The sequence below is a fragment of the Pseudomonas mohnii genome (assembly GCF_900105115.1).
Taxonomy (GTDB): Bacteria; Pseudomonadota; Gammaproteobacteria; order Pseudomonadales; family Pseudomonadaceae; genus Aquipseudomonas; species Aquipseudomonas mohnii.
Genome location: NZ_FNRV01000001.1, coordinates 6,030,345 through 6,088,015, shown reverse-complemented (window position 1 = coordinate 6,088,015; position 57,671 = coordinate 6,030,345). Strand labels below are relative to the sequence as shown.

Genomic DNA, 57,671 nt, shown 5'->3' with positions numbered 1-57,671 from the left:
ACCCGCGGGACTTCTTCAAGGACATCGACATGCTTGATGAAGCACAGACCCAACGCGTCATGAGTACCAACCTCAAGGGTTTGCTTGAGGGTGTTCGGGACTGATACCGAATGCGGAAAACAAAAAAGGCATGAGCGACCCTCATGCCTTTTTTATTGACTTCAGAAATCCAGGATTCCCTTGAATGATTGTTGTGGGGTACATACTCAATTTATCCGACCCCATTACTCGACAGGCTGATGCTCGCATTACCCAGTGGGAGCGAGCCTGCTCGCGAAAGGCGTCAACGATAACGCGGACCACCTGAATAACGAGCAGGCATGCACTCCCTCCGCAAGGCTACATCCTGAGAATTCGGGAGATCGATTTGCTTGTCTTCAAGGTTGGCTGTGGTGAACAACTAGAGCTGCAGGAGTACGTCAATCAGTCAGTAGTCGGACAAAAGCTGTCTGTCGCAACAGGCAGAAAACGGCCGATTCTGTTGAAAAAGTCGCTTTGCCAAATCGCTTGATTATTGATGGGTGAAAACACCTTTTTTGTGCGCTGCTGCTTGAAATCTGGGTCCTGAACCTTCTGCCCAACACTCAGATTTCAATCTCAGGCGCGTACTGTTCTGCCATAGGATTCTAAGGATGGTCTGAAAAAGACTTCCTGATTTGGCAAAATGCCCTGACGCCAGCCGCTGAGTTTTTCCGATGAAGCAGATGACCTTCGCCGACGCCGAGTACGCCGGCAAGCGCAAGCAGACCCGCAAGGAGTTGTTCCTGATCGAGATGGATCAGGTCGTTCCGTGGACGGGCCTGATTGCCTTGATTGAGCCCCATAATCCAAAGGGCGGAGGCGGCCGCCCGGCTTATCCGCTGATGGCAATACTGCGGGTTCATCTGATGCAAAACTGGTTCGGCTATAGCGATCCAGCGATGGAAGAGGCGTTGTACGAGACCACGATCCTGCGCCAGTTTTCGGGGTTGAATCTGGAGCGTATCCCCGACGAAACCACGATCCTCAACTTCCGCCGTTTGTTGGAAAAGCACGAACTGGCCGCCGGAATTCTAGCGGTGATCAACGGCTACCTGGGCGACCGAGGCCTGTCGCTGCGCCAAGGTACCATCGTGGATGCCACGCTGATCAGCGCGCCCAGTTCGACCAAGAACAAGGACGGTAAGCGCGACCCGGAAATGCATCAAACGAAGAAGGGCAACCAGTACTACTTCGGGGCGAAAGCACATATTGGTACCGATGATGAGTCGGGCCTGGTGCATAGCGTGGTGGTCACAGCAGCCAATGTGGCGGACGTTACTCAGGTCGACAAACTGCTGCACGGCCAGGAAAACGTGGTCTGCGCCGATGCTGGCTACACCGGTGTCGAAAAGCGAGAAGAGCATCAAGGACGCCAATTCGTCTGGCAGGTCGCTGCGCGCCGAAGCACCTATAAGAAATACGGCAAGCGTAGTCTTCTGTACAAAGTCATCCGCAAGATCGAGAAGGTCAAGGCGCAGACGCGAGCGAAAGTTGAGCACCCGTTTCGAGTGATCAAGCGGCAGTTCGGTTACACCAAGGTGCGGTTCCGTGGGTTGGCAAAAAATACGGCTCAGATGGTGACGTTGTTTGCGCTGTCGAATCTTTGGATGGCGCGCCGGCATTTACTGAAAACGTCGGGAGAGGGGCGCCTGTAATGCGGGGGATGGTTGCTACGAGACGCTCGTAGCAACCGAAAACATAAAATATGCGACGAAGCTGACGGTATTTTGAGCCGAGATCTCGCTTTTTAGATCACTGAGGCCAGCTGGCCGCGAAATGGCGGGCTACTTCAGAGCATCCCTAAGCCGACTTTTTTAACAGAATCGGCCAGAAGCAGCCTAACCTACGTGACTCGCCCCCCCTCTCACCGCTTTTAAGGTCAGTCACCTTTTTTGTGTTTGTGTACTTCCAGATCAGGGTGTTTGGGTTTGTTTTCTTCAGTAACACGACGACGTTGGTCCTTTTTACCGGTGGATTCAGCGATCGGTTTGGGGCCGGGTTTAATACTCATGTGTTCAACTCCTTCGATTGATAACGGGTCTGTAAGTAAAGCCGTACGCATAGACAGTGAAGCTACGGGGCGACCAACTCGGCAAGCTTGGCCGCGATATCTGCAAAGGTATCTTCAGCAGTGCTCAGGCCGCTTCTCGAACCGAGTAAAGGACTGACTTCGCGCAGCGATTCGTATGTAGTGTCGTGAATTATGGGAACCAGCAGATCCCTTGCGAGGAGCGCGGAAAGCTCTTTGTCGGCGATGCCTTCGGCTGCTAGGCGACGCAGCAAAGCCGGGGTCACCAGCACAATTCCTACTCGAGACTTCGCCAATCCCTTATCAATTTCACGCAGTAAGGAAGAGCCTAGAAGGACATCTTTCTCGCTGAACCAAACGGAAACACCGAGCGACTCGAGTACATCATGCAGCTCCTTCGCGGATCCTTTCCGGTCGTCCCAGGCGTGACAAAGAAAGACGTCACGTAGATCAGGTACTGTCGCACGCCTCTCAACATTTTCGCGTACCGGTGTGAGCGTTCTTACCTCGGCGGAGGTGTAGGCTACAGAGGATCCGGGTTTCGACCAGCGCGGCTTTGCGCTGCTGGATGAACCTCCGCTACTGCGACCACCCCCGCCATTAGACTGGGACGAATAGGATGGTGCGTAGGACGAGGATGAATACGATCGCGATCCGTACCCGCTATATCCGCTGCCACATGCGGGACACGCTGCTCTTGCGCTTGCCGAACGATGACCATGTACCGGTGCTGTACATCTAGACATGTCGTAAACCTTCCGTTTGTAGCTGCTCGCCCAAAAGATGATTAAGCAGCGGCTGTACCGAGCCAACAGCTTTTGAAAACACCGCAACCCATCCTTATTGGCTCGAAATCAACCTGCGTTAAGATCGTGATTCCAATATGCCAGCACAAACAATAGCCCATACCGCGAATTTCGTTAGCACGCGTAGCGTGAATGTTGGCATAAAGGAGACAGATTTGTTTTCTGAAAACAAGTCAGTCTCCTTTGGCTCTTCTTATGCCTCGCTCGTGGCCTCCTCGGTATCCCCGGTTTTGAACAAGGACACAAACCACTTCTTAGATGCAAATTTCTTGTACAACCGAGGGGCCTGAGTTTTCAGCTTGGCTACTACCGACACCATAGCTTCGCGAAGATCCTTTGAATATCGATACGCTCCAATTTGATCGGCTTTGCTGTCCAGGAACAGCGCCACTTTATCCGCTGAAGCCGAAGACCTGCCCACTCCGTCCAACAACCTGATCAACCGGGATGCTTCGTCGGCATTGGTAGGTTGAATGTCCTGAATGAGCGGCGCAAAGTTTTGAAGTACAGAAATTAGTCGATCGATTTGCTGTGGATTGGAATAGAAGAGCGAACGCAGGCGTGCGCCGACGACGTGTTTCAACGGCAGATCCAAGACCTCGATCATCGCCTGGAGAAGAGCAATCGTAGCGCTTTCTAGTTCAAACTCAGCATCACCGCCGACATAGTGATTGAGCGAAGCCACGACGCTGTCGGCGATAGCGGAAGCTCCAGATAGACTCATGTCTCGGGCCGCCGTCGCCTGAAGGATCTTGGTCATTTGAGGCAGTGCCTGCCCGATCTCTGCACACCACTGCTCCTCGGTTCGACTCGGAGCATCAACCAGCCTGAAGGCGAACGTTTTGAAATTCTTGAAGCGTTCGCCGACGGTCGCTAAAGCCAAATCCAGGAAGTTCAGATCTACTTCGTGGAGCGTTTTCAAGCCCTGTTCTGTGCGTAGATCCCAGCTTTCGAACCACGATAGAACCTCATCCGCACTTACTCCCGCAGGCTCGACCACGTCGGTCAATGCAGTGAAGTTTTTCATCATCCACGGTACCGGTAGCCGCGAAATGCTTTTCTCCTTGATGAGTTTGGCAATGTACGGCGCAACGGTCTCGGCCACTTCGCTGGTTACCAGCGACAAGATTTCTGTGCATTTCAGTGTCGCATTACCCAGCGCCCAGAACAGATCGGAGACAAAGACTTGATCCAGACCTGGAATCGTCGCGAGTTTTGCAGGATCCGTTTCTCGCATGTACACGATTGCCGCGACTGCGCGGACAGTGTCTGTAGGATCGCTGGCCAGCAGCGATGCCAAGGTCGTCAGCACAGTAGAATCGATCGTTTCTGCAAGCGCCAAGCAAACCACCGCTGCGTCTTCCGATCCTCCATCGCAAAGCTTGGCGATCACCGCTACTTCTGCCGCACTGATCCCGCCAACGACACCTCCGGCCACACTGCGATGCTTATAGGCCCATATGAGTGCCGGGACTACCTGATCACTTTCCAACGGCGAGACAGTGAGCGCATGATCGCCTGTACTCACCAATTGCAGATTGGCATTCGGATAGGCCTTTTCGCTCGGCGCGAAATCAATGGCCCGAATGACCTTCATCTCGTTGATGGTTGGCAGCAGGTGCATTATGCATTCGACTCGATCCAAGACCATACCGTCGAATGTCTCACCGACGGCATTCAGATACGCATCGAATTCGACAAGGTCTGCCTTGAGCACAGCAAATTCCGTCTCTTCGTACGGCTCACCTATACGTACATCGATCGAGTCTGCAAGACTCTTCCCGTGCGCGGTGATCAAGCCGCGATCAAGACCCAACTCGATACACCTCTCAACGGACTGATAGAAAGCTGTATTGCCCCTGTTCTGTTTGGGAAGCACCTCTAAGCACTCGGCGTTGAGCTGCTTCATGAGATCTGCCGCCCATTCTCCGCCATGCTTGGCATGCGCTGCACTGATGACTGGCAGAAGTACCGACAATGTCGGGTTGGTGGCCAAATATCGCTTGAAAGCGTCGGAAAAACCAAAGAGCGAAGTCAACGAGAACAGCTTGTTTTCGTCGCTCGAGTCAAAGGCATTCAGCAGAGGCTCATCGATCAGCTCGGCAATCGCAATTTTGCTGGTCGTCAGGAAGTGGATCTGAAGCAGCTGTATCTGCCAGCCCTCTTCTATCCCTTCACCGCACAACACCCCTAACAATGCCTGCGTCTGAGCATACTTTGCAGCCGTCGCATCATCGATCTTATTCGCAGTTCTAAATGCCTGAGAAATCCCGTCTCGCCTGAGAATTTCCTCCATGGGCACTTCGATATACCTGCAAAGCAGAATATGTGCCGCAATGCATACTAGGTTTATCTGCTCGCCCACCACCAAAGCGGTGGTAGCAATATCGTTTATGTACTTTTTCTGCAGCCTGGGTGTGACCAGTCCATTTACCATTGGACTGTGCCGATGGAGCAGCTGCGCGCACTGCTCTGACAGCTGCGCGTCCGCAGCCGGGAAGGTGTGGTCCCACAGCCTCTTAAAACCGTCCTTCCACCCGGAGGTGATGACAGGTGGGGCACGGAAAACAACTGGGAATTTCTTGGCAATGAAGTCTCGCGAATCGTACTTTCGATCCGCATCCGCACCAAGATAGGCCGCAACTTTATTCGAGCAAAATGGCACGATCACGGTCAGGTTTTCAGCCGACGCCACCGAGGTAAAGATTTCCAAATCGCTCCAAACGCTACGAAGGTTATCTTTTGGCAACCTGTCGAGGTTATCTAGGATCACAACATAGTGCTGAGCAGTCACTAGCGTGAGCTGATGAGACAGGGTTCGCTTCAAATCAAGCGGTGTCACTTCCTTAGCGGTTTCGATCTTTTCATTGATCGTATCCTCGCTTGAGCCTTTGAATAGACTGAGCAGACTCCATTTTTTATTGGCTTTACCTACCTTCTTCTTTCTATTGAATAGCCACGCAAATAACAGGACTAAAACAGGACTTAACAATGCGGTCCAGTTCACCAATAGCAATACACTTGAAACCTCAACCGCTGGTTTTGAAAGGGCATCGGCAGCAGGCTTCGTAAGCTTAAATATTTCCTTGAATGCGCTGGTGGAAAAGAACAAGCTTGCGAGCAGTGCCAGCGCCCAAGCACTTGCATGGCTAGTGGTGATCTTGGTGTATTCGAACTCACGCCCGAGAGCGACATCCCGGCTTTTAGCCAGAGACTCGGCCTCAGCGCTTCCGGCTTCTACATCTTTCATCAACTGTTCGGTAAACAGTTCGATGAAATTGCTTTTGGTGGAGCCTTGATAGTTTTGCTCGCAGTCAAACAGCCAAACACGGTAGCTATCATCGGAAGCCTTCAGCTTCGACCCAAGCATCGTCAAAATCGAGCTTTTGCCCGAACCAAACTCACCGTCCAGGCCGATCACCTGAGAGGAATTAGGCGCCATGATGTAGCTGTGCATCGCTGTCGCCACCTTGTCGTGGCTGCCGCCAGGGAATAGATCCTTATCAGCGGGGAGTTCGGTATGAAAATTGATCAATTCCGCATAGTCCTTGGAATACGTCTGAGTGCCGGAGGAAAGTGAATGCTCCTCACCGGGGCCTGCAGATTCCTCTCCGGAATCCGTTCTGGTGCGATCAATCCTAGCGGACCTGGCAGTCTGATGGATAGCACAATGACAGTATGACTGTAAGTCACTGATGATAGGCAACGGCGAGCATTCTCCACCCGTCATTATTGGTAGCTGATCAGCCGCATGTGCCTCTCGTTTCATCGGATCACGAGGAAGATCAAATTGATATCATGCCTACTTGAATAGTCCCTACTTTTGTAGACACGCCGGAATGGCGTTTTTTAGTCTGCGGTTACTGAACTGAGCGTCCCCTGTTGGCCGTTTTCTTACCGTTCCCGTTGTCACCGGCAGGTTTTGGCAGCTTTTGACCATTCTCTTCCACCACGACCACATCAAACCCTATCCACCCGGTCATAAAGGGCTACCAAATCGCCACAACGACTACAGCAATCGAAATCGCCATTATCCGATCCCCCACCACTCGCAATGCGCCCCTCAAATCCGAAACGCCCCAATCTCCTTACGCAAAGCATTCACCAACCCATGTAAATCCTGACTCGCCTGCTCCGCCCGAATAACGCCCCTGGAGGTCTGCTCACCCACCTGACTAATGTCGACAAGGCTCTTGTCGATCTCCATCGACACCTGGGTCTGTTGCTCCGCCGCAACGGCTATCAGCTGACTCTGTTCAACAATCAGCCCTGTGGCCCGGACGATATTCTCCAGTGTCTGTTGCACTTCATCAGCCTGGCTAACCGTAGTTCCCGCGGTCTTGTGGCTGTTGCTCATGGCTTTGACTGTCTCAGCGACCCGGCTGTGCAAGTTGCCGATCATCTGTTCGATCTCAAGTGTCGATTGCTGAGTACGTCGTGCCAGTGTGCGCACTTCGTCGGCGACTACGGCAAACCCCCGGCCCTGCTCGCCGGCGCGGGCGGCTTCAATGGCCGCGTTGAGTGCGAGCAGATTGGTTTGTTCTGCGATATTGCGGATCACCTCCAGGACCTGGCCTATCGCCTCGCTGTCGGCCGCCAATTGATGAATCAAGTGCATCGACCCGTCGATTTCCCCCGCCAGTCGCTGGATTGCACCGACCTGCTCTCGCACCCTCAGGCGCCCCTGCTCGGTTTCCCGGTTTACCTCTCGGGCGCTGCTGACCGCACTTTCCGCGTTGCGTGCAACTTGACGTGCAGTCACTGCAAGCTGGTTCATGGCTGTGGCAACGACTTCCAGTTGCTCACGTTGCCCGGTTACCTCACGGGCGCTGGAGCGGGCAACCGATTGCACCAGATCGCTCTGTTGGCCGACCTGCAACACTACGCCATCGACTTGCCTGATCAGGTGCTGGATCTGTCCAACCGTTCCGTTGAACACCGTACCGAGCGCCGCTAACTCGTCCTTACCCTGCACCACGAAATTCACGGTCATGTCGCCTTTGGCAACCTTGCCCATCACCCGACTCAAGTCATCCAGGATGCCGCGAGTCGCCAAATAAAAAGCACCGTACAAGTAGGTGATCAACAACAAAATGGCGAGTGACGCCACCGACAACAGGATCATCTCGCCGCGGGCCTGTCCAAGCCGCTGTTGCAATGACTGGGTGAGCGAAGCCAGCGCTGCTTCGTTCAGCCCTTGAACCTTGTCACTCAAGCCGGTCATCTGATCGAAATAGGCGGGCCACTGCTGCATTGGCTCCGCCGCATTGAGGATTTGCTCATCGAGTAGTTGCTTGCCTCTTTCGATGCTTTGCAACCCGACCTGCAGCGCGGGTGCAAGCGAACGTGCAATGTGCGCGTCAAAAACCTGGAATTTCTGCGCACTTTCGACACCGACTCGATCCATCCCCACCATCAATTGCTCCAGGGCAATGCTGTCGGCGGCACTTGGGTAGCCTTGGCCCAAGGTGATCGAGCCCAGTGTCCGGGCATTGTTCAGCAGCGCCGACAGCCGTGGCACTTGCACCGCGATCAGGGTACTGAGCTGACGCACGCGCGGCTCATCGTTCTGGCTCAGCCCCGCCTGCTCGACAATACTTTCCAGCAGAAGCGCACCTTGCGCCGCCAACTGAGCGCTCAATTCCGACCGGGGGGCTGCGCCTTCGGTTTTGCGCAAGGTTTGCAGCCCCTGGACCAACGCTGTGCGCTGACGTTCGATCGACTGCGAATCAAGGCCAGAAATGTCCAGCCGGCTGATCGTGGAAACGGCAGCCTCTTCAGCCCGTTCGATCCGCTGGGTGATATCGCTTTTCTTTTCCACCTGGCTCACCCGCTGCCGGATCAGGGCCAGATCCTTGAGCAGGTCAAGCTGTTGCTGCAACTGCACAGACTCCCGCACCGCCGCGAGGCTGCCCAGTACAGCGGCACTGACCCGCCACTGGTGGTAGGCAATGCCGACCAGGTACGTATTGGCCCCCAGTAAAGGCACGAAGAATAAAACACTGATCAGGCTGAATTTCATGGCGAACCCCAGACGGTTCATCAGCCAGATTCCCGGATAGAACAAAGCCTTCATGCTGCACTCCTTCCCTTATTGTTTTTATGAGTTCAATGCACCAGGTGCTCACCGATGAAATGCGAAACCTTCGGTGGGCCATCGCCACAGTGAAAGGCTCTGACCTTCGCCTCAGCCTGCTGGTCAGCGAGGGTGGTTCGGGTTTGCTGGCGCAGATAATCGGACCATGAATCGACAATGAATCGCTCGAGGTAGTGATCCGGATGGTCCAGTTCCCGGTAGATTCGCCAAAAGCTGGCGCCATCCCGGCGACGCTGGGCACCGATACGGCTGATCTGACGGAGGAACTCTTCGCGACTCTGCGCACTGACCTGATAGGCGATCTGCACCGCCACCGGTCCCTCGCCTGGCTCGAGACCGGCAAAATTGAAAGCCGGCAGTTCGGCGCTCGACGGGGTGACTTCGTCGTCGTTACCGAGCCACGCCGGGTAGCGCCACATCACCAGCATCGACAGTGCCACCGCCATGGCTGCGAGCATCAACGCTGTGCGACTGTCGAAGTGACTGGCCGCCGCCCCCCACAACGCACCGCCGATGGCCAGGGAGCCCTGAAACACCAGCATGTAGATCGCCACTGCGCGAGCGCGAATCCACGGTGCAACCGAAGACTGGATGGCGACCAGGTTGCTGGTGCCTACAGCGAGCCAGCCGATGCCGGCGAAAAACAGCGCCACACACTGCACTGCCGTGCTCGACGCCAGCGCCACCAACAGACAATTGAGCGCATACAACAATGCCGCCAGCGCCAGCATCAGGTTAAGCGACATCCGGGCGCGGACCATGGGCATCAGAAACGCTCCCACCATGGTGCCCACGCCGAGACTGCCCAACAGCACGCCATAGTTCCCGGCGCCACCCGACTCGCTGGCGACCACTGGCAACAACGCCCACAGGCCGCTGGCTGCACCGACAAAGGCAAAGGTGCGCAAGCATTGCTCACGCATGACGGCTGAGTGCCGCACGTAGCGCATCGTGCCGCGCAATCCGGCCCACAGCGTTTCGGGTGGCAGGCTGGTATCACGGGCCGGCACCTTCATGCGGATCACCACCAGCAACGACCCCAGCAACAGCAGCCCACAAATGGCAAACACGCTGACCACATTCGACATCGCGACCACGCTGCCAGCCAGCGCCGGGCCAACAGCACGCGCCGAACTGTAGGACAACGACGAAAGCGCCAAAGCCGAGGCCATGAAGGGTCGCGGCACAGACTCCGCTTGTGTGGTGTACCAAGCCGGCCCTTGCAGGGCAAAACCGATACCGAAGCAAAACGTCAGCCCCAGCAGCAGCCAGGGCGTGACCAGGCCCAGTGCGCTGCAAGTGATCAGGGTAGCGGCGGTGCAAAACATCCCTATCTGGGTGACCAGCAGGTAACGGCGTCGATTGAAAATATCGGCGAACACGCCGCCTGGCAGCCCAAAGAAAAACGCCGGCAGGCTGATTGCCGTCTGCACCAGCGCCACCAGCATCGGTGAGCTGGTCAGCGACACCATCAGCCAGGCAGCGCCTACGTTCTGCATCCAGATCGCCAGGTTCATTGCCAACGCGCCCAGCCACAAGGCACGGAAGGAGGCAAATCGCAGCGGCGCCCATAACGAATTCGAACTGTCTGTCATCGAAGCCTCGCCTTCTCTGATGCAGTCCCCGCGCTTGACGGGCGAAAGGAATGACCGCATATTTAAAACTAACTGTTTGACAGTTTTATATCAGATAGGACAACAAGAATCGACAATCCACTGCCATACACCGTCAATTACTGACACTGTGGCAGTTTAGTGATCATGGAGCAGGCTTTCGATGACGACTATTCGCCCCGACGCCGACTTTCAGGAATTTCTGAAGCAAGGCCAATTCATGCTCCAGCGCAGCCGCTCGAGCCAACGCTGCTTTTTTTATCCTCGAGTGCTTGAGCCGCGAACCGGCAATACCGACCTGGAATGGGTGCAAGCCAGCGGGCTTGGCACCGTCTACTCAGCGACGGTCATCCGCCCCAAGCCTCCCGCACAGCCCTACAACGTGTCCTTGGTCGACCTTGATGAAGGCCCTCGAATGATGACGCGCATTGAAGGCATGCCCGCCGAACAGGTCACGATCGGCCTGCGCGTCAAGGCGCGCATCGTCGAGGAAGTTGACCAGTTCTTTGTCGTTTTCGACCCACACCACCACTAGGCGATAGATCATGAAAAATCCGATGTCACTTGCTGGTCGCACAATTGTCGTGACCGGTGCCGGTCAGGGAATCGGCCTGGGCATTGCCCGCCTGGCCATCGAATTGGGTGCGAACGTCGCGGCTGTCGACCTCAATGCCGATGCCCTGCACAGCGCCGCCCATGAGCTGGGCGAGCACTATCTGCCACTGGCTGGCAGTGTCAGTGACCAGGCCTTTGTACAGTCAGCCGTGGAACAAGCCGTCAGTCACTTCGGGGCCGTCCACGGTCTGGTCAACAACGCTGGCATTGGCCGGCCGGCCATGATCGAAAAGATGACGCTGGAGCAATGGCAACAGGTGATCGATGTGCACCTGACAGGCTCGTTTTTCTTCACCCAGGCGGTCGGTCAGCATCTATTGCAACGCGCTCGGGCAGGCGACAGCGCGCCGGGCTCGATCGTGTTTATCTCGTCCGATGCGGGCCGCCGGGGCAGCCTCGGCCAGATCAACTATTCGGCGGCCAAGTCCGGCATGTTCGGCATGGCCATGACGGCTGCACGGGAATGGGCAAAACACGGCATCCGCGCAAACGCCGTGTGCTTCGGCATGGTGGAAACCGCCATGACCGAGAAAGTGCGTACCGATCCCAAGTTTCTCGAAACCTACCTGGCGCAGATTGCGCTGGGGCGCTTCGCCTCTCCTGAAGAAGTTTCAGTCCCTGTCTGCTTCCTGCTGTCCGAAGCGGCTTCCTATATCACCGGCCAGGTCCTTTCGGTCAATGGCGGGTACACCATAGCGGTATGACTATGCACAATATTGCCAAAGAAGCACTTGCAGGCCTGCGCGTACTCGACATGACCCGGGTCATCGCCGGACCTTATGCCGGGCAGATACTCGCCGACCTCGGCGCCGACGTCCTCAAGGTCGAACGCCAGGGCGAAGGCGACGATATCCGTCGCATTGGCCCGCCATGGATCAAGGGCACCGAGAACGAACCTCACCAGGAATCCACCTACAGCCAATCGGTCAACCGCAATAAGCGCTCGATCAGCGTCAATTTCGCTGAGCGCGAAGGCGCCGAGCTATTGCGCCAGCTGGCGGCCAAATCGGACATCTTGCTGGAGAACTACCGTACCGGCACCCTGGCCAAATACGGCCTGAGTTATGAAGAGCTGCGCGAGATCAACCCGCGCCTGATCTACTGCTCTATCACTGGCTTTGGCCAGACCGGCCCCTACGCCAACCGGTCTGGTTATGACTACCTGATCCAGGCCATGGCCGGGGTGATGTCGGTGACCGGTCACCGCGACGAACACGCCGGCGATGGCCCCATGCGAGTCGGTGTGCCAGTGGCTGATATCTGTGCCGGTCTCTACGCCGCCATCGGCGTACTGGCCGCGGTCAATCACCGCCATGAGAGCGGTGAAGGTCAGCACATCGATGTGTCGCTGTTCGACTCCCAGGTCGCCGCATTGCTCAACACCTTTTCTGCCTGGTTCAACGGCGGCAAGGAACTGGGCCGCACGGGTAATGATCACCCAAGCGCATCGCCTTACGGCGTTTACGCGGTGGATGACGGTTTTATCCTGGTCGCTACCTTCAATGACCGTGAATTCGCCCGGCTAGCCGCCGCCGTGGACCGCGCCGAGTGGATCGAAGACCCCCGCTTTGCCCGCAACGGTGCGCGTGTCGCCAATCGCCAGGAACTGTCGGCGCTGCTCACCGAGGCGTTGCGTGGCCGTGGCAAGGATGAGTGGATCGCCCACCTCAATGCCGCCACCGTGTCCTGCGGCCCGATCAATAGCATGGCCGATCTGGAGCGCGACCCTCATGCCATCGAACGCGAAATGATCGTGCCGCTGGAACACCCGGTCAATGGAACGATTCGTACCGCGGCAAGCCCGATGCGGTTCTCCTCGACGCCGGTTCAATACAAGTCGGCGCCACCGACCATTGGCGAACACACCAGTGAAATTCTCGGTGACTGGCTGGGGATGAACCCGGCGCACATCGCTGAACTGCGTCAACGCAACGTCATCTGAGGGATCTGCCGTGACTTCAACCTTCAGTTTCAAACCCTTGCAATTGCCTGCTGCCCTGGAGCCATTACGCCAGGAAGTCCGGTCTTTTCTGCAGGACAGCGCCAGCCAATGGTCAGGCTGGAAGATCGGTCACTCCTGGACGGGTTTCGACCGCGAATTCAGCCTTGAAGTCGGTCGCCGCGGTTGGATCGGCATGACCTGGCCCAAAGCCTACGGCGGCCACGAGCGCTCGGGCCTTGAGCGATACGTGGTGGTCGAGGAAATGCTCGCCGCCGGCGCGCCGCTGGGTGCGCACTGGTTCGGCGACCGACAGAGCGGCCCCCTGCTCTTGCGCCTGGGCAGCGAAGAACAGCGTCGCCGCTTCATACCCCTCATCGTCAAAGGTCAGGCTTCGTTTTGCATTGGCCTGAGTGAACCCGACTCGGGCTCTGACCTGGCTTCATTGCGTTCTCGCGCTACCCGTGTCGACGGTGGCTGGCGACTCAATGGCCGCAAAGTCTGGACCACCAACGCACACCTGTGCGACTTCATGATCGGGCTGTTCCGCACGGGTGCCAGTGCTGACTCGGAGCGCCACAAAGGCCTTTCGCAGTTCCTGATCGACATGCGCTCATCCGGCATCGAAGTACGCCCCATCCACGATCTGACCGGCGAAGCGCATTTCAATGAAGTCGTCTTCGAAGATGTCTTCGTCCCCGACGATATGCTGGTGGGGCAGGAAGGCGATGGCTGGAGCCAGGCCACGGCGGAGCTAGCTTTCGAGCGCAGCCAACCGGATCGCTATATGAGCAGCTTTCCTCTGCTGCCCTTGACCATCGAAGCCCTGCATGGCGACCACAAGGCCGACCGTCTGGCGGCACGCAAACTGGGAGAGGCCTACGCGGAATTGACGGTGTTGCGCGAGATGTCACTGTCCATCCTTGGCCAACTTCAGGATGGCCACTCCCCTGCCAAGGAAGCCGCCCTGGTCAAGGACCTGGGCAATACCCATGAACAACGAATCCCGGAGCTCGTGCGCGAATTGCTCGACACGCCATCCACCCTTGTCAGTGGTAACAAGTTGAGTGAATTGCAGGGTTTCCTCGTACAGAACGTGCCGAGCTTCTCCCTGCGTGGCGGAACACGCGAAATTTTGCGCGGCATCATTGCCAAGGGGCTTGGACTGCGATGAGTGAAGACATGAACATCAGCGAAATGCTCGCAGAACAAGTGAACCGACTCTTCACTGACCGTATCGATCGCCAGACCTGGGTCGATGCTGAAGATGGCCGCCCGGCGACAGCCCTCTGGGTCGAGATCGAGCAGTTGGGCATCCCCCTTGCCATGTGTCAGGAACAGCATGGCGGCGCCGGCCTGAGCTGGACCGAGAGTGAACCGATGTTGCGCCTGTGTGGCGCCCATGCGGTTCCGTTGCCTGTCGGGGAAACGGCCATCGCAGCCTGGGCGCTTTCCTGTGCCGGACTGCAAGTACCAGAAGGCCCCATGGCGGTATCGACCAGCGTGTATCAACTGGATGGGCAAGATCGCTTGCAGGGTCGTGACCCGCAATTGAGCTGGTTGCCGCAGGTCGAACATGTCGTATTGCTCGCCGAGCGCGAAGGCGATTTGTACCTCTGCCTGGTTCGCGCCAGCGAAGGTGAGCAGCAAATAGTCGAAACCCTCGATCGCCTTCCCTGCGCACAATGGAGCCTGTGCGGTGCGCGTCCCGAACAGTTTGCAGCCGCACCGCCAACGATTGGAACGAGCACGCTGCAGCCGCTGATCGCTGTGCTCAGAAGCATTCAGATGGCCGGTGCCTTGGCCAAGGTGCTGGAGTTCTGTGTCGACTATGCCAACACCCGTGTGCAGTTCGGTAAACCGATCGGTAAGTTCCAGGCCATTCAACACATGATTGCCGAGCTGGCCTCCCAGGCCGCCGCCGCCCAGGTGGCCGGTTTGTACGCGGCACGCATGATCGATGCAGGCAATCCGTTCCAGGCGGCGGCCGTGGCCAAGGCACTGGTTGGAAAGGCCGCGGGACGCGCTGCCGCCATGGCCCACCAGGTCTTTGGTGCCATTGGCGTGACCGACGAGCACAGCCTGCACTACTACACCCGACGCCTGTGGCAATGGCGTGCGGATGCCGGCAGCGAACACTACTGGACAGAATGTCTGGGGCAACAGATTTTGGCCCGCGACGGCGCGGCCTTGTGGAGCAGGCTGACCCAACCGATGGAACAGTCTGCCTAGCATCAAGATGCTGTCGGCCTTGCTTGCAGGGCCGGCACGCTCTCAGTTTCTTCGTATCACTTCTGGCTTCTGATCAACTGCAAAAACTCTTGGCGAGTGTTGGTACATTCGCGCAATTGTCCGAGCATGACCGAGGTCGTCATCATCGAGTTCTGTTTTTCCACACCGCGCATCATCATGCACAGGTGCTTGGCTTCAATCACTACGGCGACACCGACCGCATTGGTGACTTGCTGGACCGCTTCGGCAATTTGTCGAGTCAGGTTTTCCTGAATCTGCAGACGGCGCGCGAACATATCGACGATGCGGGCAATCTTCGACAAGCCCAATACCTTGCCGGACGGAATGTAGGCCACATGCGCCTTGCCTATGAACGGCAGTAGATGGTGCTCGCACAACGAGTACAGCTCGATATCCTTGACGATCACCATTTCATCGTTGTCCGATTCGAACAGCGCGCCGTTGACAAGTTCTTCGACGGTTTTCTGGTAACCATTACACAAATACTGCATGGCCTTGGCCGCACGTTTTGGGGTGTCCAGCAACCCTTCACGTTCGACATTTTCACCAAGCCCCTGAAGGATGGCCTGATAGTGCTGCGACAACTGCTCGCTCATATCGCCCTCACGAAACCACGCCGGCCAACACCTGCGCAGACAAATCAATCGACTGGAAGAAAGCGGGCTCGTTTAGCAAAACTAACGAGCCCTTGGGCCTGGAGCGCTGGAGGTCAGATCTTTTTCAGAATGGTGACGACGCAGGCGCCGCCCAACCCGACGTTATGCTGCAGCCCCAGTCGTGCGCCAGGTACTTGGCGATCACCCGCCAACCCGCGCAAGTGCCAGGACACTTCAGCGATCTGCGCCAGGCCCGTCGCCCCCAATGGATGCCCCTTGGACAACAGTCCGCCGGATGGATTGGTGACCACCTTGCCGCCATAGGTGTTGTCGCCATCGAGAACGAAACGTTCGCTGCCACCTTCGGCGCACAAGCCCAGGGCTTCGTAGCTGATGATCTCATTGGATGAGAAGCAGTCATGCAGCTCGACCAGATCCAGGTCCTGCGGCCCTACACCTGCTTGCGCATAGGCTTGCTGAGCAGCCAGCGAGGTCATGCCAGCACCGACCACTTGGATCATGCTGCCGGACTCGTAGCTTTGCGGTCCGTCGGTGGTCAGGCTCATGCCGGCGATCTCCACGCAATTGGCCAGGCCATGTTTGCGTGCATAGGCTTCGGACACCACCACTGTCGCGGCGGCGCCGCAGGTCGGCGGACAGCACATCAGGCGCGTCAATGGACCAAAAATGGCCGGCGAACCCATGACCTGTTCCAAGGTCAACGGGTCAGTGAACAGTGCGTAAGGATTGCGCCCGGCATGGCTGCGAGCCTTGACCGAGACGCGACCGAACAGCTCGGCACTCACGTTGTATTTTTCCATGTACTCGGCACCCGCCCCACCGAAGTACTGAGGCCCAGTGGGCGCCAGCTCGTCCCAGCCACGGATGCGTCGAGTGGCCTCATCGATACGCACAGTGATCGGCGTGCGGGCAGCGGCATCACTGCCCGCCAGGGCACCGGGATTCATTTGTTCGAAACCAACGGCCAAGGCTACATCGACAACGCCACTCATGACCGCCTGACGCGCCAGAAACAAGGCCGAAGACCCACTCGCACAGGCGTTGTTCACGTTGATGACCGGAATCTGCGTCAACCCCGCATGGTATAGCGCGGTCTGCCCAGAGCAGGTGTCACCGGAAACGAAACCGGCATACGCCTGCTGTACCTGACCATATTCAATACCGGCATCCTTGAGGGCACTGGCAATCGCCTGTGCGCCCATGACGTCATACATTTCACTCTTGCCGGGCTTGGTGAACTTGACCATGCCAACACCGGCGACCAGAACTTTATTGCTCATGCTGCTCTCCACAGGACAATGCGCGTCCGAGATGAGTTGATCGGTGCTTGCTTAACGAGCGAAATCCATGATTGTCAGAGCAGTTTCCGAACGGAAAACCTTGCCCTCTTCAGCGGCCAGGCGCTGGGCACTGAACTGCGGATCGACGCCACCACCACGAATGCCTTCAGCCGACACCAGCTTCAGTTCTCGCACGCTCTGGCCGGAGGCAAACAGGCAATGCCCGGTGCGCTGGCCGGATAGCTCACTGACCATGTACAGCACCACCTGGGCCACATGCTCGGGCGCCAACTGAGCCTTGCTGATTTCGTCCATCAATGGCGCGGTCAGCGCGGAAACCGCGGCCGGTGCGAGCGTCCAGACCCGCACGCCGAATTTTGCAGCCTCGATCGCCAGCACATTGGAGAAGCCCCAGGCACCACATTTGGACGCTGCGTAGTTGGCCTGGCCAAAATTGCCAACCAGCCCGGACGTGGAAGAGGTGTTGACGATGACCCCGCCACCGTTCTCCTTCATCCAGCCAAATACCGGTTGAGTGACGGCGTACATGCTCTTGAGGTTGACCGCGATGACCGCATCCCAATCCGCTTCGCTCAACTTGAGGAACGATTTGTCGCGAAGGATCCCGGCGTTGTTGATCAGGATATCGGCACGACCGAAATGCTCCAGCGCGGTTGCGCACAAGGTCTGACCGCCTTCGACGGTCGAGATGTCCTGGGTGTGGGCGACTGCCTGGGCACCGCTATCGCGAATCCCCTGGGCCACTGACTCGGCAATATAGGCACCGTTTTCGTCGCGGCCCAGGTCATTGACCACAATGGCCGCGCCCTCGGCGGCCAGCAACGTTGCATAGGCAGCACCCAGCCCGCGCCCGGCACCAGTGATGATTGCGACTTTCCCACTCAATAAAGCCATTGTCTGTCTCCAAAACGTTCTTGTTATGAGCGAGGCCTCGGACATCCAACTGAACCTCAGTCACTAATTTGTGCCGAACGGCCTGTTTTTAGCGGCCTCACATGAATACTACACCGCATAACTGACTATTTGACAGTTTTAATGTTAAAGGCAATGCTATGGCTCAGCAACCACCCTGGCCGAGGAATAAAACGTGTCTCTCGATTACCAACGTATAAAAAACTGGCCCATTCCAGAGGCCAGACAAACCTACAGCGAACGCGACACCATCCTTTATGCATTGGGTGTCGGTGCCGCTACCTGCAACCCTCTCGCCGCCGAGGACCTGCAGTACGTCTACGAGCCTGGCTTAAAGGCGTTGCCGACCATGGCCAGCATCCTGGCCGGCGGCGCATCCTGGCTGGCCGATCCGGAAACCGGAATTGACCTGAGCAAGGTCCTGCATGGCGAACAGTTCCTGACCCTGCATCAGCCCCTTCCCGCTCACGGTGAAGTGATCGGCCGTGACCAGGTCGACGAAATTTTCGACAAGGGTGCTGACAAGGGTGCGGTGATGTACATGTCGCGGCGCATCTACTGCGCGCGCACTGAAACGCTACTGGCGACCTCGAAGTGGTCGACCTTCATGCGTGGCAACGGCGGCTTCGGTGGCTCGGCCGAAGGCCAGCCCAAACCGCATCCAGTCCCCACGGACCGGCCTTGCGATTTGAGCATCGAGCTGGAAAGCCGTCCTGAGCAGGCCGTGATTTATCGCCTGTCAGGAGATTTGAATCCCTTGCACATCGACCCGGCCTTTTCCGCCCTCGCCGGATTCGACAAGCCGATCCTGCACGGCATGAGCAGCTATGGAATGGCTGGCAGAGCATTGATCAAGCTGCTTTGCGACAACGACCCCGCTCGACTGCGGGAGCTGAACCTGCGCTTCGCCGCCCCCATGTATCCCGGTGAAACGGTGCGTATCGAAGCCTGGCGCGAAGGCCCTTGCCAGGCCTCTTTCAGAGTGATTGCTACACAGCGCGACATCACCATCCTCAACAACGGTTACGTTGAGTTCGACGCATGACTGACAACAGGAAAACCATCATGGAATACCAAGACATCAGCTACGAAATCATCGGCCACGTGGCCCGCATCAGTCATAACCGGCCAGGCAACGCCAACGCCGAATCGGAAAACTTGCTCGCCGAACTCGACCACGCACTGGATCTGGCGAAAAAGGACGACAATGTCCGCGTACTTATCATTGGCGCCATAGGCAAGCACTTTTCGGCCGGGCACGACTTGATGGATGGCATGGAGAAACGCGGCGAATTCTCGCCCGAGCAGCACTGGCTGTGGGAAAGCGAACACTACCTGGGCAACGCCCTGCGTATCTGGGACTTTCCAAAACCAACGATCGCTCAGGTGCAAGGTGCCTGCATCGCCGGTGGTTTCATGGTCGCCAACATGTGCGACATCATGATCGCTGCCGACGACGCCTTCTTCAGCGACCCGGTCGCCCATAGCCTGGCTGCGGCCTCGGTGGAAACACTGGTCCATCCTTGGGTGATGGGCATTCGCAAAGCCAAGGAGTTTCTGTTCACCGGGCAGAGAATCAGCGCAACCGAAGCCAAGGAATGGGGCATGGTCAACCATGTGGTGCCACGCGCGGAACTTGAGCAATACACCATGAAAATGGCCGAGCACATCGCCAAGGCACCGCCCATCGGCCTGCGCATGCTCAAGCGTTCGATCAATCGCTCGGCTGACATCATGGGTTTCCGCAATTCGATCATGGCGCACTTCGACACCCATATCCTCAGCACCTCGACCAACGAGCACTACGCCGTAGCCGCCGCTGGCATGCGCGCCTCGCTGGAAGCCGCCAAGAAAGCCCAATCCTGAGCCCCGACGGGCAGGCCTGCGGGCCTGCCCAACCGCGTCATCGCCTGGAGTAACCGTAGTGTCCCTTGATTATCAAACGCTAATGAACTGGCCGTTTGCGGCCTCCACTCGCACCTACAGCAGAGCGGACAGCATTCGCTTCGCCAAAGGTTTCGGTGCGGGCGTCGACCCCAGCTGGCGGGAAATCGATAGCCGCTTTATCGATGACAACCCGGCATTGACCGGCCTGCCAATGAGCGCAGTAGCCTTGGCTGATGGTGAGTTCTGGCAGCAAGATCCGCGCAGCGGGATCGTCTGGCAGCAGATGGTGCATGCCCAGGAGAGCCTGCGTGTGCATCGCCCTCTGCCGGTAGAAGGAAGTGTGGTGCTGACCCAGAAGATCAAAGACGTGTTCGATCGAGGGGACAAAGGTGCCTTGATGGTGCAGGAGCAACTGCTCAGCGATGAGCAGGGTCATCCGCTGGTGAGCATCGAAGTGACCACGGTATTGCGTGGTAACGGCGGCTTTGGCGGCCAGCCGCAACCCTCAAAGCGCCCGGAAGCGATTCCTGATCGCCGTCCTGATTGCACGCTGGAAATCCGTACCCCCGAGGGCGCCGACACCTTGTTCCGGTTATCGGCCGACATTGCGGTCGCCGCGCAGGCGCAAGCGGACACGCAGCAATACATGCTGCGCGGATTGGGCTGTTTTGGTTTGGCCGGGCGAGGTGCTTTGCTAATGGCCTGCGACAATGAACCCGATCGCCTGCGCGCCATTGGCGTGCGCTATGCCGGGCCGATGCTGACAAGTGAAACCATGAGCATCGACTTGTGGCATGTGCGCCCGGGTTTTGCGCTGTTCAAGATGCACGCCTGCGAACGCGATGCGCCGGTGCTGAGCCACGGCTTCATCGAGTTCGACCCAACCTGAAATCAAGGCTGGGCTTCAGTCTCCTCCGGAGCTACAGCGTCTTCAGCTGTGGCTTTGGAAGCACCACGCTTGGGCTTGGCCAGCGCTGTCGCTTTCATGCTGCCGCTGTCGGAAGGCTGGCCGATCAGGGTCTGCACGACGATTCGAGCAATGGCCGCATTGACACGCTTGGCACCAAGCCCTCGTTCCATGACCACCGGATCCAGCGCTGCCAGGCGCTCCATTGCCGCATGCAATACCGTGGCCTCGGCATACGCGTCGCCTTTCTTGCGCCCGCCCAAAGGTGGGTTGACCGCCAGGATCAGCTTGGCAAAGCGTTCGATGAACGGGATATAGGTGTTCATACGCAGCTCTTCGAAACGAGGGTCGCCACGGTCGGCTTCCAGGTTCCGATAACGCAGTACCTCGCGGTGACGGCTCCAGACCATGTTCAATGATTCGATAATACGCAGCGCTTCCTCCTCGTAACGCGCAGGGTCCCAAGGCTTTTCAAGCAAGCGCGCTACTTCAGCCATCTCTTCGCCTGCATCAAGACTCAGCGCATACAGCACATCCTGCACATCATCGAAATACATATAAAAGCTTGCCGATGACGTACTCGCCGCCTTGGCAATCGCCACTGCGGTGATATCCGGCAGCGGGTGCGTATAGAGCAATCGGCGGGTGGCGGACATCAGCCGCTGCCGGGTTTCCAAGCCTTTGCGTCCGAGCGTCTGGCCTTGCTTGTTCATCGTGACGTCGTTTGCCATGGGTTGAGTCTCGCTCCATCAAATCGAAAAAATGCGGGTATCGCTAACCCGAAAACAAAAAATACTGCATCAACCGGTTCGTCAGCGCCAATTGGCAATCAAAAAACAACAATCGAACAGCTATTAGTGAAACCTATAGAAACTACCTCGCACACGCAACAGTTGTTTCCCTATCGATTCACTGCATAAAGGGTGAAGCAACCGCTTGCCGCGCCAAATCAACAACTGACATAATGACAGTTATTGGTGATAGCATATCTATGCCACACAGACACGCAAACCTTATCGGAAACCGCACTCAATACGCAGGAGACGGGCATGCCATCCATGGTTCAAGACAAAGTCGTCGTTATCACCGGGGCCGGTAGTGGGATTGGCCGCGAATATGCCCTCGCTTTTGCCGCCGAGGGCGCGCGGGTGGTCGTCAATGATCTGGGTCGCACCCCGGATGGCGGCAGCGCTGCCGAGGCCGTCGTCCATGAAATACGCCAGGCGGGTGGTGAAGCCGTGGCCAGCGTCGAGAGCGTTGCCCAGTGGGACTCCGCGCACCGCATCGTCGAATGTGCGCTGGATCAGTTCGGCCGAATCGATACGGTCATCAACAACGCCGGCATTGTGCGTGACCGCTTCTTCTTCAAGATGAGCCTTGAGGAATGGCAGGCGGTGGTCGACGTGCACCTCAATGGCTCGTTCTACGTCGCCCGTGCCGCTGCCCCCTATTTCAAAGAACAGGCCAGCGGTAGCTACATCCATATGACCTCCACCAGTGGCCTGATCGGCAACCCCGGGCAAGCCAACTACGCAGCAGCGAAAATGGCCGTGGTCGGGCTCTCCAAAAGCATCGCACTGGACATGAAGCGCTACAACGTGCGTTCGAACTGCATCGCCCCCTGGGCATGGACCGCCATGACCGCTTCAGTGCCGACCGACACCCCCGAAGCCGCTGCGCGCATGGAAAAACTCAAACTCATGGAGCCGCGCAAGATTGCCCCGTTGGCCGTGTACCTAGCGAGCGACGCGGGGGCCGGTGTTTCCGGGCAGATCTTCGGTGTGCGCGCTAACGAGATTTATCTGTTCTCGCAATCCCGGGTCATCCGCTCGGTGCATCGCAGCGAGGGCTGGACCGCAGAAACCATCGCCGAACACGCGATACCGGCCATGCAGACCTCCTTTTATGCGAACACGCCATCACCAGAGCTGACTACCTGGGATCCGATCTGATCCCTCGTTCCCGACTTTGCAATCAGACACGAGATAACAAGATGAGCGAACTCGAAACCATTGGCATTGGCTTTCCCTGGGAAGACCTCCCGGTAGGGCGCACTTTCAAAACACTCGGGCGTACCGTGACCGAGGCCGACATTGTCAACTTCATTTCCGCGACCGGAATGCTCGAAGTGTTGTTCACCAACGTCAAGTTCCTCAAGGAGGCCGGCTTCAATGGCCGCCTGGTACCGGGTGGGCAAGTGTTCTGCTTCGCGGAGGGGCTTCTCTTCCAGACCGCCCTGCAAGGCGTTGGCGTGGCTTTCCTGCACACGGAACTGGATATCAAAGGACCGACTTTTGCCGGCGACACACTGCACGTTGAAGTCGAAGTCATTGAATCCAGGGCAAGCAAAGGCAAGCCTGGCATGGGGCTTGTGCGCACCCGCAACCAAGTGGTCAAACAGGACGGCACCGTGGTGATGGTCTATACGCCGCTGCGCCTGGTAAAGGGCCGCGCCAATCTGGCCGGCTGAACCCACTCAACGAGGCCTCCCGATGAAACAAGTACGCTTGTATGGCATTCAAGATCTGCGAATTGTCGACGTGCCGATGCCTGAGGCCGGTCCGCTCGATGTGATTGTAAAGGTCGCTATGTTTGGCATCTGCGGCAGCGATCTTGGCTTTGCCCGCGACGGATACATTGGTCGACCGGGCGGTCAGCCATTACCGTTGGGGCATGAGTTGGTCGGCACCGTTCACGCCGTCGGCAGTGATGTAAAAAATATCCAGCCAGGCCTGCGAGTGGTGGTCGATCCCATGAAGGGCTCCAGCCGCATTGGTACCGGGGACCCTGACCACGGTGGCTTTGCCGAGTACTTGCTGGTGCGAAATGCACGACTGGGCGAAACGCTGTTTCCCTTGACCGACTCGCTGGACTTCCAGCGCGCCGTACTGACCGAACCCATTGCCGTGGGTATGCATGGCCTGAACCAGGCTGGCGTTAATACTCAAGACCGTGCCGTTGTCTTCGGTGCGGGCCCGATCGGCCTGGGTGTGATTGCCGCCTTGAAGTACCGCGGAGTTTCCAAAGTGGTTGCCGTGGACTTGACCGACGAGCGACTGGAGCGCGCCCGTCAACTGGGAGCTGACCATGTCATCAATCCCGGTCGTGCGGATTTGCAGTCAACACTCCAGGAATATCTGGGCATGCGAACCGCCAAGCTCACCGGGCTACCCGTGGTCGACGCCTCGTTGTACATCGACTGTGCCGGGCACGGCCCGCTGCTGGAGCAAATGGTGGACATGGCCGGGGAAAAATCACGGATCGTGGTACTGGCGACGCACAAGAAGCCGGTTCAACTGAACATGATCCAGGTGATGATCAAGGAGCTCGTACTGATCGGCTCCCTCTCCTATCCCGATGAATTTCCGGAAGTCATCGAGATGCTCAGCGATTCACAACTCGATATCACCCCAATGCTCAGCCACTCGTTCGATTTCGCTCAGTTTGCCGAAGCCTTTGCCATGGCCCAGGTCCCCGAACTGTCCGCCAAAGTCGTCGTCAGGGTGGCGTGACACTTAAACGACAGCTCTCCATTTCCACGCGCTAAGAAGGTGCACGACGATCATGAAAAAGTGGCAGTGTTTTTTTTGCAGTTACATCTACGACGAAGCACTCGGCGCGCCGGCCGAGGGCATTCCCGCCGGCACGCGTTGGGAAGATGTCTCCGAAGACTGGATTTGCCCGGAATGCGGCGCCACCAAAGAAGACTTCGCCATGCTGGAAATCGCCTGAAACAGGCCGTCGCCGGGAGACTGTAAATGAGCCAACCTGAATCCAGCTGCACCCTGATTGTCGGCAGCGGCCATGCCGGCTGCGAAGCGGCCTTTTCGCTGCGCCAGAACGGTTACACCGGGCGCGTTGTTCTGATTGGCAATGAAGTCAGCCTGCCTTATCAGCGCCCTCCCCTGTCCAAAGGTTTTCTGGCCGGTACGGTCGATGATCAGGCTTTGCTCATTCGTCCCGCCGACGCTTATGAAAAGGCCAACATCGAGACGCGTCTCGGCGTTCAGGTGGTGAGCCTGAACGCCGCGCAAAAGACCATTGAGTTGTCCGATGGCAGCAGCCTGGGCTACAGCCATTTGATTCTCGCCACCGGCAGCCGGCCGAGACCTCTTGCCGACCTGGCCCCGGAGCGCCCTCTGGCGAACCTGCATTATTTGCGCTCCCTCGCTCATGCGCAGCAGATGCGCGAACAAATGCTCGAAGGCAAACGCCTGGTCATCATTGGTGGAGGTTACATTGGCCTGGAAGTCGCCGCCGTGGCCCTCAAGCGAGGGCTCAAGGTCAATTTGATAGAAAGCATGGACCGGCTTCTGGCACGTGTAACAGCCCCAGATGTCTCAAGCTTCTATCAGCACGCTCATCAGGCTGAAGGGGCAAAACTGCACCTCAATGCCCAACTCGATCGTTTGAATCTCGATACCACGGGTGAACGGGTTGAATCGGTTCAACTCCTTGATGGCAGTGTGTTCCCGGCCGATCTGGTTTTGGTCGGCATCGGTGCCATTGCCAATACCGAACTGGCCGAGCAAGCGGGACTTGAAATCGACAATGGCATTGTGGTCGATGAGAACACTCACACCAGCGACCCATTCATTCACGCCATTGGTGATTGTTGCAGCCATCCAAGCGAGCTCTACAGTCGCCGGCTGCGCCTGGAGTCGATTCCCAACGCCATTGAGCAAGCCCGGACGGCGGCACTGGCGATCTGCGCCAAGCCCTTGCCCTATCGTTCCGTCCCTTGGTTCTGGTCCGATCAGTACGACCTGAAACTGCAAACTGTCGGCTTGTCACAGGGTCACGACCAGACCTGCCTGCGCGGATCGCCGGCTTTGCGTTCGTTTGTCGTGTTCTACCTGCGCGAGGGCATGGTGATTGCTGCAGACTGCATCAATCGCCAATTGGAATTCGCCTTGATCAAGAAGCTCGTTCAGGGACGACACAAACCTGACATCCAAAGCCTTGTCGACGATTCAATGTCAATCAAGGACATCCTCGCTCAAACGACTACCCCCGCCTGACTGATACAGGCCGCAGCGCCGGGTATCCGGCGCCGCCCTTCTCCGTGTTGCTATTGGTCCTGGTAATAACCGACAGCGACCAGATAAGCACCCACCCGGCGGAAAAACGCATGCTTGTTCTCGATCCGGTTGGTCAAAGGATTCATCCAGAGGTATTGATACTCTCCCGTGCCCTTGCGCTGGGAAATACGCAGAATCGGCGCCCCCAGTGGCTGGCCATGGGCGTCCTTGAGCGTACTGAAATCCACGCCCAGCAACCGCTTATTGAGGCCATGAGCCACAAAGCGCCGACTGTTCAGATCAATCACGTAAGGGTACAGATCATCCTGACGAAACGCCGGGTTCGCCTGATTGATGGCATCCAGCGTCGAGGCAGGGTTGGATGCGATGGCATCCGCAACCTTGTCGAGCATCAACCGGGCATTTTCCGCAGACTCCCGTGAAATGAAGTAGCCCACGGCGAAAAGTTTGTCATCGACGCGACGGTAGTAGACGACCTTGTTCTCGTCGCGGTCGCCACTCCAGCTTTTCCAGTGATATTGGGCCTTCTGCACGCCCTGGCCTGACTCGGTCCTCAGGGCCTCGGAGAAAGCCGTCTTCAATTCTTTTGGCAAGACCTCACCGACGCTCTTCCCGATCAGGTAACTGGAGGGGCCGCCACTTGCCAGCATTACGCCACTAGTATTGAGCACCAACACATAACAGTTGTTGTCGACAAAATCCCCCTGACGACTGAAAGCCGCCATGGCACTCTCGTGGTGCTCCTGATAATAAAGAACTGCACGCTCAAGCAGAGCCCTTGCCCCCTGACCATCGTCTTGAGGCTCTGCGGCCCCGGCCTGAACGGTGATCAGCAGAAATATCCAGCACGCTACCCACCTGCCCGCCCCTTGAAACCGTTTCATGCACTGCACCTACGCCGTTAGATAAAGTTACAAATTAACTGACATAGTATCATTTACACTGAATTTCCATGCAATTTACGTGGCGCACAAGAGTACAGCCCGTCACCAACCCGCCCATTAACTAACAATATGTCGGTTATTGCTTGCCGAGGCACGGCAAAAGCCTTAATGTTCTCCCAGCTAAAAACAGAAACCTGAAGCAGCCCCGTGATGCTGGCCCTGCCTGGCCAGCGGCAGCATACGAAATGGAGACAGCAGCCAATGAAAGTCGATGACTTGATCCTGATTAGCGTTGACGACCACATCGTAGAGCCTCCCACCATGTTCGATCAGCACCTGACCGTGGAGCAAAAAGCCTTCGCTCCCAAAGTGCTCAAAGACAAGAATGGTGCGGACTACTGGCTCTTCGAAGGCCGTCGCGCTGGCAATATCGGGTTGAATGCCGTGGTCGGGCGCAACCGCGAAGAATATGGCTGCGAGCCCATTTCATTCGAGCAAATGCGCAGAGGCGCATGGGATATCAAGGCACGCATCGATGACATGAACGCCAACGGCCTGCTGGCTTCGCTGAACTTCCCCAGCGTCGTGACTTTCGATGGCAGCCTGTTCCACCAGTTCGATAACAAGAAAAACGCATTGACCCTGCTCAAGGCCTACAACGACTGGCACATCGACGAATGGTGCGGCAGCTTCCCGGGTCGCAACATTCCCAATGCCATTGTCCCGTACTGGGACATCCAGGCTACCGTCGAAGAAATCAAGCGTGTGGTTGCCAAGGGCTGCCACGCCATCAGCTTCACCGACAACCCATCCCTCAAAGGCCAGCCGAGCCTGCACGACGCCCACTGGGAGCCACTGTGGAAGGTCTGCGCGGAAAACAAGGTCGTCATCAACATTCATATCGGTTCCGGCGCCCAGGCACCGCATGCTTCGATGAACACTCCGATTGACGCATGGATCATCACCATGCCGATTTCCATCGTCAATTCGGCGGCCGACTGGCTCCACCTCAAGGCCTTGCAGCGTTATCCGGACCTGAAGATCGCCTTGTCTGAAGGCGGCATTGGCTGGATTCCGTATTTCCTGGAGCGCGCAGACTTCGTGCACGACCACCACCGCGCCTGGACCTATGCCGATTTCGGGGGCAAGAAGCCAAGCGAAGTGTTCCGCGAGCATTTCCTCACGTGCTTTATCGATGACAAGTTCGGCCTGAAAAACCTCGAAGACATCGGCGAAGACAACGTTGCCTACGAGTGCGATTACCCGCACTCCGATACCGTCTGGCCAGAGTGTCCCGATCGCCTGATCGAAACCGTCTCCCACCTGCCGGCCAGCACCATCGACAAGATCACCCATGGCAACGCCATGCGTCTCTACAACTTCGATGCGTTCAGCCTGATGGGAGGTCGCAAAAACTGCACGGCGGGCGCGCTGCGTGCTCAGGCCACCCACATTGATACCCGTCCGCAATCGTTCGGTGGCCCGGCACCGCTGGCTGAAGGCGAAACCCGTCGCTGCGTGACCTCGGGTGACATCATCAAGATGTTCACCCAGGTATCCAAGGAAGACGGCAAGATCGAAGCGTGAAGCAAAACCCCTCACGGCTAAGCCGTGAGGGGCACCCAACCTAACGATCGATATCGATCTGCGAATGAAAACCTGCGTTGATCAGATTTTGATACTTGTTTAAATAATCGTAAGGGTAATGGGCAACCGGCTTGCCTGACGCACCCAGTTCGGCCAGGCACGCCGAATCCAGATCAAACTCAAGACACCCCATATTGTCCACTAACTGAGCGTGGGTCCTTACGCCCAACAGCGGAATGACATCCGGCTGTGCACGCAACCAGTTCAAGGCAACTTGCGCTGGAGTCCGGCCAATTTGCCTGGCGATTTTGCCTACGGCCTCAGCCATGAGCAGTCCCCGCTCGTCCAGGGACTTCATTGCCGCGACATCCAGACGCTTGCTCTCACCCCCTGCCGCTTCAGCACTGTACTTGCCACTCAGGATCCCGCTGGCCAGTGGAGACCAGGCAGCCAGACTCAACCCTTCGCTGCGGCACATCGGCAACACTTCATGTTCGATCGAACGCTCGAGCAAGTTGTACTCGGCCTGCATGGCGATAAAGGGCGTCCAGCCGTTGGCACGCGCCAATGTATTGCATTTGGCCACAACCCAGGCCGGCGTGTTGGAAATGCCCAGGTAAAGCACTTTGCCCTGACTGACCAGGTCATCCAGAGCTCGCAGCATTTCCTCGACGGGCGTCAATGCGTCCCAAGCGTGTACCCACAGCAGATCGATATAGTCAGTACCCAGGCGTCGCAAGCTTGCTTCGACCGAGCGATGCAGGCTTTTACGATGATTGCCGCCGGCGTTGATGTCCTGGCCACCCGGAAGTGCCAGGGAATATTTGGTGGTTACCACCATTTGATCGCGATGGCCTTGCAGCAATCGCCCCAGCATCTGCTCGCTGGCACCGCCTGCATAGATTTCATTGGCGGTATCGAGGAAGTTGCCGCCTTGATCGCGATAGTGCGAGTAAAGCCTCGCCGCTTCGGCTTCCTCCGTGCCCCATCCCTGGTTGCCGAATGTCATGGTACCCAGGCACAGCTCCGATACCCGCAGGCCGGATCTTCCCAATAGCTTGTAACGCATGATGCCTCCTTCGACGGTCAGCAAGGCGAGCTCACGCCCGCCTCGCTGCAAGATGGATCAGACCAGCTGTTCAAATTCCGGCACGGCTTCGAACAGATCCGCCACCAGGCCGTAATCGGCCACCTGGAAGATCGGCGCTTCTTCGTCCTTGTTGATCGCAACGATCACTTTGGAGTCTTTCATGCCGGCCAGGTGCTGGATCGCGCCGGAGATACCGACGGCGATGTACAGCTGAGGCGCAACGATCTTGCCTGTCTGACCGACCTGCATGTCGTTGGGTACGAAGCCTGCGTCGACCGCGGCGCGCGAAGCACCCACGCCAGCGCCCAGCTTGTCGGCCAGGGCGTACAGGTGTTTGAAGTTGTCACCGTTCTGCATGCCACGGCCGCCGGAAACGACGATCTTGGCAGCGGTCAGTTCCGGACGATCGGACTTGGCCAGCTCTTCGCCAACGAAGCTGGAGATGCCCGCATCGTGAGCAGCGCCAACGGCTTCAACAGCAGCCGAACCACCAGTAGCGGCAACCGGGTCGAAACCGGTAGCACGCACGGTGATCACTTTGACCGCAGCGCTCGATTGCACGGTCGCGATGGCATTACCGGCGTAGATCGGACGCTTGAAGGTGTCAGCGCTTTCTACCGAGATGATCTCGGAGATCTGGTCAACGTCCAGGGCTGCGGCAACGCGCGGCAGGATGTTTTTGCCGTTGGAAGTGGCAGCAGCCAGGATGTGGCTGTAGCCCTTGCCCAACTCGGATACCAGCGGGGCGACGTTTTCCGGCAGTTGGTGAGCGTAGGCGGCGTTATCGGCCACCAGCACTTTCGCCACGCCAGCCACTTGTGCAGCGGCTTCAGCCAAGGCGCCAGCGCCCTGACCTGCAACCAGTACGTGGATGTCACCACCGATTTCGGCAGCGGCAGCAACGGTGTTCAGCGTGGCCGGAGCCAGCACTTTGTTGTCGTGCTCGGCAATAACCAGAATTGTCATTTAGATCACCTTCGCTTCGTTTTTCAGTTTCTCGACCAGCTCAGCCACCGACTTGACCATGATGCCGGCACTACGGGAAGCCGGCGCTTCGACTTTGACGGTCTTGTTGGTGGAGACGGTGGAAACGCCCAAGGCGTCCGGAGTCAATGTCTCAAGAGGCTTCTTCTTGGCCTTCATGATGTTTGGCAGGGACGCATAACGCGGCTCGTTCAAACGCAGGTCGGTGGTGACGATGGCCGGCAGTTTCAGGGAAACGGTCTGCGCACCGCCGTCGATTTCGCGGGTGACAGCCACGCTGTCGCCACTGATCTCGACTTTCGAAGCGAACGTGCCCTGACCGTAGCCGCTCAGTGCCGCCAGCATCTGGCCGGTCTGGTTGTTGTCGCTGTCGATGGCCTGCTTGCCAAGGATCACCAGCCGGGGCTGTTCCTTGTCGACAACGGCTTTCAACAGTTTCGCAACGGCCAGGGACGTCAAGTCTTCGGCGGATTCAACGAGGATGGCGCGGTCGGCACCCAGAGCCAGCGCGGTGCGCAGCTGCTCCTGAGCGATGGACGGGCCTACGGAAACGACGACAACTTCAGTCGCGACGCCCTTCTCTTTCAGGCGTACGGCTTCTTCCACTGCGATTTCGCAGAATGGGTTCATCGACATCTTGACGTTGGCGAGGTCGACGCCGGAGTTGTCCGCCTTGACGCGAACCTTGACGTTGTAATCGACCACCCGTTTGAGAGGGACCAGGATTTTCATGTGCATTCTCTATTTGGTGATAACAGGAAAAAAGGCCGAAATGACCTGCCACTCCACTCTTGTTCCCGCCTGAAAAAATGTCAACATCTAAGGCATCAATAACTGACATTTTGTTATTTTTTTGATAAAAAGCCAGCTATAGTATGAACGTCACCCTTCGACTGAATCCTGGAGGTACACCCCATGCTTTACGCCTATCAACAATATTTGATGGCCTGTGAAAAAGCAGGCATGGCACCGAGATTCCTGAATGCAGAGCAAACAAATGGCCTGATTGGGCTGCTTCAGAACCCACCAGCATTTGAAGAGGCTGTGCTGGTCGACCTGTTTGCCAATAAGGTTTCGAGTGAAACGAAAGCTATGAAGCTGAAAAAGAGTTATCTCCAGGCAATTATCTCTGGCGAAATCTACTGCCCAATCATTGGAAAGCAACGGGCCAGCGAGATGCTGGAGCAATCGCCGGACGATGCCGAACTCATGTAAGGGATTTTCCAATGCCTCGCTTCAGACAGCGTGCCTCGGAGGAGCTTCAGGCTGGGGACAGCTTCACAGCTTCCCGCCGCTTTAACCTTGAAGACATCCAGCTTTTCACGAGATTTTCTCGGGACTATCAACCTGCATTTTTCGATGCGTGTTGTGCCGAGGCCGCTGTTTTTAAAGCACGTGTTTCCCACGAGTTGTTGACGGCCAGCCTGGTCACCGAAATCGGCAGGAAAATTGGCTGGGTAGGTGACCGCATCACCCTCCACTTCACGCAGCCGGCCTATACCGGGGACATGATCACCTGCCACTGGGTCATCAAGACTTTGGGCAATCAAGGCCGTGCAATCGCCAAAATCACGATGACCAACGAAGCGGGAATGACAGTAATGGACGCCGAAGCCTGCGGGGTTGTTTCGTCGCTGGCCGGTCACAACAATAAGAAAGGGTTGTCTGCCCCAATATGAATATCCTTTACGACGAACGCGTTGACGGGGTTCTCCCCGCCACCGATAAACAAGCGCTTTTGCAGGCATTGCGCGAGCAAATACCAGACCTGGAAATCCTTCGCAGCCGCGAAGAACTCAAACCATACGAGTGCGACGGTTTATCCGCCTATCGCACGACGCCAATGCTGGTGGTGTTGCCCCGCGAAATCGAGCAGGTCGAAAAACTGCTGAAGATCTGCCATCAGCAGCGTGTTCCGGTGGTTCCTCGCGGAGCCGGCACAGGCCTGTCGGGCGGTGCACTGCCACTGGAAAAAGGCGTGTTGCTGGTGATGGCGCGCTTCAACAAAATTCTTGAAATCGATCCTGCCGGGCGGTTTGCCCGCGTACAACCGGGAGTGCGCAACCTGGCGATCTCTCAGGCTGCCGCCCCCCATGGTTTGTATTACGCCCCAGACCCCTCCTCGCAAATCGCCTGTTCCATCGGCGGCAACGTCGCGGAAAACGCTGGCGGTGTGCACTGCCTGAAATACGGTCTGACCGTGCACAACCTGCTGAAAGTGGAAATGCTCACGGTGGACGGCGAACGCCTGACCCTGGGCTGCGATGCCCTCGACTCGCCAGGTTTTGATCTGCTGGCACTGTTCACCGGCTCCGAAGGCATGCTCGGGGTGATCACAGAGGTGACCGTCAAGCTGCTACCCAAACCACAATCAGTCAAGGTGTTGCTGGCAGCATTCGACTCCGTGGAAAAAGCCGGTCGTGCAGTCGGCGATATCATTGCTGCCGGTATCATCCCCGGTGGCCTTGAGATGATGGACAACCTGGCCATTCGCGCCGCCGAGGACTTCATCCACGCCGGTTATCCAGTCGACGCCGAAGCCATCCTGCTGTGCGAACTTGACGGCGTCGAGGCCGATGTCGACGACGACTGCGAGCGCGTCCGACGAGTGCTGGAGCAAGCCGGTGCCACCGAAGTGCGCCAGGCCAAAGACGAAGCCGAACGCGTGCGCTTTTGGGCCGGACGCAAGAATGCCTTTCCCGCTGTCGGGCGCCTCTCGCCGGATTATTACTGCATGGATGGCACCATCCCGCGCCGCGAGCTGCCCGGTGTTCTGCGGGCAATCGCCGAGTTGTCCGCCGAATACAACCTGCGCGTCGCCAACGTCTTCCACGCCGGCGACGGCAACATGCATCCGCTGATTCTGTTCGATGCCAATACCCCTGGAGAACTGGATCGCGCCGAAGCCCTGGGCGGCAAGATCCTCGAACTGTGCGTGAAGGTCGGTGGCAGCATCACCGGCGAACACGGTGTGGGCCGGGAGAAAATCAACCAGATGTGCGCCCAGTTCAGCAGTGACGAACTGACGCTGTTCCACGCGGTCAAGGCTGCCTTCGACCCCAGCGGCCTGCTAAACCCCGGAAAGAACATTCCCACCCTGCATCGATGCGCCGAGTTCGGCGCCATGCATGTGCACATGGGGCAGTTGCCCTTCCCTGAACTGGAGCGTTTCTAATGCCTGGCCAACATTCCAACGACGCTGGCGCAGCGCTTTTGCAACAGGTTGAGCATGCCCTGCGCAACCATGTTCCATTGCGCATTCAGGGAGGTAACAGCAAGGCTCATCTGGGTCGCGAGGTGCGCGGTCAACTGCTCGATACTCGTGCGCATCGCGGCATTGTGACCTATGACCCTACGGAACTGGTGATCACGGCACGCGCCGGCACGCCGTTGGCCGAATTGAACGCAACGCTGGACGCCGCCGGGCAAATGCTGCCGTGCGAACCACCCCACAGCGATGACGGAGCGACCCTTGGTGGCATGGTTGCGGCCGGCCTGTCAGGGCCACGCAGACCGTGGGCCGGCTCGGTTCGCGACTACGTGCTGGGAACCCGCGTCATTACCGGTCATGGCAAGCATCTGCGCTTCGGTGGCGAAGTGATGAAGAACGTGGCGGGCTACGACTTGTCGCGCTTGATGGCAGGCAGTTTTGGCTGCCTGGGGCTGCTGACCGAAGTGTCCCTCAAGGTCCTGCCAAAGCCGCGACACAGCCTCAGTATCACCCTGGAAATGAGCACCGAGCAGGCCCTGCTGAAACTGGCGCAGTGGGGGCAGGAACCCATCCCCATCAGCGCGGCCAGTCATGACGGACAACGCTTGAATCTGCGTCTGGAGGGCGGCGAAGGCTCGGTAACGGCGGCGCATGATCGTTTGGGCGGCGAACTGCTCGACGCCGGTTACTGGAGCGAACTGAACGCCCAGCGCCTGGCATTTTTTGCCGATGACCGCCCGCTCTGGCGCCTGTCACTGCCGACCCACACCGGCCCTTTGAGCCTGCCAGGCGAGCAATTGATCGATTGGGGCGGTGCCCAGCGCTGGCTGAAATCCAGCGCCAACGCCGAGACCATCCGCGCCATTGCCAGTCAAGCTGGAGGAAATGCCACCTGCCATGCAAATGCCGAGCAGCCCTTCCAGCCACTGGCGGCACCGTTGCTGCGCTACCAGCAATCGCTCAAGTCACAACTGGACCCACAAGGGATTTTCAATCCAGGCCGAATGTACGCAGAGATCTGATCATGCAAACCACCTTGAGCGAAAAAGCCCAGCGACTGGAGCGCGCAGAAGAAGCCGAAAGCATCCTGCGCAGTTGCGTACATTGCGGTTTCTGCAATGCCACCTGCCCGACCTACCAACTGTTGGGTGATGAACTGGATGGCCCGCGCGGGCGCATCTACCTGATCAAGCAAGTGCTGGAAGGCAACGAAGTCACGGCCAAGACGCAACAACATCTGGACCGTTGCCTGTCGTGCAGAAACTGTGAAACCACCTGCCCATCCGGCGTGAACTATCACAACTTGCTGGACATTGGTCGTGCCGTGGTCGATCAGGCAGTGCCGCGCAGCAGGGGTCAGCGCATGTTGCGCCATGGCTTGCGGGCTTTGTTGCCCAACCCACTGCTGTTCAAGCCCTTACTGAAAATCGGCAATAGCTTGCGCCCCTTACTGCCGCAAACCGTAAGACTGAAACTGCCGCGGCACATTACCCAAGCGAAGCCCAGGCCGACGCGAACGCTCGCACGAACGATGTTAATGCTCGAAGGCTGCGTGCAGCCAAGCTTGTCCCCGAACACCAATGCTGCCACCGCGCGGGTGCTGGATCGCTTGGGCATCAGCATCACGCCAATCAGCCAGGCTGGATGCTGCGGCGCGGTTGACTACCACCTCGACGCCCAGCAAGCGGGGCTGGAGCGAGCCCGGCGCAATATCGACGCCTGGTGGCCGGCTATCGAAAGTGGTGCCGAAGCCATCGTGCAAACCGCCAGCGGCTGCGGTGCTTTCGTCAAGGAGTATGGCCATCTGCTCAAGCATGACCCGGCGTATGCCCAGAAGGCGGCCCGGATCAGTGCCATGAGCAAGGATCTGGTCGAGGTCCTGCAAACGGAGCCTTTGGAGCAACTTGGCGCTCGCAGCGAGCAACGCCTGGCCTTCCATTGCCCGTGCACACTGCAACATGCCCTCAAGCTCGGCGGCGCGGTCGAAAGCGTTCTGACTCGCCTGGGATTTCATCTTACCGCCGTGCCCGACAGCCATCTTTGCTGCGGCTCTGCGGGCACCTACTCAATCACTCAACCCACGCTTTCGCGCCAGCTGCGCGACAACAAGATGAAAGCGTTGGAGAGCGGCTCACCCACCGTTATTGCCACCGCCAACATCGGTTGCCAAACCCACCTCGACAGTGCCGGTCGCACCCCGGTACGGCACTGGATCGAGGTGGTCGAAGATGCCATTCACTCACAGGAAAACCCATGAACAGCAAAGCCGTATTGAGCCAGAAAGAAGTCGGCCTGATCCTCGCTGCCGCGCGCAGCGAAGCCCAGCTCAACCAATGGAATGTCTGCATTGCCGTGGTGGATGATGGCGGTCATCCGCTGGCCCTTGAGCGCTTGGACGGTTGCGCGCCAATCGGTGCTTACATCGCCACGGAAAAAGCCCGGACGTCGGCCCTCGGTCGACGCGAGTCGAAAGGCTATGAAGAGATGGTCAACGGTGGGCGTAGCGCATTCCTCTCGGCGCCGCTGGTGACGTCCCTCGAAGGTGGCGTACCCATTGTTGTCGAGGGTCAGGTCGTGGGCGCGGTCGGCGTTTCCGGCGTCAAGGCCGACCAGGATGCACAGATTGCCGCAGCCGGCGTCCGAGCCTTGAATTGAGAGAAGAACCCATGACTGATTACGTAAAAATTCACGGGCTGCAGGTCGCGCCTGCCCTGCAGGCATTTATCGATGAAGAAGTCCTGCCCGGCACAGGCATTGACGTCCAAACCTTCTGGAGCGGGTTCTCCGATCTGGTCCAGGAATTGGCGCCGACCAACCGGGCTTTGTTGGCCGACCGCGAACGTTTGCAGCTGGAATTGGACATCTGGCATAAAGCCAATCCAGGCCCCATCACCGATATGCCGGCGTATCGCGCGTTCCTGTCCTCAATCGGCTACCTGCAACCACAACCTGCGCAAGTACAGGCCAGCACCACCAAAGTTGATCGCGAAATCAGCCAACAGGCAGGGCCGCAGCTGGTCGTGCCCGCCATCAACGCGCGGTATGCCCTGAATGCTGCCAATGCACGTTGGGGCTCATTGTATGACGCCCTGTACGGCAGCGACGTGATCAGCAGCGACAACGGTGCAGAATCGGGCATGGGATACAACCCGGTGCGTGGCGCCAAAGTTGTGGCCTTTGCCAAAGCCTTCCTGGATGAAGCCTTGCCATTGAAGTCGGGCTCACACGCCAACGCCACTTCGTACCGCATCTTAGGTGGTGCGTTGGCTGTCATACTCAAAGGCGATCAGCACACCACGCTACGTCAGCCCGAAAAATTGGTGGGTTACCAAGGTACGGCCACCGCACCGACGGCCATCGTTCTGCGCAACAATGGCTTGCATATCGAGATCCAGATCGATCCGACGAGCCCGATCGGGCGTAGCGACGCCGCTTCGGTGAAAGACCTGCTGATCGAATCGGCTTTGTCGACCATCATCGACTGCGAAGACTCCGTCGCGGCCGTCGATGCCGACGACAAGGTACGGGTATATCGCAACTGGCTGGGCCTGATGAAGGGCGATCTTTCAGAGACGCTGGAGAAGAACGGCAAAACCGTCACCCGTCGGCTCAACGGGGACCGTGTATACACTGGCGTCGACGGTACTGCCTTCAAACTGCACGGCCGCGCGCTGCTGCTCATTCGCAACGTCGGACACTTGATGACCAACCCGGCCGTGCTCTATGGCAACAATCGGGAAATTCCCGAAGGCATTCTCGACGGCATGGTCACCAGCCTGATCGCCCTGCACGATCTAAAGCGCCAAGGCAACTCGCGCACCGGCAGCGTCTACATCGTCAAACCGAAAATGCACGGGCCAGCCGAAGTTGCTTTCGCCGAGCGCTTGTTCAGCTGTATCGAAGACGTGCTGCAGCTTGAACGCCACACGCTGAAGATGGGCATCATGGACGAGGAGCGCCGCACCAGCGTCAATCTCAAGGCGTGCATTGCTGCGGCGGCGTCACGTGTCGCCTTTATCAATACAGGTTTTCTTGACCGCACCGGCGACGAGATGCATACCTCCATGGAAGCTGGCGCGATGCTGCGCAAAGGCGACATGAAAAGCAGCGCCTGGATACAGGCCTATGAGTACAACAATGTCCTAGTCGGCTTGAACTGCGGATTGCGCGGCCGGGCACAGATCGGTAAAGGCATGTGGGCCATGCCCGACTTGATGGCGGCCATGGTCGAGCAGAAAATCGCGCACCCGAAAGCAGGCGCGAACACTGCCTGGGTGCCGTCCCCAACTGCTGCGACTTTGCACGCCTTGCACTACCACAACGTCGACGTAGCGGCGATTCAACAAGAGCTCGAGGGGATTGACCTGGCAGCTGTTAGTGACGACCTGCTCAATGACCTGCTGACCGTGCCAGTTGCTGTTGACGCTAAATGGACGGCGGAGCAAATCCGCGAAGAAGTGGAAAACAACGCACAGGGTCTGCTTGGTTATGTGGTGCGCTGGGTCGAGCAAGGCGTGGGTTGCTCCAAAGTGCCAGATATCCATGATGTTGGTCTGATGGAAGACCGCGCCACACTCCGTATCTCCAGCCAGCACATCGCCAACTGGCTGCGTCATGGTGTGATTGACCAACAGCAGACGCTGAAGATCCTGCAGCGCATGGCGCATGTGGTGGATCAGCAAAATGCTGGCGATCAGCTGTATCGACCGATGGCTTCCGACTTCGAAGGCTCGGTAGCATTCCAGGCGGCTTGTGCGCTCGTGTTCGAAGGGTTGCACCAACCGAGTGGTTATACAGAGCCGCTTCTGCATCGCTTCCGTGCCGTATTTAAACAACAAAAATAAATGTTGATCGAATTCCCTTACCTTGTTGAAAAACAAAAAAACAAAGCCCTGGAGGTTCGCGGCTCCAGGGCTTCTATTTTCGCCTCCATCCCTTAATGGTTTGACGAACGTAATCAAGACATTACCAGTGTCGTTTTGATATTTCACTACGACTTAGGTTAAACGTGTTTGGTAGGAAGCATCGGAGAGAACTGCTTAACCCTTACCTATCAATGGTTCGGGATCAGCGACTTTTGGCCGATCATGGTTAGCCAAGACGGTTAATCGATACTGGAGCTCAGGAAGGGCTCGGTCAGCCGGTCGACCCGTCGCTCTTCGAGCTGCCCTGCCCTTAGTATCTCGTTTGCATGGGGATAATGGCGTAACAGCTGGCGGGCCTGACGTCGAATGGACTCTGACAGCCCGGGATCTTGTGCAAGTTCGACCAAGAGATCTCGCGTCTGAATCAGCGCTCGTGTGCGCTCACTCGGCATGGTCATTGTCTCCTCCTCTCACGAACCCTGTACGGTCTAACCGCTGAGCTTGATGGCTAGGCGTCTACTTTATTGCGCTGGTAGGGACACGTAGACATGCATAAAAAAACAATGACCACTTTGTTTTCAGAGTCCCTATATAAAATACCAGACTACCAGCGTGGCTATGCGTGGGTAGAGAAACAGTGGAATGATTTCGTCCAAGATGTTGATGCACTTGTTGACGAAAAGGTGCATGGCCATTACACCGGAACGGTGGTGATTTATGCCGGTCGTGACGCTGAGGTAGTCAACTACGGCACCCGCCGCTTGAAAGTGGTGGATGTGGTTGACGGTCAACAACGGTTGACCACCACTTGCTTGTACCTGTCGCTGATCCTTCGCAAGTTGATTGAGCACGGTCAGCTAGAATATGAACGTGAGATCCCAGATTATTTATATGCCGATGGCCGCTGCAAACTTGAGCTTAACAATGACACACAGCACATTTTCTACGACCTTCTGAAGACGGGACATCCCAACACAGAGGTGCTGACCCCACACGGAAAAAGGCTTGTTCAGGCCCACGGTTTGGCAGTTGAGGTCGACGATGCTCTAGAAATGACTGAGCAGACGGAGGTCTAAATTTACAAGCGACGGTCGCAACTAAACCGTCGCTACCCGGCCAAAAGCATACCGACTAAATCCCTCTAACGGCGCAGGTCTCCAAAAGGAGCGGTGGTATCAATGTAGCGCATGGCCGACTTCACATCTCTCCAACCGACATAGTCCATCAATTGCTTGGTGCTCCAGTTATCGTTATTCGCCCACGTAGCAAATCCACGGCGCAATGAATGCCCCGTGTAGGCCTCACCATCCAAACCACTGCACGCAAACGCCTCGCGCAATACATAGGTCACCCCATCGGGCTTGAGCCCTTGGGGACTGATCTGCCCCCACTGGTTAATCGGACGAAATACCGGCCCCTCCTGCAACTCGCTGATCGAAAGCCAGTCCTCGTAGGCCTGCACCGGACACAAACGCTTCAATGCCGGCAACAGGACCACCTGCCCGCGAAATTCTCGATCCGTCTTGCTGCTGCCCAGAAACACCTCCAACTGCTGCCCCTGGCATAACCTATTGTGCTCCACCCGCAGTCGACACAGCTCGTCGGCGCGAAACGCCCGCCAGAAGCCCATCAAAATCAGCGCCTGGTCACGGTAAGCACGCAGGCGTGCCACCGGGTGATCACTGGCGATCAGTTCCTGCAGTCCGGCGACACAGCGCTCCAGCTCGATCAACGGCAGAGGCTCGGCTTGTTTGACCAGGCGTGGGTGTTGCGCGCGGATGTTGCGCAGCACTTGGCGTACTTTTGCGCTTTTGGTGGGATCATCGAAACCGTGGCCGCGATGCCACTGCGCAAGCGCGGCCAGATGCAGGCCCAACGTGCTGCTGGACAGCGTTTCGGCATGTTCCACCAGATACCGCACCACCGTGGCACCGGACGCTGGCAAACAGGCGCCCCACCCCTGCTCGAAATACCTCAGCACGCCCTGATAGCGTCGCTGGGTGCTATCCCGCTGTACGGGCCGTAGATAACGATCCGCTGGGTCTGTCATGGGATTCCCCTCCTCGCGTACCGCGAAAAAGCCCCATTTCGAAAAACTGCTGCATAACTCTGGAGAAATCAGCATTCTCCAGAGTTATTTCGTCGCCCAGTTCGTTGCATTCCGGGCTTTTGTACACCTGTACTTCCATACTGCGTAAAACACTACGAAATCGTAGGAGGCCAAGCCATGGCTCGCGGCGGCGTCAATAAGGCAGTAGTTCAGATCGCACGCAATGCCCTCCTCGCCCGCGGCCTGCACCCCAGCATCGACGCCGTGCGTGTTGAGCTGGGCAATACCGGTTCGAAATCCACCATTCAGCGCTATCTCAAGGAACTCGGGGAGGCCGAGGCTCCTACGCCGGAAATGCCGCTGGACGAAGAACTCACCCGCTACATCGCCAGTCTAGTCGTGCGCGTCCAACAGCGAGCCGAGGAGGCTCTGGCGGCTGATCGAGCGGCCTTCGACCGTAAGCAACTGGCAGCCAGGCAACAACGGGAAGTGGAAGCAGCACATCTGGAGCATCTGCAATTGGCCCACGCCACCCTGGGACAAGCCCGACAGGCTGGCCTGGTCCATGAACAGACCTTGACCAGCCAGTTACAGGCGTGTGAAGTGGAAAGCCAGCGGTTACAGGAGGCCCATGAGCAACAACTGCGCCTGCTTGAGGACAGGGCGGGGCAGATCGTTTCCCTTGAGGATAAACACCGCCTGACTCAGGAAGCACTGGACCACTATCGGGAACAGCACCTGCTCCAGCGCGAACAAGAGGTCCAACGTCACGATCAGCAACTCCAGCAATTGCAGCGTGAGGCACGGACAAACCGCGACCAATTGCTCAGCAAACAGGAAGAACTGAGCCAGTTGTACCGTGATTTGGAGCGCATGAGCGGTGAACAACTGCGCCAGCATCAAGAGACGCGCCGCCTGGAACAGGCCCTGCAATCGGCCCAGGAGCAAGTGCAGGCAGCCGACCTCGAACATCAGAGCGATCTGCGTCAGATGCATGCCATCGCCCACAAGCTCACCACTTTGCGCGAGAAGACCAAGCAGCAATTGCTTAAACAAAGGCAGACCCAGCGCGAGCTGCGGAGCCAGACACAACAGATTACCCAGCTACAAACGCTGGTGGAGCGGTTGACTCAATCAGCGCCGACAGGCCCCGATTGACCGCTGCCCGACCATTCGCAGCCGCCTTCACCCACGCCGCCCCAAGCTACTGGCACCCAGGCACCCGGCGACCACGTATAGATAAATAGCCCGCATCGCGACCGCCTCATCAAACAGCCCTCTTCTCGCTTGCCCTTCTGCGTCGGCGTTTACCGTCCGCGGGTAATCCTTCAAGGCTTATTTGCAGCGGTGGAGATAAGTACCGCTTTTCCTTGGAGGTCAACACCCGCCGGTTCCAATCGGCATCCCAGTACAAGCCGTAGCCGGAGCTCACCGCCGCAAACCCTTCCGGATCAGCGCAGAAAAAACCGAGCGCAAGTTCACCTTCGATCTGCACCTGTTTCATCAAGTAGCGCGGAAACCCACGAAACAGGCGTACGTAGTTTTCAAATTTCTCGGTATTTACCGGCCACCACTCCATCGATACCAAGTGCCCCTCACGGAAATGATAATCCAGTAGTGGATACAGCCATTTCGCCGCGCCGGTGAATTCGCGTTGCACACAGATCAAATGGAGATAGACCATAAAGCGCGCCTTCACAAACTCGCGTGCCCAGCGGTATTTATCCAGATCACCGGCCAGAATCACTAACCAAAACCCCAGATCCCGCCAGTCGGCGGTCGTGATCCGGCGCTGCAACCGCGGGCGTTGCAGTCCATGCAATGGCTTGTCATGCAGTCTGAGCTGCATCACCAATGTCTTGCCATGATCGCTCGACACTTCTAGCAAGTGCAGAACCGCCCAGAGGGGGTTGTCCAACACCTCCTCCAGTACCGGAAATTCGTTGATCAAGGCAGTCCGCAACTTTCCTTTTGGCAAAACCCCGGTGAGATAATTCCTCCACTTACCCGGTTCCCCACCGTCAGGTCCGATCAATCCCAGCCGCGCCTCGAAGGTTACACCCCAGCACTCCAGCGCACCTGGGGTCCTACTGATACCAGCCAGAAAAATGAGTTGATTGATAAAAACAATCGCCTTGAGTCGATGGGCGAGGCGATGTACGGGGCTCGTCACTTCGACAGTCCTCCGCGCGTTAAAATTATCTAACAGCATAGCTTGCACCGCATAAACAAAATTTGATGCTGGCAAGGTAGTGGCAAGGTTACACGAAACGTAAAGACGGCCAAAAAAGTCTACCAATTGGACAGAATCGGCATAAATGAACAAAAAACTACGCCAAGATGGCGAATTTCGCCGCGGTGTTGGGAATATATTTTTTTTGGTGTTGCGCCAGAACGCCATTTCTTACCGGTAATAGGGGGCAAATAATCTCCGCACAACCCGATTCGGTTGCCACTTCCAACGCTAAACAATGGGAGAAGAACATGAGTGATGTGACGGTAAAGGCGGTAATTATTCCCAGGTCTGTGTGTTTAGGCAGCAAATGCAGCAATGCGTTGAATGGCTCGCACTCGGGAAATGGAGACGACTGCCAGTCATCCCCACCACCATCGCGCGCGCGCGTCATCCAGTTTAACCAGAGCAATTCGTTCCGTCCCGACCAATGATGGCACCTCAAGTTCGAAAACGTACATGGCGGTGCGCTGCACCTGCAGGGTGTGCAGCGTCGCCTGGTACTCGGCCCTGATCGGCGTGCTGGAGCTGATTCTAAACGGCCGCTTCACGGCACGCCCAGCGGGAGTGCGGCGGGACACAACGGCGACGGCTGCGCTTTGATCAGCCGAGAGCATGGGTTGGTTCTTTCATTTAAGGAGTCTTCGCATCATGAGCGTAAATACCACGGGTAAACACAGCCCATCTGCCACCATTCTCATCGAGACCCGGCAGATCACTTCAAACCTAGAAAAAGCAAACGGCCAACTTGGGCTACGCTGTTTCATCTCGACGGCATGGGATCTGCTACACGACTGTCCGATCGACCAACGCGTCTCTTATGATGGAACGCTGGCCAAGGCGACGATCAGGTCGCCGGAAATGCTGTCGAAGTCCTCTACCGATGCCACCGGCCGTTCGAGCCAATGCCATCTCAAGCGCTGCTACGGGTACCTCGGTATCCCCTACGAAGTATGTGTCATTCACAATGGTTGCGTCTGGTTACGGCCCATTGGACCAAGGCGACTCGCAGCCAACGTCGGGTCATATGATGCCCGTCCTTCAAAACAAGACTTGGAGCGCCAGGCCACGGCTTCAGCCTACGTGCGCGTAGAGCCGGTCAAAGGCCAGCGTCTGCGCAAATCTCGGGCGTCCTTTGCGCAGCAACCATCCGAAATTCAACGCCTGGTTGGCTATTATTTCGAGTCCTTGTACTGCGTAGCAGGGGCGACGAAGTCTGAATTGGCCCGGCGGATGCAGGCTGAAATTCAGGCGATGAACCTCTCTCGCCCTGGCGATCAGCAGTTGAACATTCCGGCTCTCAAAACATTGTGCTTGTTCATGGACGAGTACTACTTTTTTGCGCTGTCCAACGGGCGCGCTGCCAAGCGCACAATCGTCAAGCTGTTCGCTGGCATAAGCAGCAAGCCGTTTGATCGGCAGCCGATCCATACGGCAGAACAGTCGCCGCCCGAGCTTAAACAGTAACCACCACCCAAACTACGCGATACTTGCGACTGGGCTCCATGTGGGTAGGTATATGTACTGACAGGTCTGGTTTAAAAAACGACTTGCCTGTGATGTGCGCTGCGCTCACTGAATATCAGGCAATGTTTATATCGAAATGGGACAAACGCTGCCCCGTTTTGATAGGTCGCGTCGTTTAAACGGCCATGCAGCCATCTGCTGCTTTCAGCCCTGTGGACATGAATCAGGACAGGCGTGCAGTTCACTGCGCTTGTCCTGATTCTACATTCCTGAGTTGCGCTGACAGGAATGGCAACGAAACCAGGCGGTGCGTTTATCGCCGACGTCCTAATTACCCGGACGAGGTTCAGACAATGAAGACCGAACTCTTCTTTCGCCAGCCCGATTCTGTTCGCGATATCAAGGTCGAACTCCTCAAACCGAGGCGACACGGATCGCATTTCCAGCAATTGGTGGTGATCCATTCAAGAAAAAATGACAACTGTTTAAGGATGTCGCCCACCTTGTTGGATTTCTGCTTAATGCTGGAGCGCAGACGCGACATCCGCTACTACCAGCCGACCCCGTACACGTTGATACAACCCAGCCGGGCATTTCGGTACACCCCTGCCGTATGTGCCTACGGCGATGATTTGGGGCTGATCTTTTTCGAAACCACCCGATTTATGTCCGACGGCTGTGAAGACCAGCTTGTTCGTCATGAAGACTGGTTTGGGGAGATGGGTTATCCCTTCTGTCCTTGTCAGCCGTACACGAACATCAGCTACTGCGAACTGCTTCAATGGCGTTACCTCTACGGCTATTCGTTCAGCTTCAAGGCACAAGACTCCAGCGTCGCGCTGGATATCCTTAAACATCGCAACAACTGCACGGTCCAGGAGCTCTTAGACGCCGGTGCGGATTTCAGCGACATCGCCTACCAGCTCTTCTATGGCGAGGCAACGGCTGACCTGCGTCTTCCCATTACGCGCACGACAGCCCTCACATTACCGAGCGCGCGAACATGAAAAACGATGTGGGTGACCTCGAACTGATTGTTGGTGAGGAGTATCGCTACAACGGGCATGTCTACGTGATCGCGAGCGTATCGCGCGGATTCGTTGAACTGCACAGCACCACGCAACCGTCAAATATGCGCTTGCAGACGCTCGAGCGCTTGGAGCAAGCAGCCAAACGCCAACGGTTTGTACAGGTGCGTGAAGCTCCATTTTCCGGCCGATACCACCAGATCGTGGCAGCCCTCAATCCGGAAAGTCGAGCTGCACTTGATCGTCGTACTGCATACGTGCGAGCCGCCGTCGAACGATTCAAGAGTCGGTTGCCAAGGGAAGACTGTAAAGCGCTGATCGCCGAGGTAAAAGACATCATCGGAGACACCAGCCCGCCGTGTTTCAACACGCTGCGCAACTGGGTGCACCGCTATCTGGAGCGCAATGCATCGGTGACCGCTTTGATTCCCTTAAAAAAGCTGCATAAGGATCAATGGGAGCGACTGCCGGAGATCACTCGAGAGACAATCGAGGACTGCCTGGACAAGTACTACTACATTGAGGAACCGGAATCGGTCAGCGACATCATCGGGGCGATCCAGTCCGGGCTTGAACAATACAATACCCTTCGACCGCTGACTGACCAGATCGTCGTGCCGTCCGACAGTACCCTCCGTCGAAGGATCAGGGAAAGTGGTGAATTCCGCCGCCTGCTGAAACAAAAAGGCGAGCAGGAAGCAATCAAGGCCAGCCGCTGGAGCGTGAAGCTCAGGCGTCAATACCGTCTCCTGCAGCGGATTGAAGGGGATACCCATATTTTGGATATAGAACTGGTCAATGAGTATGGGGACACCATTGGCAAAGCCGCGCTCACCATCCTGCTGGACGTCGCGTCTCGACGAGTGACCGGTTGGGACATCTCGATCAATCCCCCCTCGGCACAGAAGACGATCCGCGCACTCAAGGACTCCATCCACCGGGTGGGTATCGGCGAAGAATATCGACTGGATAATGGTGCGGAGAACACCAAAGAAGATGCGCTCGATGGGCTGTTCCCCTTGCTCGGCCCCAATATCACTTACTGCCGAGTGCGCCGCCCTAACGAAAAACCATACGTAGAGCGTTGGTTTAAAACGCTGACCACGGGGCTTACACACAGACTGCGTGGCACCACCTTCTCCTGCCCCAAGGAACGAGGCGATTATCCCTCAGAGAAAAAGGCAATCTACACCCTTGAGGTCGTCAAGGAGCGCTTCGAGGATTGGCTGGAAAATGTCTATCACAAGCGTCGGCATCGCGGGATTGGTACGTCGCCAAACAAAATGTGGGCCATGTTAGCAAACAAGCAACCGCCCTTACGGCGTGTTGCTTCCGAAGACATGTCCCGCCTCTTTCTGAGTCAGACAAGCTCCAAACTCGTCGAAGGCAGAGTCCGTTTCAAAAACCTTCAGTGGAGCTGCGGTGAACTAAAAAACCTCCACGATCTGGGTACCAAGGAGCAGCTTCTCACCATTTTCTACGACTCAAGCGACCTGGGGCAGGTGCTGGTTACCCACCCTGAGTATCCCGAAAAGGTGTTTCACGCCAAGGGCTGTGAAATGAGTTATCAGGACGGTCTTACTCTGGATCTGCATCTTCTACTAAACGCCACTCAAAATAAGGAGGCCAAGGAGTTCGACTTCAGAGAGGCACGCGAGCACAGAACTCGCACTATGCAAGATCGCTACGACTACGAGCACAAACGGGGTCGCCGTAAAGCCGCTCAAACGGACGAAAAAATTGGTCTGGCACACCCTACGTCAGATACCGCACGCCGTCCCGCACCGCCCAGTGGCGCTCATCTCCCTACCACCGATATCGCGAAGTTCTTTGGTATGTACACCGCGCCCGCTGTAGGCGACATCACGGAGGTTATGAAAAATGATTGATATCACCGAACAGTTGAAGTCTTTTGAATCTCAAATCATCAATTACCGGTCCTATAACCTTGCCTACATGACTGTCATGCGATCTATTCAGGCCACGCAGATGCGAGGTATTCCTTCTTGCGTAGTTCTCGTAGGACCGTCTGGATGCGGGAAGAGCACTTTGGCAAACCAGATCATATCGACTTACCCCCCGGAGAGTTCAGAGGAAGATAATGGCGGTGTACGGAACAGACGACCTACGATGTATTGCGGGCTCCCCACCAAAGCGACGATAAAATCCTTTGCCAAAGCTCTCTTGGAATCCTTGAAATTTGAAGCCTATTCGGGGGATGCGTTCGAACTGACTCAGCGCGCTATCCGACAGATCCTCCTACAAAATGTGGAGGTGGCATTTTTAGATGAATTCCAAATGCTTGCAGACAAAAAAGCCGAACAGGCACGCATTGATGTAATCAACTGTGTCGCAAGACTTGTCGATCGTACCCGCATCCCGTTTGTCATACTTGGCACACCAGACATTGAAAGCTTCTTTTACGAAAAAGACATACTTCGTCGCCGATTTCCTTTTTTTGCCCGCCTCACACCCCTTCAACTCGATCTAACCGAGCCGGGCTCAGACTTGCAACTTGTGCTTCGAGGGCTGGATAAGAAGATGTATGAAATTGGCCATTTGAAGACAGGCGTCCATTTGCATGAGCCTGAAATCACGCTTCCATTATTTTTTGCCTCCGGCGGCATAATGGAGGATCTAAGACTGCATTTGTCGAATGCATTTTCCTTCTCCCTGTATCGCGGTGACGGAACTTTGCGCTGTGAAGACTTTTCAGATGCTTTTGAAATCACCCGTCACGACCATTGTATGTTGGCGGAAGGCAATCCCTTTGAGGTTGACAGAAACCGCTTGCTCGAAATGGCGAACAGTGAACCATGAAAACGTCGGTCTTTCTTACGGACCGTTTCCTCTGCCCGACGAAATCCCAATCAGCGGCAGGCAGCGCACCACCCAAGCAAGTGGCTTCGAAAATTGCCGCGAGCTACTGCCTGTCCTAGACAAGCGACACGCCAATCACCTGAGGGTAATTTTTTGCTGCACTGATTCGTGGTCCGTAGACCTTGCCAATAAGCGACGTCATGGGCGCGACTGACATTACCGGCCACCATCACGGCGCATAAAAGACGGACACTCTTTTCGAAAAAAATTCGCGTGTTTGCTAGAAAAATAGAGAATAAAAAAATGATCTCATATTTGGCATTCTTACCATTACCTTTAGAAAATGAAAGCCCCACGAGTGCGATACAGCGCACTGCAAGAGCAAATGGCTTTCCCACTTGTTATAAGCTTTTTGAATACTTGAGAAAAGCGACAGCACAATTGATTCGCGCGAATGTAATACTTGCTAACTCACCTGCCGCACGCGCCATTTACCTATGCGCACCCCATGCGGCTGATCGCCTTACCACAAACTTCTACCCACCCAGCCACCCATTTTTAAAGCTAACCAACGCCATGATTCACGGCATTGAAGTAGAGAAAATAAACCTGCGCTTCAACGCAACAGCTTTTTGTTCCGAATGCTTCAAAGAAGGCTGGGAGCGTTACCCGAAAGATATAACCTTGTTCGCAGCCTGCCCCTTTCACGACAAACAGTACCTTATCGATTGCCCTGAATGTGGTAAAACGTTGAATTGGCGCCAGATGCTGGAAGGACGATGCGCTTGCAAGCACTCACTCAACAGTCCTGATGCAGCGGCTCAGGACAGGAGAGACGCTCACTTCCTACTTGCCCTCTTCCGCGATGGCAAACCGGCGACATTCCATTCAATTCAAAACACCTTGAAAAGCCTGAAAAAGAACACCTACACCTCCAATCCCACCACAAAGACACACTTGACACGCCTGGCCATCGCCATTAACCGCGACGACTTAGAAGACATCATTCAATCAATACATTGCTGCCTGCCCTGCAGATCCTACGAGGACATAAATATTATCACCGCCATCCTGCAGCCCTGCATGAACATACTCACTCTCTCCAAAACGCGGCAACGCCTGGCTGCAACCCCATCGCAACAAAGTTCCTCACTTGCAGAATTCCGGATCTCGTTGCGCACCCTGCTAACCCATCTTGGAATAAATTATCAAGCCTGGTACAAAATCAAACACCGCTTTGCTTTTTTAAAACTAAAAGAATACCGACACATGCCAACAACCGGAAGGATAGACTCAGTACAGAAAGTCTTGAATTGCGCATTGCATTCCAGCTTTAACACTCTCCCCACCCAAAAGGACAAATCAGTTGTTAATCGCGACAAGCAGCTTATCTCAATAAAGGATTTTGCTGCACTCACCGGCCTACCAATCAAATCCATCCCAATACTTGCTAGAAAGACCAAGATTTTCGGAGCGATTCACAAGTCCAAATACTCCTGTCAAGTGATCGGTAAATTTTGGGCTCAGTCATTTGATGAAAAATACGTCTGTGCCCAGCAAATCGCTCGTGAACTGAAAGTAAAGTTGTACAAGGTCACCCATGCAATAGAGGCAATCAACATCAGGATACCGGAGTGTAATTTTTCTGGCGCTCCATCAATAATCCTTCGAACAGACCATGCACAGTTAATCGAACAACTTCTGCGCCCTCCTCCACTCGCCGCATCCAGCGACTTACGTAAAAAATTCAGTGCCAATCTTCCATTCGTCGAACCCTCGAAAAATATCGATCTGTTAAGTGGCGAGCAATGTGCAAATTTTTTGTCCATTGAACGCCGTGATATACACAACCTGATACGACTGGGCATCATGCCCTGCCATGTCAAGGGCCGTCACGGTAAATACCTTGTTGCGAAGCAGGATGCGCTGCAATTCAGCAACTCTACATTCAGGCCTCGCGAGCTTTCTTCCTTACTCCATATTGCGCAAACGCGTGTTGCGTTAGTGCTAGTAGCAAATGGCGTTTCGCCGATTGCCGGACCTTTGGCTAAAAACGGTCTAACTCATTTTTTCAGAAAATCGGACATTACACCCAAGCTAATTAATAAACTAGCAAAAATGAAAACACCGAAAAAAACGAACACAAAAAACATAAGACCTCTTCGAAAAGACCATTCTTCACTCGATCACCCCATCACAGCACTATGCAGAAAATACAAAATATCGAGCGAAACCTTCTATAATCGATTTTTAAAAGCAGGACTTATAGAACATCAAACACATTACGGCGAACGCTACATCTCTGAGAAAGCACATCATAAAATCGAACACCTTTGTCGAGATTATGTTACTTGCCCAGAAGCAGATGAAATGCTTTCCACCTCGCAAGGATATACTCGCTCACTTTTGAACAGTGGTCGTCTGACCTCGACTACAAATCCATTAGCTCCCACCTCTAGAATCAAATTAATCCTGAGAAGCGATATTGATGCGTACAAGCATATGAAATATCCTGCACCAACCAAAAGCGACAAATACCTCGCGTAAAACGCTACTTCGTAAAAACGCGCACACTCAAAATTTCTTGTTTCCATACATCCCATTATAAAACGACTGTGACTGTATCGCTATCTCTCCGCCCACACGTTTGTGGTGCAGTACCAATTCATGTTGACGCCAATTAACCTAGTACCATTTTTTTTGACAAAAAAATTCAACATCGCTGAAATTAATCGCGCAAACCTCAACAAAACCTGCACATCCATTCCAACGCATATTGAAAGCCTATGGTGTGGGAGCGAGCTTGCTCGCGATGGCGGCGCGTCAGGCGCCACCGTTTTTGAATCGATCACTATCGCGAGCAAGCCCGCCCCCACAGGGTTGGCGCATTGGTGTTTCATCGCCAAAGCGCAACCCCCGCTTGATAAAGGTCCGACATCATGTATTTATGATTAAAGCAAGAGAACGGGTCGTGCGGTAATGGCATTGCCAAATACGCGATCTGATGTCCCATTTGAATTTTTATGAGCCCACCCATGCCCCGAGTCTCCCGCAAGCAAGCCGACCTCAACCGCGAAATCATCGTCGAGGCGGCCACGCGGCTGTTTCGCGAGCGCGGCCTGCATGGGATCAGCGTCGTCGATGTGATGGGCGCGGCGGGCCTGACCCATGGCGGGTTCTATGGTCACTTTGAATCGAAGGAGGCGCTGGCCGTTGAAGCCAGTGACCGGGCGTTCGAACAAGTGGCAGGCCGCTGGCGGGAGCGGATCGGGACGGCCGAGGACCACGCCGCTGCACGCCGCGCCTTGGTCGAACCCTACCTGTCGACCGCCAGCCGCGACAACCCGGGTGACAGCTGCCCGGTGGTGGCGTTTGCCGGTGACATGTGCCACGAGTCCGCCGACAGCGCCTTGCGCGAGACGTTCATGACCGGCCTGAACAGGCTGCTCGACACCCTGAGTCAGCTGATGGACTCGGACGACGCCGCCAGTAACCGCCAGCAAGCGCTGGTGCAATATTCGCTGATGGTCGGTGCGTTGACGCTGGCCCGCGCCACGCGCGGCGACGCCCTGTCGGATGAAATTCTGGAGGCGGCGAAGGGCTTTCTCGGCGCGGTGCCTGCATCCCCTGCCCCACGCTGAATGCTTGGCCACCCCACAGAAAACCCTCGCCTGCCGCGCCAGCTCCTACACTGAGTGACGCGGCACCGATGTTGCTGATTGCCAGGACGTCCGGCAGCCAGCAATCTCCACCGATGTTCGAGTCCGAAATACCGATGCCCACAGGGAGCCAAGCATGCCTGCAACCGTTCTGGTACTGGTCGAAACCATCAATGATTATCTGCCCATCCTCGAACATCAGGGCTTTCACCTGATACTGGCGCCTACGCCTGCCGAACGCGCCGAGGCCATCACCCGGCACAGCGGCCAGATCAACGCGGTCCTGACCCGCGGCCCATTGGGCCTGTATGCCGATGAAATCGCTGCCCTGCCCAATCTGAAGATCATATGCGTGATCGGCGCCGGTTATGAGCATGTCGACCTGCAAGCGGCGGCCGACCGCGGCATCACCGTCACCAATGGCGCCGGGGTCAACGCCTCTTCAGTGGCGGACCATGCCATGGCCTTGCTGCTGTCACTGGTACGCGATGTTCCGCGCTGCGACGCTGCCGTGCGCCGGGGCGAGTGGCCGAAGATCATGCGCCCTTCCCTGTCCGGCAAACGCCTGGGCATCCTCGGCCTCGGCGCCGTTGGCATGGCCATCGCCAAACGCGCCGCCAACGGCTTCGACATGAGCGTGAGCTACCACAACCGGCAACATCGCAGCGACGTGTCCTACGCCTTCTGTTCCACGCCCACTGAACTGGCGCGCGCCTCGGACTTTCTGGTTATCGCCACTCCGGGAGGCCTGACCACCAAACACCTGATCAACCGCCAGGTGCTCGACGCCCTCGGGCCCAAGGGCTTTCTGGTCAACATTGCCCGGGCCAGCGTGGTGGTCACCGCCGACCTGATCAGCGCCCTGGAACAACGCCGCATCGCCGGGGCCGCACTGGATGTCTTCGATGCCGAACCTCATGTGCCGGATGCACTCAAGTCACTGACCAATGTGGTGCTCACCCCGCACGTCGCCGGATTGTCCCCGGAAGCGATCGAAGGCACGGTTGAACTGGTGGGCCGCAACCTCGTGGCGTTCTTTTCCGGGCAACCGGTGCTCACCCCGGTTGAATTGCCGACCCGCATCAGTAACGCGGTCCTGTAGGACAATTCAAACAGGCGTATCAAAAATAATGATTGCCCGGCAACACGCTCACCTATAAGGGCCGTTCATGGTTGTGGGTGCCGGGTGGGCGCATTAGATTAGTCAATAGTTTCAGGCCTCCAGAATAAGCAGAAGGGATAAGCATGGCGCTTACTGACCAGTCCACTCGTATCCGTACCGGCGAAGAACTCGATGCCAGCCTGATCGACCCATACCTCAAGGCGCACATACCCGGCCTCAGCGGCTTGCCGCAGATCAGCCAGTTCCCCGGTGGCGCGTCCAACCTCACCTACCTGTTGGAATACCCCGGACAGGAGTTCGTCCTGCGTCGGCCGCCCTTTGGCCACAAAGCCAAGTCCGCCCACGACATGGGCCGCGAATTTCGCATCCTCAACCAGCTCCGCGAGGGTTTTCCCTACTGCCCCAAGGCTTACGTGCACTGCACCGATGAATCAGTGATCGGCGCCGAGTTCTACGTGATGGAACGGGTCAAGGGGATCATCCTGCGTTCCGAACTGCCGCCGGAGCTCGGCCTGGATGCGGCGAAAACCGAAGCCTTGTGCAAGAGCTTCATCGACAAGTTCGTCGAGCTGCACCGGGTCGACTACAACGCCTACGGCCTGGGCGATCTCGGCAAGCCCGAAGGCTACGTGGCACGCCAGATCAAAGGCTGGAGCGACCGCTACGAGAAAGCGCTGACGCCCGACGCGCCACAGTGGGAAGCAGTCAAAGCCTGGCTCAACGACAAGATGCCAGCCGATCACCCGACCTCCAGCATCGTCCACAACGACTACCGCTTCGACAACGTCATCCTCGATCCGAACAACCCGATGCAGATCATCGGGGTGCTCGACTGGGAACTGACCACCCTCGGCGACCCATTGATGGACCTGGGCAACACCCTCGCCTACTGGATCGAAGCCGGTGACCCGGCGCCGGTGCAACTGATGCGTCGCCAGCCAAGCCACGCGCCGGGCATGCTGACCCGCCGCGAGTTCGTCGATTACTACGCCGAGCGCTCCGGCATCCGGATCGACAACTTCGACTTCTACTACACCTACGGCCTGTTCCGCCTGGCCGGCATCGTGCAGCAGATCTACTACCGCTTCTACCATGGCCAGACCCAGGACAAACGCTTCGCGCAGTTCATTCACATGAACAAACTGCTGGAGCAGATGAGCCTGCAGGTCATCCAGAAATCCAGCCTGTGACCGTACGCGATCCCTGCAGGAGCGAGCCTGCTCGCGAAAATCGTGAACGATAACGCGCACTGACTGGGCTCAACTGAACAGCATTGGCCGCAACCCGGCATTTGACTCGAAAACAAGACTTTTCATAAGGGAATCCCATGTCCAAGACTCAGTTGTTCGACCTCGACGGCAAGATCGCATTCGTCTCCGGCGCCAGCCGTGGCATCGGTGAAGCCATCGCCAAGCTGCTGGCGCAGCAAGGCGCCCATGTCATCGTTTCGAGCCGCAAACTCGAGGGCTGCCAGCACGTGGCCGACGCAATCATCGCCGCGGGCGGCAAGGCCACCGCCATCGCCTGCCATATCGGTGAAATGGAGCAGATCAGCCAGGTCTTCGCCGCCATCAAGGAACAATTCGGGCGTCTGGACATCCTGGTCAACAACGCGGCGACCAACCCGCAGTTCTGCAACGTGCTGGACACCGATCTGAGCGCCTTCCAGAAAACCGTCGACGTGAACATCCGCGGCTACTTCTTCATGTCGGTGGAAGCCGGCAAGCTGATGCGTGAAAACGGCGGCGGCAGCATCATCAACGTCGCCTCGATCAACGGCGTCTCGCCGGGCGTGTTCCAGGGCATCTATTCGGTGACCAAGGCTGCCGTGATCAACATGACCAAGGTGTTCGCCAAGGAATGTGCGCAGTTCGGCATTCGCTGCAACGCTCTGTTGCCGGGCCTGACCGACACCAAGTTCGCTTCGGCGCTGGTCAAGAACGAGGCCATCCTCAATACCGCGCTGGCTCAGATTCCGCTCAAGCGCGTGGCCGACCCGAGCGAAATGGCCGGCGCCGTGCTTTATCTGGCGAGCGATGCGTCGAGCTATACCACCGGTGTATCGCTGAACGTGGACGGTGGTTTCCTGTCCTGATCCCGGTTCAGCAGATGCGCAAAAGGCAGTCCTCGGGACTGCCTTTTTTGTGCCCGCTTTACTGCGTCACGCAGCGGGTGGTCGTCGTGACCCGGGTCACTTCGCCTTCGGCCTTCACATCGCCCATGACATCGGTTTTATCCAGGGTCTGGCAGGTGCGTTCAGGGGGTGGAGGCGGTGCGGCGGGAGGTGGCGGAGGCGGACTGGCACAGCCGCAGAGAATCAGGGCGCAGAGTACGAGCGACGCTGGAGCAAAAACGCGTTTCCCAAGACTTTTCATAGGATGACCCGCGAGAAAAGGATGTACACAGGGGTGTGACAACAAAACACCGCCCAAAAGTTCACGGGGCAGGTGCAGAAATATCACTTTTATACATTCTTATCGCGTAATCCGCCGTTAAGACCGGGAAAACCTGGCGATTCCTACACCACCGGGTCGGGGCGTTGCAGGCTGTTGCTCTCCAGTTCATAACGCAGCTCTTCAAGGAGCGTCGCGATCGATTCGGGCGTCTGCAGCCTCGTCATGTTCAAACCGCTGACCACCAGATCAACTTGCCCGGTCACCGGGTGATAGAGCTTGATGGTCAACGAGTGTTCGCCCGTGACCGCACATTCACAGGCCAATGGTGAAAAGGTTCGCTCAAGCTGCGTCCGCAGTTGCGCCAGGCTCATCATTGCGGTGGCCCTCGGCGGCAAACGGCTGCGCAGAAATAACGTTGTAGGTGCATGGCTGGTCCTTTTAGCGATTTCGGAGCGTGCGAATGATCCGAAAATGTCATTCGCACGCGCTCAGCCTAAGGCTTGCCACCTGCTGGCCAGAACGTGAATTTGCACCGTATCACCTAGTGCATTTGCACCTACCGTTGGCCCTTCTGTCTCCATGTGCCGGAAAACAACCCACGCTCGCGTGCCCAGACAATCGCTTCGCTGCGACTGTGCACATCAAGCTTGGAGTACACCGTTGCCACGTGGTTGCGCACCGTGTTCGGTGCCAGCTTCAGGCGCGCAGCGATTTCCTTGTCGGCCAGGCCCTCGCAGATCAACTCCAGAACATCGCGCTCCCTGGCCGTCAGGTCAGTGAAGGACACGCTGGGCAACTGCGGCGAGTTGACCTGCTTCACATTAGCGAGCTTTTCGATCAGCGTGCGACTGAACCAGGAAGCGTCTTTCATCACCTCTTCAATGGCCGACACCAGCTCCAGCTCGGTGCGTTTGCGCTCGGTGATATCCATCAACACCAGCAGGTAGCAGGCACTGTCCTGAATGTTCACGGTGTCAGCGGAAACCGCGCAATCCATCAATTCGGTATCTTTCTTTCGAACGCGAACATCAACCCGATCCAGACGTCCGGTTTTCTCCAGGGCGCTGAACAGTTTTGTCCTCGCGCCCTTGTCGTGGATGAAGTCGATGTCGGCGATGGTCTTGCCCTGCACTTCCTCGCGGGGATACGCGAGGGATTCGAGAAACGCCTCGTTCACATCCATCACCACCTGATCGCTGGCACTGCACACCAGGATCGGCACGGGCGTCAGGCCAAACGCCTTGGCAAAGCGCTCCTCGCTCTGGCGCAGGGCGACTTCAGCCTTGCGCCGCGGCTCCACGTCGACGAAGGAAAACAGCATGCAGGGCTCATCGTTGAGCTCAAGCGGCTGACCGGCGACGATGACCTGCTTGCTTCCCCCACCGGCCACGCGCAGTTCGGCCTGCATTTGCGGAATGGTCGCGCCTTCACGCAAACGTTGCTTGGCCAGGTCCTTGTTTTGCGCCTGGTCCAATATATCCAGTTCATAAGTGGAGCTACCGATCACCTGATCACGGGCATAACCGGTCATTTCGAGGAAACCGGCATTGACCTTGATGTAGCGCAAATCGCTGAGCCGGCAGATCACCGCCGGGGCCGGGTTGGCGGCGAAGGTTTTCTCGAAGCGCTGCTCGGCGCTGGCCCACTCGGAGACATCGTCCATGATCAGCACCAACGACTCCGGCTCACCGTGGCTGTCGGTGACCACCAGGCTGCGCACCTTATGCACCCAGGTACGTTCTTCGTCATCAACCGGGGTCAGCTCGACCAGCATATCGCTGAAGGTCTCGCCACGGGCGACACGGCTGATCGGGTAACTGGCCACCGGCACCGGGTGATGGTTGCGATACCGCAGGGCAAAGCGGCGCGCGTACTCCTTGGCGTTCGCCCCGAGTTCTCCGATCCGCTCAATGCCGTGCATGGCCAGCGCGGCATCATTGGCCCAGACGATGGTCTGGTCGAGATCGAGCAGGATCACCCCGTCGGACAAGCCCGTGATGATCTGCTGCAATTGGCGGCGGCTGGTTTCTGTGGTCAGGACGTCTTGGCTCATTGCATCTCCATACCTGCGACGGAGCAATTGCACTCCGGTGACAAGTACGACCGCCAGAGCCTGCAATCGTGCGAAGTTCCTGCACGCGTTCGACCAGCACTGCCTTCACGGGATGCCGAGGGTTACGGTCTGTTGCGCTTCAAGCGGCCAATTGCCCACTGGCAATCGCCGCCGAAGCCGCC

Annotated in this window: 54 protein-coding genes and 2 pseudogenes (2 of these 56 cut by a window edge); 35 read left to right on the top strand and 21 right to left on the bottom strand. The window is 56.9% G+C overall.

From position 1 onward, the window contains the following. Together BLV61_RS28445 and BLV61_RS28440 are read left to right on the top strand one after the other, a co-directional pair. On the top strand, positions 1–104 hold the 3' portion of the coding sequence (locus BLV61_RS28445) for an amidohydrolase family protein (RefSeq protein ID WP_090470016.1). The gene continues 1,087 nt to the left of window position 1, outside the view; 104 of the gene's 1,191 nt are visible here — the last part of the coding sequence; its start codon lies beyond the left edge, outside the window; its stop codon occupies positions 102–104. A gap of 591 nt (positions 105–695) precedes the next feature. After that, a complete protein-coding gene (locus tag BLV61_RS28440) occupies positions 696–1,676 on the top strand; it encodes an IS5 family transposase (RefSeq protein ID WP_090468986.1) in 981 nt (326 codons plus the stop codon). Between the two features lie 224 nt (positions 1,677–1,900). Here BLV61_RS28440 and BLV61_RS31915 read toward each other — a convergent pair whose 3' ends face one another. The 6 genes and pseudogenes from BLV61_RS31915 to BLV61_RS28420 all read right to left on the bottom strand — a co-directional run bounded on the left by BLV61_RS31915 (position 1,901) and on the right by BLV61_RS28420 (position 10,548). Continuing rightward, positions 1,901–2,032 (bottom strand): hypothetical protein, encoded by a 132-nt coding sequence (locus tag BLV61_RS31915; protein ID WP_017337405.1) that lies wholly within the window; start codon positions 2,030–2,032, stop codon positions 1,901–1,903. Between the two features lie 62 nt (positions 2,033–2,094). After that, positions 2,095–2,478, bottom strand: a pseudogene (locus BLV61_RS31730) (toll/interleukin-1 receptor domain-containing protein); the annotation flags it as partial. 571 nt (positions 2,479–3,049) lie between these two features. Then, positions 3,050–6,391, bottom strand: a complete 3,342-nt coding sequence (locus BLV61_RS28430) for a P-loop NTPase fold protein (protein WP_167361814.1) — start codon at positions 6,389–6,391, stop codon at positions 3,050–3,052. 528 nt (positions 6,392–6,919) lie between these two features. Continuing rightward, entirely contained in the window at positions 6,920–7,633 is a 714-nt protein-coding gene (locus tag BLV61_RS32250) for a methyl-accepting chemotaxis protein (RefSeq protein ID WP_425272130.1), read from the bottom strand. A 144-nt stretch (positions 7,634–7,777) separates the two neighbouring features. Then, positions 7,778–7,981, bottom strand: a pseudogene (locus BLV61_RS32245) (HAMP domain-containing protein); the annotation flags it as partial. A 983-nt stretch (positions 7,982–8,964) separates the two neighbouring features. Next, positions 8,965–10,548, bottom strand: a complete 1,584-nt coding sequence (locus BLV61_RS28420; protein ID WP_167361813.1) for an MFS transporter — start codon at positions 10,546–10,548, stop codon at positions 8,965–8,967. Between the two features lie 181 nt (positions 10,549–10,729). On the opposite strand from BLV61_RS28420, the gene BLV61_RS28415 reads away from it, so the two are divergent. From BLV61_RS28415 to BLV61_RS28395, 5 genes are read left to right on the top strand one after another with little or no spacing between them, the layout of a single operon-like run. Further along, complete coding sequence (locus BLV61_RS28415; RefSeq protein ID WP_090468964.1) at positions 10,730–11,101, top strand: Zn-ribbon domain-containing OB-fold protein; 372 nt, start codon at positions 10,730–10,732, stop codon at positions 11,099–11,101. A 22-nt stretch (positions 11,102–11,123) separates the two neighbouring features. After that, positions 11,124–11,885 (top strand): SDR family NAD(P)-dependent oxidoreductase, encoded by a 762-nt coding sequence (locus tag BLV61_RS28410; RefSeq protein ID WP_244159934.1) that lies wholly within the window; start codon positions 11,124–11,126, stop codon positions 11,883–11,885. Continuing rightward, positions 11,882–13,123 carry a CaiB/BaiF CoA transferase family protein gene (locus BLV61_RS28405; protein ID WP_090468958.1) on the top strand — a complete coding sequence of 414 codons (1,242 nt, stop codon included), beginning with the start codon at positions 11,882–11,884 and terminating at the stop codon, positions 13,121–13,123. Before BLV61_RS28410 ends, BLV61_RS28405 begins: the two co-directional genes overlap by 4 nt. A 10-nt stretch (positions 13,124–13,133) precedes the next feature. Next, complete coding sequence (locus tag BLV61_RS28400; RefSeq protein WP_090468955.1) at positions 13,134–14,294, top strand: acyl-CoA dehydrogenase family protein; 1,161 nt, start codon at positions 13,134–13,136, stop codon at positions 14,292–14,294. Positions 14,295–14,302: 8 nt separating this feature from the next. After that, positions 14,303–15,352, top strand: a complete 1,050-nt coding sequence (locus BLV61_RS28395; RefSeq protein WP_167361812.1) for an acyl-CoA dehydrogenase family protein — start codon at positions 14,303–14,305, stop codon at positions 15,350–15,352. A gap of 56 nt (positions 15,353–15,408) precedes the next feature. Here the strand turns inward: BLV61_RS28395 and folE are convergent, their stop codons facing one another. The 3 genes from folE to BLV61_RS28380 form a co-directional block, all read right to left on the bottom strand. Next, on the bottom strand, positions 15,409–15,969 hold the full coding sequence (folE, locus tag BLV61_RS28390) for a GTP cyclohydrolase I FolE (protein ID WP_090468951.1): 561 nt from the start codon (positions 15,967–15,969) through the stop codon (positions 15,409–15,411). Positions 15,970–16,082: 113 nt separating this feature from the next. After that, positions 16,083–17,270: a thiolase C-terminal domain-containing protein gene (locus BLV61_RS28385; protein ID WP_090468950.1), complete on the bottom strand. Its 1,188-nt coding sequence runs from the start codon at positions 17,268–17,270 to the stop codon at positions 16,083–16,085. Between the two features lie 51 nt (positions 17,271–17,321). After that, positions 17,322–18,185, bottom strand: a complete 864-nt coding sequence (locus BLV61_RS28380) for an SDR family NAD(P)-dependent oxidoreductase (protein WP_090468948.1) — start codon at positions 18,183–18,185, stop codon at positions 17,322–17,324. 193 nt (positions 18,186–18,378) lie between these two features. On the opposite strand from BLV61_RS28380, the gene BLV61_RS28375 reads away from it, so the two are divergent. Genes BLV61_RS28375 through BLV61_RS28365 form a run of 3 tightly spaced genes read left to right on the top strand, consistent with a single transcriptional unit; the run spans position 18,379 to position 20,979 of the window. Beyond that, on the top strand, positions 18,379–19,248 hold the full coding sequence (locus BLV61_RS28375) for a MaoC/PaaZ C-terminal domain-containing protein (RefSeq protein ID WP_090468947.1): 870 nt from the start codon (positions 18,379–18,381) through the stop codon (positions 19,246–19,248). A 20-nt stretch (positions 19,249–19,268) separates the two neighbouring features. Then, positions 19,269–20,069: an enoyl-CoA hydratase gene (locus BLV61_RS28370; RefSeq protein ID WP_090468944.1), complete on the top strand. Its 801-nt coding sequence runs from the start codon at positions 19,269–19,271 to the stop codon at positions 20,067–20,069. 58 nt (positions 20,070–20,127) lie between these two features. Then, positions 20,128–20,979, top strand: a complete 852-nt coding sequence (locus BLV61_RS28365) for a MaoC family protein (RefSeq protein WP_139213661.1) — start codon at positions 20,128–20,130, stop codon at positions 20,977–20,979. A gap of 2 nt (positions 20,980–20,981) precedes the next feature. Here the strand turns inward: BLV61_RS28365 and BLV61_RS28360 are convergent, their stop codons facing one another. Beyond that, positions 20,982–21,728 carry a TetR family transcriptional regulator gene (locus BLV61_RS28360; protein WP_139213660.1) on the bottom strand — a complete coding sequence of 249 codons (747 nt, stop codon included), beginning with the start codon at positions 21,726–21,728 and terminating at the stop codon, positions 20,982–20,984. Between the two features lie 318 nt (positions 21,729–22,046). Between BLV61_RS28360 and BLV61_RS28355 the strand changes: the two genes are divergently transcribed. From BLV61_RS28355 to BLV61_RS28335, 5 genes are read left to right on the top strand one after another with little or no spacing between them, the layout of a single operon-like run. Further along, positions 22,047–22,949: an SDR family NAD(P)-dependent oxidoreductase gene (locus BLV61_RS28355; protein WP_208604216.1), complete on the top strand. Its 903-nt coding sequence runs from the start codon at positions 22,047–22,049 to the stop codon at positions 22,947–22,949. A gap of 41 nt (positions 22,950–22,990) precedes the next feature. Beyond that, positions 22,991–23,467 carry a MaoC family dehydratase gene (locus BLV61_RS28350; protein WP_090468939.1) on the top strand — a complete coding sequence of 159 codons (477 nt, stop codon included), beginning with the start codon at positions 22,991–22,993 and terminating at the stop codon, positions 23,465–23,467. Between the two features lie 22 nt (positions 23,468–23,489). Continuing rightward, positions 23,490–24,509, top strand: coding sequence for a zinc-dependent alcohol dehydrogenase (locus BLV61_RS28345; protein ID WP_090468937.1), 1,020 nt, complete (start codon positions 23,490–23,492; stop codon positions 24,507–24,509). A gap of 52 nt (positions 24,510–24,561) precedes the next feature. Further along, positions 24,562–24,729 carry a rubredoxin gene (locus tag BLV61_RS28340; RefSeq protein WP_090468934.1) on the top strand — a complete coding sequence of 56 codons (168 nt, stop codon included), beginning with the start codon at positions 24,562–24,564 and terminating at the stop codon, positions 24,727–24,729. Between the two features lie 26 nt (positions 24,730–24,755). Beyond that, the gene (locus BLV61_RS28335) at positions 24,756–26,018 is read left to right on the top strand and encodes an NAD(P)/FAD-dependent oxidoreductase (protein WP_090468930.1); all 1,263 of its coding nucleotides are present in this window, start codon (positions 24,756–24,758) and stop codon (positions 26,016–26,018) included. A 50-nt stretch (positions 26,019–26,068) separates the two neighbouring features. On the opposite strand, the gene BLV61_RS28330 is transcribed toward BLV61_RS28335, so the two are convergent. Then, positions 26,069–26,923 (bottom strand): cache domain-containing protein, encoded by an 855-nt coding sequence (locus BLV61_RS28330; RefSeq protein WP_090468927.1) that lies wholly within the window; start codon positions 26,921–26,923, stop codon positions 26,069–26,071. A gap of 261 nt (positions 26,924–27,184) precedes the next feature. Here BLV61_RS28330 and BLV61_RS28325 point away from each other — a divergent pair, with 261 nt between their 5' ends. After that, positions 27,185–28,510, top strand: a complete 1,326-nt coding sequence (locus BLV61_RS28325; protein WP_090468925.1) for an amidohydrolase family protein — start codon at positions 27,185–27,187, stop codon at positions 28,508–28,510. Positions 28,511–28,550: 40 nt separating this feature from the next. On the opposite strand, the gene BLV61_RS28320 is transcribed toward BLV61_RS28325, so the two are convergent. The 3 genes from BLV61_RS28320 to BLV61_RS28310 are packed head-to-tail and all read right to left on the bottom strand — an operon-like array spanning position 28,551 to position 31,316. After that, the gene (locus BLV61_RS28320) at positions 28,551–29,579 is read right to left on the bottom strand and encodes an aldo/keto reductase (protein ID WP_090468922.1); all 1,029 of its coding nucleotides are present in this window, start codon (positions 29,577–29,579) and stop codon (positions 28,551–28,553) included. 57 nt (positions 29,580–29,636) lie between these two features. After that, complete coding sequence (locus tag BLV61_RS28315; RefSeq protein ID WP_090468921.1) at positions 29,637–30,566, bottom strand: electron transfer flavoprotein subunit alpha/FixB family protein; 930 nt, start codon at positions 30,564–30,566, stop codon at positions 29,637–29,639. Then, positions 30,567–31,316, bottom strand: coding sequence for an electron transfer flavoprotein subunit beta/FixA family protein (locus BLV61_RS28310; RefSeq protein WP_090468919.1), 750 nt, complete (start codon positions 31,314–31,316; stop codon positions 30,567–30,569). Positions 31,317–31,499: 183 nt separating this feature from the next. Here BLV61_RS28310 and BLV61_RS28305 point away from each other — a divergent pair, with 183 nt between their 5' ends. Genes BLV61_RS28305 through BLV61_RS28275 form a run of 7 tightly spaced genes read left to right on the top strand, consistent with a single transcriptional unit; the run spans position 31,500 to position 38,639 of the window. Further along, positions 31,500–31,799 carry a hypothetical protein gene (locus BLV61_RS28305; RefSeq protein WP_090468916.1) on the top strand — a complete coding sequence of 100 codons (300 nt, stop codon included), beginning with the start codon at positions 31,500–31,502 and terminating at the stop codon, positions 31,797–31,799. Between the two features lie 11 nt (positions 31,800–31,810). Continuing rightward, positions 31,811–32,263, top strand: coding sequence for a MaoC/PaaZ C-terminal domain-containing protein (locus BLV61_RS28300; RefSeq protein ID WP_090468913.1), 453 nt, complete (start codon positions 31,811–31,813; stop codon positions 32,261–32,263). Beyond that, positions 32,260–33,759: a glycolate oxidase subunit GlcD gene (glcD, locus tag BLV61_RS28295; protein ID WP_090468910.1), complete on the top strand. Its 1,500-nt coding sequence runs from the start codon at positions 32,260–32,262 to the stop codon at positions 33,757–33,759. Before BLV61_RS28300 ends, glcD begins: the two co-directional genes overlap by 4 nt. Continuing rightward, entirely contained in the window at positions 33,759–34,817 is a 1,059-nt protein-coding gene (gene glcE, locus BLV61_RS28290; protein ID WP_090468909.1) for a glycolate oxidase subunit GlcE, read from the top strand. Before glcD ends, glcE begins: the two co-directional genes overlap by 1 nt. A 2-nt stretch (positions 34,818–34,819) precedes the next feature. Then, a complete protein-coding gene (gene glcF / locus BLV61_RS28285) occupies positions 34,820–36,052 on the top strand; it encodes a glycolate oxidase subunit GlcF (protein WP_090468907.1) in 1,233 nt (410 codons plus the stop codon). Then, the gene (locus BLV61_RS28280) at positions 36,049–36,450 is read left to right on the top strand and encodes a heme-binding protein (protein ID WP_090468905.1); all 402 of its coding nucleotides are present in this window, start codon (positions 36,049–36,051) and stop codon (positions 36,448–36,450) included. Before glcF ends, BLV61_RS28280 begins: the two co-directional genes overlap by 4 nt. An 11-nt stretch (positions 36,451–36,461) precedes the next feature. Further along, complete coding sequence (locus BLV61_RS28275; protein WP_090468900.1) at positions 36,462–38,639, top strand: malate synthase G; 2,178 nt, start codon at positions 36,462–36,464, stop codon at positions 38,637–38,639. A gap of 260 nt (positions 38,640–38,899) precedes the next feature. Here BLV61_RS28275 and BLV61_RS31725 read toward each other — a convergent pair whose 3' ends face one another. Then, a complete protein-coding gene (locus BLV61_RS31725; protein WP_341865096.1) occupies positions 38,900–39,112 on the bottom strand; it encodes a BPSL0761 family protein in 213 nt (70 codons plus the stop codon). A gap of 96 nt (positions 39,113–39,208) precedes the next feature. Here BLV61_RS31725 and BLV61_RS28265 point away from each other — a divergent pair, with 96 nt between their 5' ends. Next, a complete protein-coding gene (locus tag BLV61_RS28265) occupies positions 39,209–39,736 on the top strand; it encodes a DUF262 domain-containing protein (RefSeq protein WP_090468895.1) in 528 nt (175 codons plus the stop codon). 65 nt (positions 39,737–39,801) lie between these two features. Here BLV61_RS28265 and BLV61_RS28260 read toward each other — a convergent pair whose 3' ends face one another. After that, on the bottom strand, positions 39,802–40,710 hold the full coding sequence (locus BLV61_RS28260; RefSeq protein ID WP_167361811.1) for a site-specific integrase: 909 nt from the start codon (positions 40,708–40,710) through the stop codon (positions 39,802–39,804). Positions 40,711–40,887: 177 nt separating this feature from the next. On the opposite strand from BLV61_RS28260, the gene BLV61_RS28255 reads away from it, so the two are divergent. Continuing rightward, positions 40,888–41,868 carry a DNA-binding protein gene (locus BLV61_RS28255; RefSeq protein ID WP_090468891.1) on the top strand — a complete coding sequence of 327 codons (981 nt, stop codon included), beginning with the start codon at positions 40,888–40,890 and terminating at the stop codon, positions 41,866–41,868. Positions 41,869–41,977: 109 nt separating this feature from the next. On the opposite strand, the gene BLV61_RS28250 is transcribed toward BLV61_RS28255, so the two are convergent. After that, positions 41,978–42,922: a hypothetical protein gene (locus BLV61_RS28250; protein WP_090468889.1), complete on the bottom strand. Its 945-nt coding sequence runs from the start codon at positions 42,920–42,922 to the stop codon at positions 41,978–41,980. Between the two features lie 118 nt (positions 42,923–43,040). Then, positions 43,041–43,355, bottom strand: coding sequence for a hypothetical protein (locus BLV61_RS31185; RefSeq protein WP_139213659.1), 315 nt, complete (start codon positions 43,353–43,355; stop codon positions 43,041–43,043). Positions 43,356–43,594: 239 nt separating this feature from the next. On the opposite strand from BLV61_RS31185, the gene BLV61_RS28240 reads away from it, so the two are divergent. The 10 genes from BLV61_RS28240 to BLV61_RS28200 all read left to right on the top strand — a co-directional run bounded on the left by BLV61_RS28240 (position 43,595) and on the right by BLV61_RS28200 (position 55,135). After that, entirely contained in the window at positions 43,595–44,410 is an 816-nt protein-coding gene (locus BLV61_RS28240; protein WP_090468884.1) for a hypothetical protein, read from the top strand. Positions 44,411–44,763: 353 nt separating this feature from the next. Continuing rightward, positions 44,764–45,417, top strand: a complete 654-nt coding sequence (locus BLV61_RS28235; RefSeq protein ID WP_090468882.1) for a hypothetical protein — start codon at positions 44,764–44,766, stop codon at positions 45,415–45,417. Continuing rightward, complete coding sequence (locus tag BLV61_RS28230) at positions 45,414–47,327, top strand: DDE-type integrase/transposase/recombinase (protein WP_090468880.1); 1,914 nt, start codon at positions 45,414–45,416, stop codon at positions 47,325–47,327. Before BLV61_RS28235 ends, BLV61_RS28230 begins: the two co-directional genes overlap by 4 nt. Further along, positions 47,320–48,258 (top strand): TniB family NTP-binding protein, encoded by a 939-nt coding sequence (locus BLV61_RS28225; RefSeq protein WP_090468875.1) that lies wholly within the window; start codon positions 47,320–47,322, stop codon positions 48,256–48,258. Before BLV61_RS28230 ends, BLV61_RS28225 begins: the two co-directional genes overlap by 8 nt. Positions 48,259–48,561: 303 nt before the next feature. Further along, a complete protein-coding gene (locus BLV61_RS28220; RefSeq protein WP_139213658.1) occupies positions 48,562–50,805 on the top strand; it encodes a hypothetical protein in 2,244 nt (747 codons plus the stop codon). A 120-nt stretch (positions 50,806–50,925) separates the two neighbouring features. Next, positions 50,926–51,213: a hypothetical protein gene (locus tag BLV61_RS31180; RefSeq protein ID WP_139213657.1), complete on the top strand. Its 288-nt coding sequence runs from the start codon at positions 50,926–50,928 to the stop codon at positions 51,211–51,213. Between the two features lie 80 nt (positions 51,214–51,293). Further along, complete coding sequence (locus BLV61_RS28215; protein ID WP_047528246.1) at positions 51,294–51,899, top strand: TetR/AcrR family transcriptional regulator; 606 nt, start codon at positions 51,294–51,296, stop codon at positions 51,897–51,899. A 154-nt stretch (positions 51,900–52,053) separates the two neighbouring features. Beyond that, the gene (locus BLV61_RS28210; protein ID WP_047528244.1) at positions 52,054–53,019 is read left to right on the top strand and encodes a 2-hydroxyacid dehydrogenase; all 966 of its coding nucleotides are present in this window, start codon (positions 52,054–52,056) and stop codon (positions 53,017–53,019) included. A gap of 143 nt (positions 53,020–53,162) precedes the next feature. Further along, positions 53,163–54,230 carry a phosphotransferase family protein gene (locus tag BLV61_RS28205; protein ID WP_090468872.1) on the top strand — a complete coding sequence of 356 codons (1,068 nt, stop codon included), beginning with the start codon at positions 53,163–53,165 and terminating at the stop codon, positions 54,228–54,230. A 137-nt stretch (positions 54,231–54,367) separates the two neighbouring features. Then, positions 54,368–55,135, top strand: coding sequence for an SDR family oxidoreductase (locus BLV61_RS28200; RefSeq protein ID WP_090468870.1), 768 nt, complete (start codon positions 54,368–54,370; stop codon positions 55,133–55,135). Between the two features lie 423 nt (positions 55,136–55,558). Here the strand turns inward: BLV61_RS28200 and BLV61_RS28195 are convergent, their stop codons facing one another. From BLV61_RS28195 to BLV61_RS28185, 3 genes are all read right to left on the bottom strand, one after another. After that, entirely contained in the window at positions 55,559–55,810 is a 252-nt protein-coding gene (locus BLV61_RS28195; RefSeq protein WP_047528240.1) for a DUF1652 domain-containing protein, read from the bottom strand. Between the two features lie 182 nt (positions 55,811–55,992). Next, entirely contained in the window at positions 55,993–57,489 is a 1,497-nt protein-coding gene (locus BLV61_RS28190) for a helix-turn-helix transcriptional regulator (protein ID WP_090468868.1), read from the bottom strand. Between the two features lie 139 nt (positions 57,490–57,628). Next, positions 57,629–57,671, bottom strand: partial view of a Zn-dependent hydrolase gene (locus tag BLV61_RS28185; protein ID WP_090468867.1) — the 3' end only. Its footprint extends 1,241 nt past the window's final position; only the last 43 of its 1,284 coding nucleotides appear in the window; its start codon lies off the right edge, out of view; the stop codon is at positions 57,629–57,631.

Coding starts and splice junctions, on each gene's coding strand:
- BLV61_RS28385 (WP_090468950.1), bottom strand. CDS start 17,270: ATGAGCAATAAAGTTCTGGTCGCCGGTGTTGGCATGGTCAAGTTCACC.
- BLV61_RS31180 (WP_139213657.1), top strand. CDS start 50,926: ATGTTGACGCCAATTAACCTAGTACCATTTTTTTTGACAAAAAAATTC.
- BLV61_RS28395 (WP_167361812.1), top strand. CDS start 14,303: ATGAACATCAGCGAAATGCTCGCAGAACAAGTGAACCGACTCTTCACT.
- BLV61_RS28330 (WP_090468927.1), bottom strand. CDS start 26,923: ATGAAACGGTTTCAAGGGGCGGGCAGGTGGGTAGCGTGCTGGATATTT.
- BLV61_RS28250 (WP_090468889.1), bottom strand. CDS start 42,922: ATGCTGTTAGATAATTTTAACGCGCGGAGGACTGTCGAAGTGACGAGC.
- BLV61_RS28345 (WP_090468937.1), top strand. CDS start 23,490: ATGAAACAAGTACGCTTGTATGGCATTCAAGATCTGCGAATTGTCGAC.
- BLV61_RS28265 (WP_090468895.1), top strand. CDS start 39,209: ATGCATAAAAAAACAATGACCACTTTGTTTTCAGAGTCCCTATATAAA.
- BLV61_RS28335 (WP_090468930.1), top strand. CDS start 24,756: ATGAGCCAACCTGAATCCAGCTGCACCCTGATTGTCGGCAGCGGCCAT.
- BLV61_RS28275 (WP_090468900.1), top strand. CDS start 36,462: ATGACTGATTACGTAAAAATTCACGGGCTGCAGGTCGCGCCTGCCCTG.
- BLV61_RS28300 (WP_090468913.1), top strand. CDS start 31,811: ATGCCTCGCTTCAGACAGCGTGCCTCGGAGGAGCTTCAGGCTGGGGAC.
- BLV61_RS28340 (WP_090468934.1), top strand. CDS start 24,562: ATGAAAAAGTGGCAGTGTTTTTTTTGCAGTTACATCTACGACGAAGCA.
- glcD (WP_090468910.1), top strand. CDS start 32,260: ATGAATATCCTTTACGACGAACGCGTTGACGGGGTTCTCCCCGCCACC.
- BLV61_RS28310 (WP_090468919.1), bottom strand. CDS start 31,316: ATGAAAATCCTGGTCCCTCTCAAACGGGTGGTCGATTACAACGTCAAG.
- BLV61_RS28410 (WP_244159934.1), top strand. CDS start 11,124: ATGTCACTTGCTGGTCGCACAATTGTCGTGACCGGTGCCGGTCAGGGA.
- BLV61_RS28360 (WP_139213660.1), bottom strand. CDS start 21,728: ATGGCAAACGACGTCACGATGAACAAGCAAGGCCAGACGCTCGGACGC.
- BLV61_RS28380 (WP_090468948.1), bottom strand. CDS start 18,185: ATGGCTTTATTGAGTGGGAAAGTCGCAATCATCACTGGTGCCGGGCGC.
- BLV61_RS28255 (WP_090468891.1), top strand. CDS start 40,888: ATGGCTCGCGGCGGCGTCAATAAGGCAGTAGTTCAGATCGCACGCAAT.
- BLV61_RS32250 (WP_425272130.1), bottom strand. CDS start 7,633: ATGAACCAGCTTGCAGTGACTGCACGTCAAGTTGCACGCAACGCGGAA.
- BLV61_RS31725 (WP_341865096.1), bottom strand. CDS start 39,112: ATGCCGAGTGAGCGCACACGAGCGCTGATTCAGACGCGAGATCTCTTG.
- glcE (WP_090468909.1), top strand. CDS start 33,759: ATGCCTGGCCAACATTCCAACGACGCTGGCGCAGCGCTTTTGCAACAG.
- BLV61_RS28195 (WP_047528240.1), bottom strand. CDS start 55,810: ATGATGAGCCTGGCGCAACTGCGGACGCAGCTTGAGCGAACCTTTTCA.
- BLV61_RS28315 (WP_090468921.1), bottom strand. CDS start 30,566: ATGACAATTCTGGTTATTGCCGAGCACGACAACAAAGTGCTGGCTCCG.
- BLV61_RS28325 (WP_090468925.1), top strand. CDS start 27,185: ATGAAAGTCGATGACTTGATCCTGATTAGCGTTGACGACCACATCGTA.
- BLV61_RS28190 (WP_090468868.1), bottom strand. CDS start 57,489: ATGAGCCAAGACGTCCTGACCACAGAAACCAGCCGCCGCCAATTGCAG.
- BLV61_RS31915 (WP_017337405.1), bottom strand. CDS start 2,032: ATGAGTATTAAACCCGGCCCCAAACCGATCGCTGAATCCACCGGTAAA.
- BLV61_RS28240 (WP_090468884.1), top strand. CDS start 43,595: ATGAGCGTAAATACCACGGGTAAACACAGCCCATCTGCCACCATTCTC.
- BLV61_RS28350 (WP_090468939.1), top strand. CDS start 22,991: ATGAGCGAACTCGAAACCATTGGCATTGGCTTTCCCTGGGAAGACCTC.
- BLV61_RS28370 (WP_090468944.1), top strand. CDS start 19,269: ATGGAATACCAAGACATCAGCTACGAAATCATCGGCCACGTGGCCCGC.
- BLV61_RS28355 (WP_208604216.1), top strand. CDS start 22,047: ATGCCATCCATGGTTCAAGACAAAGTCGTCGTTATCACCGGGGCCGGT.
- BLV61_RS28280 (WP_090468905.1), top strand. CDS start 36,049: ATGAACAGCAAAGCCGTATTGAGCCAGAAAGAAGTCGGCCTGATCCTC.
- BLV61_RS28405 (WP_090468958.1), top strand. CDS start 11,882: ATGACTATGCACAATATTGCCAAAGAAGCACTTGCAGGCCTGCGCGTA.
- BLV61_RS28415 (WP_090468964.1), top strand. CDS start 10,730: ATGACGACTATTCGCCCCGACGCCGACTTTCAGGAATTTCTGAAGCAA.
- BLV61_RS28420 (WP_167361813.1), bottom strand. CDS start 10,548: ATGACAGACAGTTCGAATTCGTTATGGGCGCCGCTGCGATTTGCCTCC.
- BLV61_RS28260 (WP_167361811.1), bottom strand. CDS start 40,710: ATGACAGACCCAGCGGATCGTTATCTACGGCCCGTACAGCGGGATAGC.
- BLV61_RS28320 (WP_090468922.1), bottom strand. CDS start 29,579: ATGCGTTACAAGCTATTGGGAAGATCCGGCCTGCGGGTATCGGAGCTG.
- BLV61_RS28205 (WP_090468872.1), top strand. CDS start 53,163: ATGGCGCTTACTGACCAGTCCACTCGTATCCGTACCGGCGAAGAACTC.
- BLV61_RS28200 (WP_090468870.1), top strand. CDS start 54,368: ATGTCCAAGACTCAGTTGTTCGACCTCGACGGCAAGATCGCATTCGTC.
- BLV61_RS28210 (WP_047528244.1), top strand. CDS start 52,054: ATGCCTGCAACCGTTCTGGTACTGGTCGAAACCATCAATGATTATCTG.
- BLV61_RS28220 (WP_139213658.1), top strand. CDS start 48,562: ATGATCTCATATTTGGCATTCTTACCATTACCTTTAGAAAATGAAAGC.
- BLV61_RS28305 (WP_090468916.1), top strand. CDS start 31,500: ATGCTTTACGCCTATCAACAATATTTGATGGCCTGTGAAAAAGCAGGC.
- BLV61_RS28230 (WP_090468880.1), top strand. CDS start 45,414: ATGAAAAACGATGTGGGTGACCTCGAACTGATTGTTGGTGAGGAGTAT.
- glcF (WP_090468907.1), top strand. CDS start 34,820: ATGCAAACCACCTTGAGCGAAAAAGCCCAGCGACTGGAGCGCGCAGAA.
- BLV61_RS28440 (WP_090468986.1), top strand. CDS start 696: ATGAAGCAGATGACCTTCGCCGACGCCGAGTACGCCGGCAAGCGCAAG.
- BLV61_RS28235 (WP_090468882.1), top strand. CDS start 44,764: ATGAAGACCGAACTCTTCTTTCGCCAGCCCGATTCTGTTCGCGATATC.
- BLV61_RS28215 (WP_047528246.1), top strand. CDS start 51,294: ATGCCCCGAGTCTCCCGCAAGCAAGCCGACCTCAACCGCGAAATCATC.
- folE (WP_090468951.1), bottom strand. CDS start 15,969: ATGAGCGAGCAGTTGTCGCAGCACTATCAGGCCATCCTTCAGGGGCTT.
- BLV61_RS28225 (WP_090468875.1), top strand. CDS start 47,320: ATGATTGATATCACCGAACAGTTGAAGTCTTTTGAATCTCAAATCATC.